The organism is Paraburkholderia bengalensis, assembly GCF_037126505.1.
GTDB classification, from domain to species: Bacteria; Pseudomonadota; Gammaproteobacteria; order Burkholderiales; family Burkholderiaceae; genus Paraburkholderia; species Paraburkholderia bengalensis.
Genome location: NZ_JACFYJ010000051.1, coordinates 1 through 56,981 on the forward strand (window position 1 = coordinate 1; position 56,981 = coordinate 56,981).

51 protein-coding genes and 2 pseudogenes (1 of these 53 running past the window's edge) are annotated in these 56,981 nt (G+C 64.0%); 22 read left to right on the plus strand and 31 right to left on the minus strand.

The window, feature by feature from the left end; translation table 11 throughout:
* Positions 1–100: 100 nt before the first annotated feature.
* Both H3V53_RS25835 and H3V53_RS25840 read right to left on the minus strand, forming a co-directional pair.
* Positions 101–1,210, minus strand: a pseudogene (locus tag H3V53_RS25835) (ABC transporter permease); the annotation flags it as partial.
* 16 nt (positions 1,211–1,226) lie between these two features.
* Complete coding sequence (locus H3V53_RS25840) at positions 1,227–1,925, minus strand: ABC transporter ATP-binding protein (RefSeq protein ID WP_336600377.1); 699 nt, start codon at positions 1,923–1,925, stop codon at positions 1,227–1,229.
* A gap of 912 nt (positions 1,926–2,837) precedes the next feature.
* Here H3V53_RS25840 and H3V53_RS25845 point away from each other — a divergent pair.
* On the plus strand, positions 2,838–3,758 hold the full coding sequence (locus H3V53_RS25845; protein WP_336600378.1) for a LysR family transcriptional regulator: 921 nt from the start codon (positions 2,838–2,840) through the stop codon (positions 3,756–3,758).
* 22 nt (positions 3,759–3,780) lie between these two features.
* On the opposite strand, the gene H3V53_RS25850 is transcribed toward H3V53_RS25845, so the two are convergent.
* Both H3V53_RS25850 and H3V53_RS25855 read right to left on the minus strand, forming a co-directional pair.
* Positions 3,781–5,754 carry an ATP-binding protein gene (locus H3V53_RS25850; protein ID WP_336600379.1) on the minus strand — a complete coding sequence of 658 codons (1,974 nt, stop codon included), beginning with the start codon at positions 5,752–5,754 and terminating at the stop codon, positions 3,781–3,783.
* A gap of 296 nt (positions 5,755–6,050) precedes the next feature.
* A complete protein-coding gene (locus H3V53_RS25855; RefSeq protein ID WP_054921290.1) occupies positions 6,051–6,692 on the minus strand; it encodes an HD domain-containing protein in 642 nt (213 codons plus the stop codon).
* 341 nt (positions 6,693–7,033) lie between these two features.
* Between H3V53_RS25855 and H3V53_RS25860 the strand changes: the two genes are divergently transcribed.
* The 6 genes from H3V53_RS25860 to H3V53_RS25885 all read left to right on the plus strand — a co-directional run bounded on the left by H3V53_RS25860 (position 7,034) and on the right by H3V53_RS25885 (position 13,588).
* Positions 7,034–7,159, plus strand: coding sequence for a hypothetical protein (locus H3V53_RS25860; protein ID WP_336600380.1), 126 nt, complete (start codon positions 7,034–7,036; stop codon positions 7,157–7,159).
* A 140-nt stretch (positions 7,160–7,299) separates the two neighbouring features.
* Complete coding sequence (locus H3V53_RS25865; RefSeq protein WP_336600381.1) at positions 7,300–8,262, plus strand: LysR family transcriptional regulator; 963 nt, start codon at positions 7,300–7,302, stop codon at positions 8,260–8,262.
* Positions 8,259–8,609, plus strand: coding sequence for a hypothetical protein (locus H3V53_RS25870; RefSeq protein WP_336600382.1), 351 nt, complete (start codon positions 8,259–8,261; stop codon positions 8,607–8,609). Before H3V53_RS25865 ends, H3V53_RS25870 begins: the two co-directional genes overlap by 4 nt.
* A 207-nt stretch (positions 8,610–8,816) precedes the next feature.
* A complete protein-coding gene (locus tag H3V53_RS25875; protein ID WP_336600383.1) occupies positions 8,817–11,213 on the plus strand; it encodes an FdhF/YdeP family oxidoreductase in 2,397 nt (798 codons plus the stop codon).
* Positions 11,168–12,568, plus strand: a complete 1,401-nt coding sequence (locus tag H3V53_RS25880) for a cytochrome ubiquinol oxidase subunit I (RefSeq protein WP_336600384.1) — start codon at positions 11,168–11,170, stop codon at positions 12,566–12,568. Before H3V53_RS25875 ends, H3V53_RS25880 begins: the two co-directional genes overlap by 46 nt.
* 30 nt (positions 12,569–12,598) lie before the next feature.
* Positions 12,599–13,588: a cytochrome d ubiquinol oxidase subunit II gene (locus H3V53_RS25885; protein WP_054921284.1), complete on the plus strand. Its 990-nt coding sequence runs from the start codon at positions 12,599–12,601 to the stop codon at positions 13,586–13,588.
* A 23-nt stretch (positions 13,589–13,611) separates the two neighbouring features.
* Here the strand turns inward: H3V53_RS25885 and H3V53_RS25890 are convergent, their stop codons facing one another.
* The 8 genes from H3V53_RS25890 to H3V53_RS25925 form a co-directional block, all read right to left on the minus strand.
* The gene (locus tag H3V53_RS25890) at positions 13,612–13,902 is read right to left on the minus strand and encodes a hypothetical protein (protein WP_336600385.1); all 291 of its coding nucleotides are present in this window, start codon (positions 13,900–13,902) and stop codon (positions 13,612–13,614) included.
* Positions 13,903–14,544: 642 nt separating this feature from the next.
* The gene (locus tag H3V53_RS25895) at positions 14,545–15,486 is read right to left on the minus strand and encodes a LysR family transcriptional regulator (protein WP_336600386.1); all 942 of its coding nucleotides are present in this window, start codon (positions 15,484–15,486) and stop codon (positions 14,545–14,547) included.
* Positions 15,487–15,635: 149 nt separating this feature from the next.
* The gene (locus H3V53_RS25900) at positions 15,636–16,025 is read right to left on the minus strand and encodes a DUF3331 domain-containing protein (protein WP_054921279.1); all 390 of its coding nucleotides are present in this window, start codon (positions 16,023–16,025) and stop codon (positions 15,636–15,638) included.
* Between the two features lie 49 nt (positions 16,026–16,074).
* Entirely contained in the window at positions 16,075–17,034 is a 960-nt protein-coding gene (locus H3V53_RS25905; protein WP_336600387.1) for an AraC family transcriptional regulator, read from the minus strand.
* Between the two features lie 333 nt (positions 17,035–17,367).
* Positions 17,368–18,042 carry a response regulator gene (locus tag H3V53_RS25910; protein ID WP_054921275.1) on the minus strand — a complete coding sequence of 225 codons (675 nt, stop codon included), beginning with the start codon at positions 18,040–18,042 and terminating at the stop codon, positions 17,368–17,370.
* Complete coding sequence (locus H3V53_RS25915; RefSeq protein WP_054921273.1) at positions 18,029–20,233, minus strand: PAS domain S-box protein; 2,205 nt, start codon at positions 20,231–20,233, stop codon at positions 18,029–18,031. The genes H3V53_RS25910 and H3V53_RS25915 overlap by 14 nt, the downstream gene beginning before the upstream one ends.
* Before the next feature lie 235 nt (positions 20,234–20,468).
* Positions 20,469–20,852 (minus strand): response regulator, encoded by a 384-nt coding sequence (locus tag H3V53_RS25920; protein ID WP_082426753.1) that lies wholly within the window; start codon positions 20,850–20,852, stop codon positions 20,469–20,471.
* 317 nt (positions 20,853–21,169) lie between these two features.
* A complete protein-coding gene (locus tag H3V53_RS25925) occupies positions 21,170–22,072 on the minus strand; it encodes a PilZ domain-containing protein (protein WP_336600388.1) in 903 nt (300 codons plus the stop codon).
* Between the two features lie 283 nt (positions 22,073–22,355).
* Here H3V53_RS25925 and H3V53_RS25930 point away from each other — a divergent pair, with 283 nt between their 5' ends.
* Both H3V53_RS25930 and H3V53_RS25935 read left to right on the plus strand, forming a co-directional pair.
* Complete coding sequence (locus H3V53_RS25930; RefSeq protein WP_336600389.1) at positions 22,356–22,781, plus strand: VOC family protein; 426 nt, start codon at positions 22,356–22,358, stop codon at positions 22,779–22,781.
* A 170-nt stretch (positions 22,782–22,951) separates the two neighbouring features.
* On the plus strand, positions 22,952–23,899 hold the full coding sequence (locus H3V53_RS25935) for a LysR family transcriptional regulator (RefSeq protein WP_336600390.1): 948 nt from the start codon (positions 22,952–22,954) through the stop codon (positions 23,897–23,899).
* 5 nt (positions 23,900–23,904) lie between these two features.
* Here the strand turns inward: H3V53_RS25935 and H3V53_RS25940 are convergent, their stop codons facing one another.
* From H3V53_RS25940 to H3V53_RS25965, 6 genes are all read right to left on the minus strand, one after another.
* Positions 23,905–24,792: a LysR family transcriptional regulator gene (locus tag H3V53_RS25940; RefSeq protein ID WP_336600419.1), complete on the minus strand. Its 888-nt coding sequence runs from the start codon at positions 24,790–24,792 to the stop codon at positions 23,905–23,907.
* 164 nt (positions 24,793–24,956) lie between these two features.
* The gene (locus tag H3V53_RS25945) at positions 24,957–25,163 is read right to left on the minus strand and encodes a tautomerase family protein (RefSeq protein WP_336600391.1); all 207 of its coding nucleotides are present in this window, start codon (positions 25,161–25,163) and stop codon (positions 24,957–24,959) included.
* A 14-nt stretch (positions 25,164–25,177) separates the two neighbouring features.
* Positions 25,178–25,408, minus strand: a complete 231-nt coding sequence (locus tag H3V53_RS25950) for a tautomerase family protein (protein ID WP_336600392.1) — start codon at positions 25,406–25,408, stop codon at positions 25,178–25,180.
* Positions 25,409–25,433: 25 nt separating this feature from the next.
* A complete protein-coding gene (locus H3V53_RS25955; protein ID WP_336600393.1) occupies positions 25,434–26,843 on the minus strand; it encodes an MmgE/PrpD family protein in 1,410 nt (469 codons plus the stop codon).
* A 146-nt stretch (positions 26,844–26,989) separates the two neighbouring features.
* On the minus strand, positions 26,990–27,301 hold the full coding sequence (locus H3V53_RS25960) for a DUF4148 domain-containing protein (protein ID WP_336600394.1): 312 nt from the start codon (positions 27,299–27,301) through the stop codon (positions 26,990–26,992).
* Between the two features lie 191 nt (positions 27,302–27,492).
* A complete protein-coding gene (locus H3V53_RS25965; RefSeq protein ID WP_336600395.1) occupies positions 27,493–27,627 on the minus strand; it encodes a hypothetical protein in 135 nt (44 codons plus the stop codon).
* A 192-nt stretch (positions 27,628–27,819) separates the two neighbouring features.
* Between H3V53_RS25965 and H3V53_RS25970 the strand changes: the two genes are divergently transcribed.
* The 3 genes from H3V53_RS25970 to H3V53_RS25980 all read left to right on the plus strand — a co-directional run bounded on the left by H3V53_RS25970 (position 27,820) and on the right by H3V53_RS25980 (position 29,372).
* The gene (locus H3V53_RS25970) at positions 27,820–28,371 is read left to right on the plus strand and encodes a redoxin family protein (protein WP_054921248.1); all 552 of its coding nucleotides are present in this window, start codon (positions 27,820–27,822) and stop codon (positions 28,369–28,371) included.
* Between the two features lie 292 nt (positions 28,372–28,663).
* Entirely contained in the window at positions 28,664–28,900 is a 237-nt protein-coding gene (locus tag H3V53_RS25975; protein ID WP_336600396.1) for a tautomerase family protein, read from the plus strand.
* Positions 28,901–28,946: 46 nt separating this feature from the next.
* On the plus strand, positions 28,947–29,372 hold the full coding sequence (locus H3V53_RS25980; RefSeq protein WP_054921243.1) for an Ohr family peroxiredoxin: 426 nt from the start codon (positions 28,947–28,949) through the stop codon (positions 29,370–29,372).
* A 90-nt stretch (positions 29,373–29,462) separates the two neighbouring features.
* Here the strand turns inward: H3V53_RS25980 and H3V53_RS25985 are convergent, their stop codons facing one another.
* Entirely contained in the window at positions 29,463–29,660 is a 198-nt protein-coding gene (locus H3V53_RS25985) for a hypothetical protein (protein WP_336600397.1), read from the minus strand.
* A 261-nt stretch (positions 29,661–29,921) separates the two neighbouring features.
* Positions 29,922–31,433: a CoA-acylating methylmalonate-semialdehyde dehydrogenase gene (locus tag H3V53_RS25990; protein WP_054921240.1), complete on the minus strand. Its 1,512-nt coding sequence runs from the start codon at positions 31,431–31,433 to the stop codon at positions 29,922–29,924.
* Between the two features lie 105 nt (positions 31,434–31,538).
* Here H3V53_RS25990 and H3V53_RS25995 point away from each other — a divergent pair, with 105 nt between their 5' ends.
* From H3V53_RS25995 to H3V53_RS26005, 3 genes are all read left to right on the plus strand, one after another.
* Positions 31,539–32,480 carry a LysR family transcriptional regulator gene (locus H3V53_RS25995; protein WP_336600398.1) on the plus strand — a complete coding sequence of 314 codons (942 nt, stop codon included), beginning with the start codon at positions 31,539–31,541 and terminating at the stop codon, positions 32,478–32,480.
* Positions 32,481–33,409: 929 nt separating this feature from the next.
* Entirely contained in the window at positions 33,410–35,947 is a 2,538-nt protein-coding gene (locus tag H3V53_RS26000; RefSeq protein ID WP_336600399.1) for a PAS domain S-box protein, read from the plus strand.
* A gap of 288 nt (positions 35,948–36,235) precedes the next feature.
* Entirely contained in the window at positions 36,236–37,522 is a 1,287-nt protein-coding gene (locus tag H3V53_RS26005; RefSeq protein WP_336600400.1) for an MFS transporter, read from the plus strand.
* A 76-nt stretch (positions 37,523–37,598) separates the two neighbouring features.
* Here H3V53_RS26005 and H3V53_RS26010 read toward each other — a convergent pair whose 3' ends face one another.
* Positions 37,599–38,651 (minus strand): LacI family DNA-binding transcriptional regulator, encoded by a 1,053-nt coding sequence (locus tag H3V53_RS26010; RefSeq protein WP_419539576.1) that lies wholly within the window; start codon positions 38,649–38,651, stop codon positions 37,599–37,601.
* 105 nt (positions 38,652–38,756) lie between these two features.
* Between H3V53_RS26010 and H3V53_RS26015 the strand changes: the two genes are divergently transcribed.
* The 3 genes from H3V53_RS26015 to H3V53_RS26025 all read left to right on the plus strand — a co-directional run bounded on the left by H3V53_RS26015 (position 38,757) and on the right by H3V53_RS26025 (position 41,261).
* Entirely contained in the window at positions 38,757–39,602 is an 846-nt protein-coding gene (locus H3V53_RS26015; RefSeq protein ID WP_336600402.1) for an NAD-dependent epimerase/dehydratase family protein, read from the plus strand.
* 154 nt (positions 39,603–39,756) lie between these two features.
* Positions 39,757–40,056, plus strand: a complete 300-nt coding sequence (locus H3V53_RS26020) for a hypothetical protein (protein WP_054921227.1) — start codon at positions 39,757–39,759, stop codon at positions 40,054–40,056.
* 569 nt (positions 40,057–40,625) lie between these two features.
* A complete protein-coding gene (locus tag H3V53_RS26025) occupies positions 40,626–41,261 on the plus strand; it encodes a hypothetical protein (protein ID WP_336600403.1) in 636 nt (211 codons plus the stop codon).
* A gap of 91 nt (positions 41,262–41,352) precedes the next feature.
* Here the strand turns inward: H3V53_RS26025 and H3V53_RS26030 are convergent.
* A pseudogene (locus H3V53_RS26030) lies at positions 41,353–42,208 on the minus strand (oxidoreductase).
* Between the two features lie 129 nt (positions 42,209–42,337).
* Here H3V53_RS26030 and H3V53_RS26035 point away from each other — a divergent pair.
* Positions 42,338–43,267, plus strand: coding sequence for a LysR family transcriptional regulator (locus tag H3V53_RS26035; RefSeq protein ID WP_336600404.1), 930 nt, complete (start codon positions 42,338–42,340; stop codon positions 43,265–43,267).
* Between the two features lie 141 nt (positions 43,268–43,408).
* On the opposite strand, the gene H3V53_RS26040 is transcribed toward H3V53_RS26035, so the two are convergent.
* The gene (locus H3V53_RS26040) at positions 43,409–45,577 is read right to left on the minus strand and encodes a M1 family metallopeptidase (RefSeq protein ID WP_336600405.1); all 2,169 of its coding nucleotides are present in this window, start codon (positions 45,575–45,577) and stop codon (positions 43,409–43,411) included.
* A gap of 693 nt (positions 45,578–46,270) precedes the next feature.
* Here H3V53_RS26040 and H3V53_RS26045 point away from each other — a divergent pair.
* On the plus strand, positions 46,271–47,869 hold the full coding sequence (locus H3V53_RS26045) for an EAL domain-containing protein (RefSeq protein ID WP_336600406.1): 1,599 nt from the start codon (positions 46,271–46,273) through the stop codon (positions 47,867–47,869).
* A gap of 30 nt (positions 47,870–47,899) precedes the next feature.
* Here H3V53_RS26045 and H3V53_RS26050 read toward each other — a convergent pair whose 3' ends face one another.
* The 3 genes from H3V53_RS26050 to H3V53_RS26060 all read right to left on the minus strand — a co-directional run bounded on the left by H3V53_RS26050 (position 47,900) and on the right by H3V53_RS26060 (position 49,646).
* On the minus strand, positions 47,900–48,382 hold the full coding sequence (locus H3V53_RS26050; protein WP_336600407.1) for a nuclear transport factor 2 family protein: 483 nt from the start codon (positions 48,380–48,382) through the stop codon (positions 47,900–47,902).
* Between the two features lie 73 nt (positions 48,383–48,455).
* The gene (cynS, locus tag H3V53_RS26055; protein WP_336600408.1) at positions 48,456–48,926 is read right to left on the minus strand and encodes a cyanase; all 471 of its coding nucleotides are present in this window, start codon (positions 48,924–48,926) and stop codon (positions 48,456–48,458) included.
* A gap of 60 nt (positions 48,927–48,986) precedes the next feature.
* Entirely contained in the window at positions 48,987–49,646 is a 660-nt protein-coding gene (locus H3V53_RS26060; protein ID WP_336600409.1) for a carbonic anhydrase, read from the minus strand.
* A 151-nt stretch (positions 49,647–49,797) separates the two neighbouring features.
* Here H3V53_RS26060 and cynR point away from each other — a divergent pair, with 151 nt between their 5' ends.
* A complete protein-coding gene (gene cynR, locus H3V53_RS26065; RefSeq protein WP_336600410.1) occupies positions 49,798–50,688 on the plus strand; it encodes a transcriptional regulator CynR in 891 nt (296 codons plus the stop codon).
* Positions 50,689–50,699: 11 nt separating this feature from the next.
* Here cynR and H3V53_RS26070 read toward each other — a convergent pair whose 3' ends face one another.
* The 3 genes from H3V53_RS26070 to H3V53_RS26080 form a co-directional block, all read right to left on the minus strand.
* On the minus strand, positions 50,700–52,064 hold the full coding sequence (locus tag H3V53_RS26070) for a sigma-54-dependent transcriptional regulator (RefSeq protein ID WP_336600411.1): 1,365 nt from the start codon (positions 52,062–52,064) through the stop codon (positions 50,700–50,702).
* A complete protein-coding gene (locus tag H3V53_RS26075) occupies positions 52,054–53,949 on the minus strand; it encodes a sensor histidine kinase (protein ID WP_336600412.1) in 1,896 nt (631 codons plus the stop codon). The genes H3V53_RS26070 and H3V53_RS26075 overlap by 11 nt, the downstream gene beginning before the upstream one ends.
* A 152-nt stretch (positions 53,950–54,101) precedes the next feature.
* Entirely contained in the window at positions 54,102–55,466 is a 1,365-nt protein-coding gene (locus tag H3V53_RS26080; RefSeq protein ID WP_336600413.1) for a 2-hydroxycarboxylate transporter family protein, read from the minus strand.
* Positions 55,467–55,771: 305 nt separating this feature from the next.
* Here H3V53_RS26080 and H3V53_RS26085 point away from each other — a divergent pair, with 305 nt between their 5' ends.
* On the plus strand, positions 55,772–56,215 hold the full coding sequence (locus H3V53_RS26085; RefSeq protein ID WP_336600414.1) for a hypothetical protein: 444 nt from the start codon (positions 55,772–55,774) through the stop codon (positions 56,213–56,215).
* Positions 56,216–56,327: 112 nt separating this feature from the next.
* Here H3V53_RS26085 and H3V53_RS26090 read toward each other — a convergent pair whose 3' ends face one another.
* Complete coding sequence (locus H3V53_RS26090) at positions 56,328–56,744, minus strand: organic hydroperoxide resistance protein (RefSeq protein WP_336600415.1); 417 nt, start codon at positions 56,742–56,744, stop codon at positions 56,328–56,330.
* Between the two features lie 37 nt (positions 56,745–56,781).
* Positions 56,782–56,981, minus strand: the 3' portion of a protein-coding gene (locus tag H3V53_RS26095) for a hypothetical protein (protein ID WP_336600416.1). The gene runs 76 nt beyond the window's last position; 200 of the gene's 276 nt are visible here — the last part of the coding sequence; its start codon lies beyond the right edge, outside the window — the gene reads right to left on this strand; its stop codon occupies positions 56,782–56,784.

A 56,981-nucleotide genomic window follows, 5' to 3' on the forward strand; every position in this document is an offset into this window, starting at 1 on the left:
AAGATCCTTACTTCTATAAGAGACTTTCAAACACACTGGACGAGCTCGTTACATTTCATTGCGACTCGCTGAGTTTGTATGAGCGAGAGATGGTGCATGGCACGCCGGGGAAATAGCCGCCGCCGAGATCGCTGCCGAAAAAGCGCAGCACCAACGATGCGAGCGCGAACCCAAGCGCGATGCCCGCGACCGAGCCGAGCGTGCCGAGCAGCGCGCCTTCGAGCAGAATCTGCCGCAGCAGTTGCGCGCGCGTGAGGCCGAGCACGCGCAGCATCGCGAATTGCGCGCGGCGGCGCACGACGCCGAGCGCCTGCGTCGAGAACACGAGAAACGCGCCCGTGAACAGCGCAACGAGCGCGAGCACATTCATGTTGATCCGGTACGCGCGCGACAGCCGGTCCGTGCGGCTTTCGACATCGCGCGTCTCCGACACAGCAAAGCGGCCGCCGAGCCGGTCTTGCAACTCGCGCCGGAAACGTTCGCGGTCGACGCCGCGCGCGAGCTGCAGATCGACGCGCGACAGCCTGCCCACGCGCCCGAAGCGCCATTGCGCGGCAGCGATATCCATCACGGCGATCCGCTGTCCGGGCCGCGCGCTGACGATGCCGCCCGCGACGCGCAGATGCACGTCGGACGTGCCGCTGCGCAGCGTCGCCGTATCGCCGACGCGAACGCCGAGCCACTGTTGGGCGGCCGTCGAGAGAAAGATCGCGTCGCCGGCGAGCGCGTCGAGCGGCGTGTCGCTGGCCGTCGCGCCGGTCAGATCGGGCGCGATACGGCTCGCGCGAAACACATCGATGCCGAGCACTTTGAGCGGCGCGGTTCGGCCCGGCACGGTGACGTCGAGTTCGAGCACGGGGCTCGCGACCGCGACGCCCGGCTGCGTGGCGAGTTGCGGATAGAGGCGTTCGTCGAAGGTTGGCTGCGCGCCGCGCACCTGTAAATCCGCCTGGCCCGACAGGCTGCGCGCCGCCGCCGAGAACTCGTTGAAGGCCGCGCTGTTGATGAGCTGCACGGCATAGCCGAGCGCGACGCCGAGTGCGATGGTTGCAATCGCGATCAGCGCACGGCCTTTGTGGCTGCGCCATTCGGCCGAGAGCAGCCAGCGCGTGAGCGTGCGCAGACCGTGGCGCGGGGCGCTGCGTGCGTCGGCGCCTGGCGCCGCTTCACGGATACCGTCGCGCGTGCTTTCCTTGAGGCTGTCGTTCATGCCTGCATCGATATCGTCATGGGTGCGAGGTGGGCAGCGCGTTGCGCGAGCGGGAGTCGGACGCGTGCAGCTTGCCTTCGCTCAGCACGAGCACGCGATCGGCGACGGCGGCGGCCGCTTCCGAGTGTGTGACCATCATCGTGGCTGCCCCGTTCGCTTTTGTTTCTTCGCGCAGCAGCGCGAGTACTTCGTGCGCGGTATCGGGATCGAGATTGCCCGTCGGTTCGTCGGCGAGGATGAGGGCCGGGCGATGCACGAGCGCGCGCGCAATCGCGACGCGTTGCAGTTCGCCGCCCGACAACTGACGCGGCAGATCGTCGTCGCGTCCTTCTAGACCGACGGCCGCGAGCATTTCGCTCGCCCGCTGCGTTGCGCGGCCGTTCAGGAGCAGCGGCAGCGCGACGTTTTGTGCGAGCGTCAGATGGGGCAGCACATGAAACGCCTGAAAGACGAAGCCGAGCTTCTGGCGGCGCAGGCGCGTGGCCGCGTCGTCATCGAGGGAGGAGATGGGCATGCCGTCGATCAGCACGTCGCCGCTGTCGGCGCGATCGAGGCCTGCGATCAGGTTCAGCAACGTCGACTTGCCCACGCCCGAGTCACCCATGATCGCGATGAATTCGCCCTTGCCGAGCGCGAAGTCGAGTTGGTCTAGGACGATGCGTTTGGTGTCGTAGGTTTTGCTTAGCGCGCGGCATTCTAATGACGGGGGAAGCATTTCTGGCCTTTTTTGTCTGCAACGCGGTGGGTTTTTCAGCGCCTTTGCGGCGCGGGCATCCGCGATAGCGCCTTGCGGCGCGGGCGTTGCCGTTGTGTGTTTGCCCTTTGCGCGGGCATCCGCGATAGCGCCTCGCGGCGCAGGCGTTACCCCTGTGCGGGGCGGCACTTACCTTCTTTGCCGCCGCAAAGAAAGTAAGCAAAGAAAGCGGGCTCACACCGCCAATCCTTGGCACTCACCCACGGGCTCTCGACGTCCCCACACTCCATATCGCAGTGTACTAGTATGCGCATGTTGCCATCGCATCGGCACACGCCTCACCCGCGTCACGCGCACGCGTCAACGCATACCCCACCAAAGTCCCCACGCTCCCGTGCGGCAAACTCTGTGTAGACCTTCGCGCCGCACAGGACACATTGCGGCGGATGGATTTTCCGATTCGGGGCCGTCCTTTACGGCGAGACAAGCTACACAGAGTTTGCCGCACATGGAGATTGAAACAGCGATGGGGCGAGCCATCGCACGGATGGGCGAAGCGGGTGAGGCGTAAGAGAGCACGTGGGCAACGCACCTGCACTAGTTCCCTGGGGCACGAAGTGGGGGGACGTTGAGAGCCCGTGGATAAGCGTCAAGGATTGGCGGCGTGAGCGGCTTTCTTTCGCCTACTTTTCTTTGCCGCTGCAAAGAAAAGTAGGTGCCGCCCCGCACAGGGGCAACGCCCGCGCCGCGAAGGCGCAACGCGGATGCCCACGCAAAGGGCAACACACACCGGCAACGCCCGCGCCGCGAAGGCGCAACGCGGATGCCCACGCAAAGGGCAACACACCAGCAACGCCCGCGCTGCGAAGGCGCCCGCGCCACGAACCCGCTATCCTGTCAACACCGCTCCGATTCAAAAAACCTCCACCATTCATGAATCTATCCTTCGAAGTCCTGCAAGCCCTCGACGCCATCGACCGCGCGGGCACGTTTGCCGCTGCGGCGGAAGAACTGCACAAAGTGCCGTCGTCATTGACGTATCTGGTGCAAAAACTCGAAATGGATCTCGGCGTCAGGCTGTTCGAACGCAGCGGCCGGCGCGCAAAGCTCACGCACGCGGGACGCGTGATCGTCGAGGAAGGCCGGCGTCTGCTCGAAGCTGCACGCGAACTGGAACAGAAAGCAAAGAGGATCGAGCACGGCTGGGAATCGGAATTGCGCGTCGCCATCGACGAAATCATCCCGTTCGAACTCATCTGGCCGCACGTGGCCGAGTTCTACAAGCTCAATCTCGGTACGCGCCTGCTGCTGTCCAAAGAAGTGCTAGGCGGCTCATGGGACGCGCTCATTACGCGGCGCGCGGATCTGATCGTCGGCGCGGCGGGTGATCCGCCGCCCATTGCAAACCTGGTTGCGAAGCCGATCGGCTCGCTCAAGCACGCGTTCGTGGTGGCGCGCAGTCATCCTCTCGCGACAGCCGCCGAGCCACTGACGATGGACGCCGTCGCGCGTCATCGTGCCGTTGCCATCGGCGACACGTCGCGCAAGCTCACGCCACGCACCATCGCGCTCGCCGCGAATCAGGAAGTGCTCACCGTGCCTACCCTCGAAGCCAAGCTCGCCGCGCAGATCAAAGGGCTCGGCATCGGCACGTTGCCGGAATGTATCGCCGCTGGCCCGCTAAACCGCGGGCATCTCGTGCGCAAAGACGTGCTGGGCATGCGCAACGTCACGCATTTCTATCTGGCATGGCGCGAAGACGAAGCGGGCAAGGCGCTTCACTGGTGGGTCGATCAGCTCGACCGTCCGGACCTCATCGACGAAGTGGCACAACGCCGTACGGCGGCAGGCTGACGACGCGTCGCGACAGCCGATGCTACGCGTGCTTCCGAAGCGTTCTCGTGTTGGTCATGCGCATCGTCATGTCGGCATGCGAGCACTCGCCCGAAATTGCCATGTGCTGCTGTACGAGTAAGCTCATCGGCTGCCGTAGCCGCGACGCCGCGCTGACCTCGCGCTCGCGCTCGTCGCATGCTTCCGCCATGTCGAGCAGATCCGCGATGAACGCCGGCAGCGGCGGCGCGCGCCCGGATACATCGTGCACGGCGTCCAACGCCTGCCCAACGTCCATCGACGCGCGCTCTTCACGCCCGTGACCTTCTCGCTCGCGCACTTCCGTCAGGCACTCGCGCAAATCTGCTTTCGAAACGGGCACGCACGCGAACACCGCAAGCAGCCGCATGAACGGCGACGCGCCGAGATCTTCGTGCGCTGGCGCAAGTACCGCGAGCGCGCGCCGCGCCCATATGCAACACTCCTCGAGCATCGACAGCTCATAGAACAGCAGGACAGTATTGACCGATAACGTCTCGCGCAGCGCCTCGCCGCGGTCTTCGGACAGCACCCAGTCGAGCGCCGCGCGAAGCTCGTCGAGCAGCTCAGGCATGCGCGCGTGCCAGCTGTCGGCGCACGCCCGGCCTTCGAGCAGCGCGGACAGATAGTGCGCATGTCTGCGCGCAACGTCGCGGCGCTCGCCGTTGTCGTCGAGCTTTTGCCGCGCGTACATGCGCGTGGTTTCGAGCAGACGGAACGACGCGTGGCTCGGCTCAGTACTCGCGACCACCAGCGACTTCTCGACGAGCGCCGCCATCGACACGACCACGTCGAGTTCGCCCATCGTGCTGTCCGCCGTCACGGCGATGGCGGCTTCGAGTGGAAAGCGCCCGGCGAACACGCCGATACGGCGCAATGTCTTGCGCTGCGCATCGTCGAGCAACGCGTGGCTCCAGTCCAGCGTCGCCTTCAAGGTCTGATGACGCGGCAATGCAGTGCGCGTGCCGCCCGTCAGCATGCCGAAGCGGTCGTCGAGATGCGCGGCCAGCGTGTCGATGCCGAGCAGCGCCGCACGCGCAGCGGCAAGCTCGATTGCAAGCGGAATGCCGTCGAGCCGCCGGCACACCATGCCCGTCACCTGAATGCTGTGCGCGTCGGAAGCGAAACGCGCGTCGATCGCGCGAGCGCGCAGCAGGAACAGGCTCACCGCGCTGCAACCGAGCACGCGCTGCGCGTCGTCGCCGGGATCGGGTACGTCGAGCGGCGCCACGCGGTGCAGCGTTTCCGACGGAATGCGCAACGGCTCGCGGCTCGTCGACAGCACGCGCAAACGCGGGCACGCGCTCAGCAGGGTGTTGGCCAGTTGCGCGGCCGCGTCGACGACATGCTCGCAGCTATCGAACACGATCAGCATACGCTGCCCGCCAATCGTCCTGACGATCCGCTCGCAGGTCGCGTGCGCGCCCTCGCGATGCGCGCCGATTGCGGCAGCAACCATCGTGAGCACGCCGCACATGTTCAACGCGGAGTGCAGCGACACGAAAAAGACGCCGCCCGGCGCGTGCGGCAACATGCGTCGCGCGACTTCGATCGCGATCCGCGTCTTGCCGATGCCGCCCGAGCCCACCAGCGTCACGTGACGCGCGCCGCCCAGCGCGGTGCACACTTGCACAATCGCTTCGTCGCGGCCCACCAGCACCGATGCATCGGCGGGCAGGTTGTTTGGCGCGAGCGCGCTGTCGTCGGCATGACGCGCAGCCTGTCGCGTCACTTCGTCGTCGTACGGCCCCCGCGAAGCCGCATGCAGCAGCCGATAGCCGCGTCCCGCAATCGTCTTGATCAGGTCGCGGCGCTCGCCGAGCAGCTTACGCAACGCCGACATGTGGACCTGAAGATTGTTGTCGCCGACCACGGTTTCGGGCCACACGCGCTCGAGGATGGCTTCCTTCGATACGAGTCCGCCTTGCGCCTCGATCAGCAATTCGAGTATGTCGAATGCACGATTTCCGATGCGCACTGGCTTACCGTCGACGCGAGCTTCGCGGCGCGCGAGATCAATGTCGAGTGGTCCAATGCAGATCATGAGCGGATAACGCAAAGCAGCGGCGGCACACGCAACGCTTCGCGGCACGTGCCGCCCATCTGGAATCGCGATGAGTCCCGGCCTGCACAACGCGCGTTACTGAGCATGCTGCATATCAATTGATGTGCTTGGCAGTCTAGAACGGCACAGCTCGTGCATGGGTGGAAAAATCCGAACGATCTGTTCAATATTTTTGAGGTTGCCGCGAAGGCATGTTGCGTGGTGCGCGGCTAATTGGGCCACTCCGAGCCCAACACCAGGCCGCAGAAATTCAGGCGCCGGTAGTCTGGGTCCCATCTGTCGAGCACGTCCGCGTTGACCGTGCCGAAAGTCGTCACGGGCCGATGCTCCATGCCGCGCGCGTAGACGTCGATCAGCTTCGTCTTGAAGCCGCGTTCTCTCGGAAACGCCTGCACGATGGCGTCGCGCTGCTGCATCGTGAACTCGTGATAGCGCGCGCCGCGCACGTCCATCTGCACGCCGGCGCCGACCAGCGCGACCAGCGCCGACATGTGCTCGGGAATGCCCGGCGTCGTATGCAGCGCAATGGCGTTCCACACGTCTGCCGCGGCGGATTCGTCGACGCAATGCGCGCGCAGAAAATTACGCGCCTCGTTTGCGCTGTCCACCTCGAAGCGATTCGGCGAACGGTCGAATCGCGCGTGCAAACCGACGTTGTGAAAGAGCGCGCCGACATACAGCAGCTCCGCGTCGAACGTGCGCGACTCCCTGTAGCCCGTCAGCGCGCCGAAAAAGAACGCGCGCTGCGCGTGATGCAGCAGCATGGCGGATTCGACGCCTCGCACATAGTGGAAGGCGGCCTGAGCCAGCGCGCTGTCGGGAAGCTCGACGCCGGCGACACTCATTTTCATGTTGACTCCTCGCGCCGGACGAGGGCTCCGGCCATGTGCTCCAGTGCGGCCGGCTCTCGTCCGGCCCTTCGTGCAGCCTAACAATGCAGCACGAAGAAAACTTTGTCGCAAGATTAAAAAACCTGAATGCACGCGATGAAATTCGTGCGCTTTGCATCGGGTGCAAGGTGTGCGTGCGGTAAGCGGCCGATGTCGCGGCGGCGCCTCGCAGGGGGGGGCAGTCATCGCAGGTAGGCGCGCGGGCCTTGTGGTTCGACGATTCGCGCCGCGTTGCCGCGTTTAAATTTTCCTGAACCGCCGCCAAGGCGTTCGGGAATCTTCGCCTGCGCTCAAAGAATGCGTTGCGTGACGCGCAATGGCGGATCGGCTCGCAGATCGCCCGGAAGCTGGACGCCCCGCACAACCCGCAGGCCGCGCCGCATGGCCTGAAACAGCGGCTGGCGCTGCCGCCCTATACCTACGTATGAGCCTCTCACTACTTGGATTAGCCCAACGTCCCAACGTACGATGGTTGATTCGTTCGCCTCGATCTATCTTTGTTCTCAAGCGGCAAAGCCACATTCCGCGCCAGAGCCAACGGATCAGACAGCGAGAGGTGAACGGTTTCATGGACAAGTTCTTGAGCATGCGCGTCTTCTCGCGCGTCGTCGAATCGGGCAGCTTCAGCGCCGTTGCCGACCACATGAACTGCAGCACGGGCAGCGTATCGCGCGCGGTGTCGTCGCTCGAAGACCAGCTTCAGACGAGACTGCTGCAACGTACGACACGCAGGATCTCGCTGACCGAGCCCGGCGAACGCTACTACCAGAAATGCAAGAAGATCCTCGCCGATCTCGAAGAGGCCGAGGCCGAAGCAGGAGACGCGCATACCTGCGCGCGCGGCACGCTGCGCATTCACTGCATGACCGATCTCGGGCTTGGGCAACTCACGCATTCGATCATCGAGTATCGCAAGCGTTTTCCCGCTGTCGCCGTGCAACTGAAATTCCTGCCGCGCATGGCGAATCTGCTCGAAGATGAAGTGGACGTATCGATCGTGTCGGCGCCTACGCTGCCCGACTCGCGCAACGTCTGCAAGCTGATCGGCTACTGCGAGCGCGTGCTGGTCGCGGCACCTGCCTTTCTTCAGACGCATCGGATCGAAACGACAGGCGACCTCGACGGACATGCGTTGACGCCGCTGCCGTTTCGCGAGGCGCCGCAGGGACACCAGGTGAAGCTGAGCCTCGTGAAGCCCACGTCTCATGAAGCGGGGGGCCAGTTCGTCATCAACGACGTCGAAGCGACGCGCGTCGCCACACTGGCGGGCGCGGGCGTCGCGGCACTGCCGCTTCACTGCGTGATCGACGACATCCGCAGTGGACGGCTCGTGCAGTTGTTTCCCGAATTGCAGCTTCAAAATACGAGCGTGTTCGCCGTTTATTCATGCAGGCACCACATTGACGCGAAGATCAAGACATTCGTGGATTTTCTGACGTCGCACCTGAGAGCGGCACTCGACAGCCGCCTTTTCGACGAGCACCGCCATGAGACGTTCGGTCGTCTCGAGCGCGCAGTGGAGAACGCATGATGCGCCTCATTACCTTCCCCCATTTTCGACCCGGCGTGGCCATCGCCGCATGCAGCCTCGGATTGGCCGTCGCCGGCGCGTACCAGGCACCCGGCCTGATGCAGGCCATTCTGGTTGTCGGCGCAAATGCGCAACTGCCGCTGGAACGCCTCGCCGCGCAGGCGGATCAACCTGCATCTGTTTCCGCCACGGCTGTTTCGTCGGCCTGGAAAGAGCATCTGCCGGCGCAGGCAAAACCGGCGGCACAGAAGCTCGAAGGCTATACGCGGCCCGAGCGCGATCGTCGCGCGCATCGCGACGTGCACGGTTATGAGCACAGCCTGACGGACTACAAATACTGGACCTGATTGCGGCTCTTTTCTGCGCACCGGTAAAGCGGGCGATCTGTGATGAACAGATCGCCCGCTTTGCTTTGCGCGTCACGGGTTGATCGCAGCTTCGAAGAATCCCGTCCGTGTGGATCGGCAACCAGCGGGCGAACAGGCAAGCCTGTTTGCCTCGTGCGTTCCATCATTCGGACAACCGACATTGGTTCCACTGCACAGGAAACAGACATGGGCAAGAAAAAGGTTATTCGCATCTATAGCGATCCCGCAGGCGGCTGGGGCGCGCTCAAGGCAACGGGCGAAGCACTCACGCTGCAGGGCATTCCCGTCTCCGGCGCCAAGACGCTGCTGCATATGAACCAGCCGCAAGGCTTCGATTGTCCCGGCTGCGCGTGGCCCGATCCGAAGCACACGTCGTCGTTCGAGTTTTGCGAGAACGGCGCGAAGGCTGTCGCGTGGGAGGCCACCGTGAACCGCTGCACGCCGGAGTTTTTCGCCGCGCACAGCGTCTCCGAACTCGCCGCATGGGACGACTACGACCTCGAAATGGTCGGCCGCCTCACGCACCCGATGGTCTATGACCGCGCATCGGACCGCTATCTGCCCATCAGCTGGGACGATGCGTTCGCGCTCGTCGGCCGTCATCTGAATGCGCTCGAGCATCCCGATCAGGCCGATTTCTACACGTCGGGCCGCGCATCGAACGAAGCGGCGTTTCTCTATCAGATCTTCGTGCGCGAGTTCGGCAGCAACAACTTTCCCGACTGCTCGAACATGTGCCACGAAGCGACGAGCGTCGGCCTGCCGCAATCGATCGGCGTCGGCAAGGGCACGGTTCTGCTCGAAGACTTCGAGCATGCCGACGCCATCTTCATCTTCGGCCAGAACCCCGGCACCAACAGTCCGCGCATGATGAGCGATCTGCATTCGGCATCGCGGCGCGGCGCGAAGATCGTGTCGTTCAATCCGTTTCGCGAACGCGCGCTGGAGCGCTTCGCGTCGCCGCAAAATCCCGTCGAAATGGCGACGCTCGGCTATACGCCCATCAGCACGTTTCTCTACCAGGTGCAGGTGGGCGGCGATGTCGCCGTGCTCAAGGGGATGATGAAGGCGATCGTCGAAGCCGACGACGCCGCGCTGGCCGCCGACAGGCCGCGCATTCTCGACATCGAATTCATCGAGGGCCATACGCACGGCATCGACGCGCTGCTGGATGACCTGCGCGTGACATCGTGGGACGACATCGAACGATATTCGGGCCTGTCGCGTGCCGACATCGAGAACGCGGCCCACATCTACATGCAGGCGGACAACGCGATCCTCGTCTACGGCATGGGCCTCACGCAGCATCATCGCGGCACGGAGAACGTGCAGCAGATCGCGAACCTCGCGCTGCTGCGCGGCAACGTCGGGCGTCCGGGCGCAGGCATTTGCCCCGTGCGCGGCCACTCGAACGTGCAGGGCAACCGCACGGTCGGCATCACGGAAAAGCCTTCGAAAGAACTGATCGAAGGCATCGAGCGCGCGTTCGGCTTTCGCGCGCCAGGCCACCACGGGCGCGACGTGATCGCAACGCTCGAAGCGATGATGCGCGGCGACGCGAAAGTGTTCATCGCGCTCGGCGGCAACTTCGCGGCGGCGATCCCCGACTGGGTACGCATGCAGGAAGCCATCCGCAAGCTCGAGCTGACCGCGCACATCGCGACCAAGCTCAACCGCAGCCACCTCGTGCATGGCAAGGAAGCGCTGATCCTGCCGTGCCTCGGCCGCACGGAAATCGACATTCAGGCGGAAGGCCCGCAATCGATCACCGTCGAAGATTCGATGTCGATGGTGCATGCATCGGGCGGGCGCAACGAACCGGCGTCGCCGCATCTGAAGAGCGAACCGGCCATCGTGGCAGGGATTGCGCGCGCGACGCTCGGCGAGCAATCGCGCGTGCCCTGGGAAGCGATGGTGGCGAACTACGACCGCATTCGCGACGCGATCGAGATCGTGTATCCCATCTTCCAGGCGTACAACGAGCGCATTCGCGTGCCGGGCGGATTTCATCTGGCTTCGACGGCGCGCGAGCGCGTCTGGGCAACACCGACGGGCCGCGCGAATTTCCTCGTCTTCAATGGACTCGACGAAGACCCGCTGCAGAGCGACCCGGACGCGTTGTGGCTCACGACGATGCGCAGCCACGATCAGTACAACACCACGCTGTATTCGCACTCGGACCGCTATCGCGGCGTGTTCGGCCAACGCGACGTCGTGTTCATGAACCAGCGCGAGTTGCACAAGCGCAACCTGCATCCCGGCGAGCGCGTCGACATCGTCGCGATTTCGACGGACAGAATCGAGCGCGTGATCCGCAGCTTCAAGGTCGTCGAATATTCGCTGCCCGACGGATGCTGCGGCGCGTACTACCCGGAAGCGAATCCCCTCGTGCCGCTTTACGCGTTCGACCCGCAAAGCCGCACACCGTCGTACAAGTCGGTGCCCGTGAAGGTGGTGCGCGCCGCCGCCGTGGGCCCCGACTCGGCCACGCGCGCCATCCCCGTCGAACCCGCCCCCCAACGCGAGGAGTCCCCCCCATGCTTGACCACGTACTCAACCTGTCGCGCGCGCAGTTCGCGATGACAGCGATCTTCCACATTCTGTGGCCGATCCTCACGATCAGCCTGTCCGCTTTCCTCGTGCTGGTGGAAGCGCTATGGATCAGAACGGGCGACGTGATGTACTACCGTCATGCGCGCTTCTGGGGCAAGCTGCTGGTGCTGAATTTCGCCGTCGGCGTGGTCAGCGGCATTCCGATGGAATTCCAGTTCGGCACCAACTGGGCCGGCTTCTCGCAGTACAGCGGACAGTTCATCGGCAACATCCTCGGCTTCGAAGGCGCGATGGCGTTCATGCTCGAAGCGGGTTTCGTCGGCGTGATGATGCTCGGCTGGGGCCGCGTGCCGCGCGGCGTGCATCTGTTCGCCACCGCGATGGTCGCGCTCGGCTCCAGCATCTCGGCGTTCTGGATCATGGTCGCCAACTCGTGGATGCAGACGCCCGCGGGCTATGCCGTCGTGAACGGCAAGATCGAGGTGACCAACTATCTCGCCGCGATCTTCAACCCCGACATGGTGTGGGGCGTCTCGCACATGTGGGTCGCGGCCATCGAAACGGGCATGTTCGTGATCGCCGGCATCTCCGCATGGAACCTGTTGCGCAAGCGTAACCCGGAGTTCTTCGCGCGTTCGTTCAAGATCGCGCTCACCGTGCTGGTGTTCGTCGCGCCGCTGCAGATCTGGCTCGGCGATTCGAGCGGCGTGAGCGTGTTCGAAACGCAGCCAGCCAAGGGTGCGGCGATCGAAGGCCACTGGCACACCAATGCACCGGGCACGGGCGCGTCGTGGTCGCTGCTCGCGTGGCCGGACCAGAAGGCGCAGCGCAACGACTGGTCGCTCGAAGTGCCCGGCATGCTGAGCGTGCTCGGCACACACTCGCTGCACGGCCAGGTGAAGGGGCTCACCGACTTCAAGCCCGAAGACCAGCCGCCGATGATTCCCCTTCTCTACTATGCGTTCCGCGCGATGGCGGGCATCGGCTTCTGCTTCATGCTGCTGGCGTTCTGGACCGCGTGGGCGCTGCGCAAGGCGCGCGGCAGCCTTGCTGCGTTGCTCGCGCAACGCAAGCTGCTGCTCGCGTGGGTGCTGTGCATTCCGCTGCCGTATGTCGCTGTCGAGGCGGGCTGGATCGTGCGTGAAGTGGGCCGTCAGCCGTGGGTCGTCTACGGGCTGCTGCGCACGAGCCAGGCGGCGTCGGCTGTCGCGCCTGCGTCGGTGTCGCTGAGCATCGCAATGTTCTTCGCCTTTTACGTGGTGCTGCTCGTCACATTCTTCGTGCTGGCGCGCCGCTGGCTGCGCAAGGGCCCCGATCTCACCAGCGCGCCGCCCGCCATCGTCACCGCGCATGCCGCGACGACGTCGTCCATCTCCGGCTATTGATGCCGCGTACTCCGCTCAAGAGGTTGCCTCATGGATAGCTCTACTCATTCGCTGCTCGCCTACGTCTGGTTCGGCCTGCTCGGCCTGATGCTGGTGTTCTACGTCGTGACGGACGGCTTCGACCTCGGCGTCGGCATTCTGACGCTGCTGCGTTCGCGGCGCGCCGACCGCGATGTAATGGTTCAGTCGATCGGACACGTCTGGGACGCCAACGAAACCTGGCTCGTCGTGCTCGGCGGCGCGCTGTTCGGCGCGTTTCCGCTCGCTTACGCGCAACTGATGCAGGATTTGTATCTGCCCGTGATGGCGCTAATTGCGGGACTCATCATGCGCGGCGCGGCGATCGAATTCCGCCACAGCGTCGAGCACGGTCCGCTGTGGGACAAGGTGTTCGGTATCGGCAGCCTGGTGGCGGCGCTCGCGCAAGGCGTCGTGCTCGGCAAGATCATCACGGGCCTCGTGCCGGGCGGGCTGCACACGGTGTTCATCGCCGTAGCGGCGATCGGCGTGGTAGCGGGCTATGCGCTGCTCGGCGCCACGTATCTGGTGAAGAAGACCGTCGGCATGATCGAGCAATGGTCGCGCCGTCTTTCGCTGCTGTGCGCGATGCTGACCGTCGCCGCCGCGCTGCTGCTGACCATCGCGACGTGGTTCTTCAGCGAAGTGGGCCTCGATCGCTGGTCGCAGCCGGGCGTGATGCACGTGTTGATCGCGTTGGGACTTGCAGCGGCGCTGTCGTTCGCGCTCATCATGGCGTCGCTGTATTTCGGCTCGGCGCGTGGGCCGTTTCGCGGCGCGGTGGCGCTTTTCATCGTGTCGTTCGCCGGTCTCGCCGTCAGCCTGTTTCCGGACTTCGTGCCTGGCAAGCTGGGAATCGTCGAGGCTTCGTCCGACTCGCATACGCTCGCCTTCATGCTCGCGGGGATCGGTCTGATCTTCCCGGTGATGATTGGCTACAACCTCTACCAGTACTATATCTTCAGGGGCAAGGTGGTGGGCGGGGCGCATGCGGGCGAGTGATCGACGCCGTTAATTGCACGTCGCTATTCCTTACCGGATTTTCTGGGCCTTCCGCGTGGCGCCTGCAACATGGGTTTGAGCATGGGCCGCAGAATGGGATTATAGAGTCCAAGAACGGACAGTGCTGTCGTGCCGAGTCGCTGCGCGACGTCACCCGTCAATTGGTGATTCAGACTCCGCAGCGGCCAATATGCCTTGAACGCGGCTGCCACGAGCGGCGCGATATCGGCGTCGGCCAGAGAAAAGACGACTAGCTGGTCCTGCACCGGGTCGTATGAGACGACGAACGACCGCGTCTTCGGCGTGGTTGTCATGAATGGCGTCCTGTACGGTTTGCTGCGCGGGGCTGGAAAAAAGCACCCCGCCCGGTGAAGCCTGAGCGGGGCGAACTGCAAACCCTCTGCGTCGGTAGCGGGAGAGGCCAACCGACAGGTCACCAATAAGGGATAAGCGCTAAGCGAGTCCCTCTCAAAAGGAGGGGGTGGAGCTGGCACGTGTATCAACGGCGAGAGGTCAGGAAGCCGTGTTGTCCAAAAATGAAATGACGGTGCGGCCGCACTATGGTTTGTGTTCGGATGAAATCCGCTCTGCGCACCTCCACGGGATGCGCTGAAACATCAGGCACGGTGAGCCGTTGCACGCACGCGTGAAGCGGGTGAGGCGTTGGCTAGCACGCTGGCAAGAGAGGCAAACAGTGCGTGGCGGCGTGAAGTGTAGGGACGTTGAGGGCCCGTGGGTAATAACAAGCACTTGCGGTGTGAGCCCGCTTTCTTTGCTTACTTTCTTTGCGGCGGCAAAGAAAGTAAGTGCCGCCCCGCACAGGGGCAACGCCCGCGCCGCGAAGGCGCTATCGCGGATGCCTGCACGGAGGGCAACCACACAACGGCAACGCCCGCGCCGCGAAGGCGCAACGCGGACGCCAGCGCGGAGGGCAACCGCACCACTACAACCCCACTTCAAGCCAACACCAACGCCTCGACCCGTTCGATCGCCTGCTCAAGCGCCGGCGTGAGCGTCGAACGCAAATGATCCAGCAACGTGCGGACTTTGGCCTCGAGATAGCGCCGCGACGGATACACAGCGAACACGGTAAAAGGCTTGAGCCTGTATTGCGGCAGCACGCGCACCAGCGTGCCCGCAGCGAGATCATCGGCGACGGAATACGTCGCCAGTGTGCCGATACCCGCGCCCGCCAGCAGCGCCGCGCGCAGCACATCGGGCACATTGATATGCATCGGCGCTTTCGCGAGCGTGACGACGTGCGCATCGTGCGCGCTTTCGATATGCCATTCGCGCGATGGCGACGCGGGCGATTCGAGTTCCAGCAGCCGGTGCGCGGCGAGGTCTTCGCGCGTGAGGGGCATGCCGTGCTGCTTCACGTAGTCCGGCGAGGCGACCATCACGGCCCACGCCGCGCCAAGCGTCTGTGCGACGTAGATGGAATCGGGCAACTGCGTCGCCGAAATGAGCGACACGTCGTAGCCTTCCTCGACCAGATTCGGCATGCTCTGCTCGATCTTCAGCTCGACGGAAACGTCGGGGTACCGCATCTGATAGCCGACCAGCGCCGCCGCCACCGTGCTCTGCGCAAGCCCCGGCGCACAGTGCAGCCGCAGCTTGCCGGCCGGCGACACGCTCGCGTTGCGCGCTTCGTCGGTGGCGGCATCGAGGTCCGCGAGGATCACCTTTGCGCGCTCATAGAAGCGGCTGCCCGCCTCGGTCAGCGACAGGTGCCGCGTGGTTCGATGCAGCACGGCCGTATGCAGTTGCTCTTCGAGCGACGTGACCGCGCGCGAGATCTGCGCAGCCGTCACGTCGTTCTCTTTCGCTACCGCCGTGAACGAGCCCGTCTCGACGACGCGGACGAAGATGCGCATGCTGCCGACGATATCTGCCATTCGTGAACCCAGGCACAGTGAACAAGCTGTCTCGCACGACGCCCGTCGTTCGCAGGCGCGCCGCAGCCTAGATCGGCACTATGCCACCGGGCGCCGCGGGCTGCAGCGCAGCGGACATCGGCCGCCGCCCTGCAGCCCGCCGCACGCACTCAGACGAGCGTCGCTTCGCGCAGCACGGTCGCGAGAATCATCGCGTCGCCATTGACGGGCGCAGGCCGCGGATTCGGCTTGTACACGGCGTCGCCGGGACGGATCGCCTGCCCGCTCATCGCGCAGTAGCCGGCCGCGCGGGCGCGCGCCATGCGCCAGACCTGGTCGCCGAAACAGCCGCGCGTCGAGTCGCGCCACGCGATCGTGGCCGTCGACGGCGTCGGACGGTCTATCAGCGTCACGAGGGCGCCGAAGCGCGCGTCGTTGCTGCGCGCCTTCTGACGCGCCCGCACGGCGCCTTGCGCGCTGCTGCCGCGCGACGAGGTTCCCAGCAGACCGATGGTTTGCGTCCACGGGTCGATCACATTGGCGTTCATGTTTGCGAGCATGTCGAAACTCCTGTTGGATAGCGACGGATTCGGAACTGCGAGGCAGCGCTCAGCGCGCGTCGTTGGCTTTCTCTTTCCAGCGGTGCGGCGTCTCGCCGACGAACTTCTTGAACACCGTCGTGAAGTGCGCCTGCGAGCGGAAGCCGCAACTGAGCGCGACGTCCATCACGTTGTGCTTCGACGTCACCAGCAGATGCTGCGCGTGCTCGACGCGCCGGCGCAGCAGATATTCATGTGGCCGCACGCCCGTCGCGCGACGGAATTGCGCGGCGAAATGCATGCGCGTGAGCCCGGCGCTCGCCGCGATTTCAGCCAGGCCGATGGGTTCGGCAAGGTGCGCCTCGACGAATTCGATCACGCGGTTCATGCGCCACTGCGGCAGCGGCGCGGCTTCGCGCGCGCGTCGTGTCGCGCCCGCGAAATGGCGCGACACGACGCGCGACACCATCGCGAGACTGACGCTGTCCGTGAACATCTTGCCGAGCGCCGCGTCGTTGCTTTGCGACACGGCGAGCGCCTGGCCGAGCCGCTCGAGAACGGGGTCGCGGATCAGTTGCGGATCGTCGAGCACGATGTCGCCGGCGGGCGCGCGCTGGAACAGATCCTCGTAGCACTCGGCGAGCACCGGCTGCGAGACGAACAGATGCAGCACGTCGGCTGTCGATGTGAACACGGCCTTCGTCGGCACGGCGGGCGCCGTCACCTGCACGGCGCCCGCCGTCAGGCGGCCGTGGACGAGCCGCCGTCCGGCGTGATCGAACGTGAGGGCAGCGCACGTCAGGTTCACGCCGATGCAATGGTCGGTCTCGCTTCCCTCGTTCGTCACTTCGAGCGGCGCGTCGCCCGCGTGCGTCCAGCGCGCGACGATCACGCGCGGGTGCCGTGCCGACGCATCGGCGGGCAACGCGTCGTGGCGGCGCCATTTCTGTTCCGCAACGATGGGCGAGGCGGCACGCCGCGACGCGACATCGGCGAGGGAAACGGGTAGATCGAGCAAAGTGGTAGTCATGGCAGGTCCGTCCGATACAGTGATTCGCTTGCGGCCAGGTGCTGATCCAGCATTGCCGCGATGAATCAAAGTTAAACAAACGGAACTGACGCGCCTAGCCGTACATTCGGTTGCCCGCTCAGTCGATTGGTTGAGTCAACCTATATGAAGGTTTAGTATGCGCGCACGCCGGGACGCAGCAGTGCGAGGCCGTGCACGCCGAAAACGAATATGCTGAAGACGGATGCACTGTGCGCGAGGCGAGCGCGCGGCAACGCGACGAACGTCTGCCGCCGTTCGCCGCGTGAAGAAAGAAAGAGAGGATGGGTGCCGGCGACAGCGCGCCGGTCAGGCTTACGAGCCGCGCTGGGCGCGGTGCGGCGCGCCGGACTCCAGCGATTTGACGCCGAGCGCTTCCGCCTTCAGGACGAAATCGGCGAGCGAGCGCGACTCCATTTTCTTCATCGCCTGGCCGCGATGAATCTTCACGGTGATTTCGCTGAGGTTCATTTCCGCGGCGATCTGCTTGTTCATCAGGCCGCTTGCGACGAACGCCATCACTTCACGCTCGCGCGGCGTCAGCGATTCATAGCGGCGGCGCAGATCGGAAACCGAACGTTCGGACTTTCGGCGCTCGACATCCTTCGCGAGTGCGTTTGCGACAGCGTCGAGCATGTCCTGATCGCGGAACGGCTTGGCGAGAAAATCCATCGCGCCCGCTTTCATCGCCTTCACCGACATCGCGATGTCGCCGTGCGCCGTCATGAAGATGATGGGCACGCGCACGTCGCCCGCCGCGATCTGCTCCTGCACGGCGAGGCCGCTCTGACCTTTGAGGCGCACGTCGAGGATCAGGCAGCTCGGCATGTCGGGTTTGACGAACGACAGGAACTCCTGCGCGGACCCGAACGCCTCCACCCTGAAACCCACCGAGCGCAGCAGCATGCCGACGGCCGCGCGCATCGAATCGTCGTCGTCGACGACATAGACGATCGACTGATTCGGGTCGTTCATTTCATCGCTGCTCATCACAGTATCCTTTATCGACAGGCAAAACGAACTGCACCGTTGCGCCCTGCCCTTGCTGGGACTCGGCCCAGATACGCCCGCCATGCGCTTCGACGATCGAGCGGCAGATCGACAGCCCCATGCCCATGCCATCGGGCTTGGTCGTGAAGAACGCATTGAAGAGCCGCCCCACGTTTTCCTCGCTGATGCCCGTGCCCGAATCTTCGACGAACACCTGGCCGTAGTGCTCGTCGAAGCGGCGCGTGCCGACGCGCATGCGCCTGGCGCGCCCCGTCACGCCGGACATCGCCTGCACGCCGTTCATCACGAGATTGATGACGACCTGCTGCAGTTGCACGCGGTCGCCGCACACGAGAGGCGGCGGTTCGACGTAGCGGGCTTCGAGTTCCACGCGCGCGGCGTCCAGCTCGCGCCGCACCAGTTCGATCGATTCTCTCACGATACCGTTGACGTCGAGCACCGCCTGGCTCGGATCGCGCTTCTGCGCCATCGCGCGGATCTGGCGGATCACGTCGCTCGCGCGCTTCGCGTCGCGGACCATCTGACCGATCGACTGGCCGACCTCCGCGAGATCGGGCTTGGCGCGGTTCAGCCAGCGCGACGCAGCGTCGCCCGCCGTCACGATCGCGGCGAGCGGCTGCGTGACCTCGTGCGCAATCGACGCCGCCAGTTCGCCGAGCATCGTCACGCGCGTCACGTGCGCGAGTTCCGCCGTCGAGCGGTCGAGCGCTTCCTGCGCGACCTGCCGTTCCGTCACGTCCATCAATGCGCCGACGTACTCGATGGCGGCCGACTGCGGCGCGGCCAGATGCGCGACGTAATGCACATGCTTGACGCGACCGTCCGGCATCAGCAGCCGATGCTCGACGTCGACATACGGCGCACCCGCGAGCTCGCGGTCCCATGCCTGACGAACCAGTTCGAGATCGTCGGGATGCGTGCGCGCGACAATCAGCTCCATGCCCGGCGTGTAGTCGGGCGCGTACTCGAAGATCCGGTAGACCTCGTCGGACCACCACATGTCGCCTGCCGGCAGCCGCGTCCCGATGCTGCCCGTGCGGCTCAGCCGCTGCGCGTCCGAGAGAAACGCCTCGCTGCGCTCCAGCGCCTGCTCGGCCTGCTTGCGCTCTTCGATGTCGGTATTCACGCCGTACCAGCGCAGGATGCGCCCGTCGGCATCACGCAACGGCTCGGCGCCGATGTGCATCCAGCGGTACGTACCGTTGCTGTGCCGGATGCGCGAGACGTTCTCGAACGGCTTGCCCGTCGCAATCGCGCCGCGCCACGCCGCCTGCATCGCGGGCCAGTCGTCGGGATGCACGATCGAGGTCCACACGCCGCCGCCGTTCTCTCCCAGCGTGATGCCGAGTTCGTTCCAGCGCCGGTTGATGTAGCTCAGTTCGCCGTCGCGCGACGAACTCCAGACCATGCCGGGAATTGCATCAATGGTCGCGCGCAGCTCTTCCTGCTGGCGCTGCAACTCGGCTTCCATGCGCTTGCGCTCGGTGATGTCGTTGTTGGTCGCGAGCACCGCGCACGGCCTGCCCTTGTCGTCGCGCCACAACGCGAAGCGGCTCGACACCACGACCGTGCTGCCGTCGCTGCGCACGCGCTGCAGCTCGCCTTCCCAGCGGCCCTTGCGCACGACTTCGTCGCGCAGTTCGTCGAGGGGAATGGCCGAACTCGTACGCGTGAGCTCGTGAATGCGCTGGCCGATTGCCTGTTGCGCCGACCAGCCATACAGCGCTTCGGCCCCCTGGTTCCAGAACGTGATGCGGTCGTTCATGTCGTACGCGACGATGGCGTCGTGCGTCAGGTTGAGCAACTGGATCTGCTCCTGCAGCCGCGATGTGTTCGCCTGATTGCGCAACGCGAGAAACGACGTCGTGCCGATCGCGAGCAGGCTCACGATACAGCGCGCAATCGAGCCACCCGAATAGTTCTCGTCGTGCGACATCGCGAACGCGAGCAAGGTCAGCGCGACGCACGTCGCCGCCGTGGCGATCGCGGCCTGGCGCGAGCCCGTCGACGCGACTAGCAGCACGACGACCACGTAGAGCACGGCAATGGCGATATCGAGCGGCGTCAGCGCGTCGATCACGAACACGACGACGCCGATGATGGCCGCAAGAGAAAGGAGAATGCGCGCGTCGGGAGCCGACGTCATGCCGGCGCTCTGACGGAACATCATGACGCTCCGCGGGCGCGGAGTACGGCGGGTACGACGGGCGGACGGCACAGGTTCGGCATAGGCGTTCCTTGCGAGCGTTGGCGTGCGGGCGGCGGCACCCTGATTGGCACCGCCGGACGCGTCGCTCGACGGTCAGACATCCAGGAAGCCGGCCCATCCCGATCTGGAGTGAATTCTATCCGAATACCCCGAAACAGCATGGCGCAGGGGCGCGGCGCGGCAAGGCGCGCCGACTTCATTCGTGATGCGAGCCGTCCGGCTCCAGTTGCGCAAGACAGCGCGATACTTCGTAGCCGTCGACGGGCTTGGTCAGCACGCACAGCGCGCCGAGATCGAGCGCCTGACGGCGCACCGCGTCGGACGCGAACGCCGAAATGAAGATGATGGGCAGCGTCACGCCCTGATCGAGCAGATGCCGGTACATGTCGAGGCCGCTCATGCCGGGCATCTGCACGTCGGAAATGATGCACGCGACGTGGCTGGAGATGCCTGTCGAAAGAAACGCCTCGGCCGATGCATACAGCCGGACATCCCAATCCAGCGAACGAACGAGGCTCGACATCGCGGTGCGGACGGATTCGTCGTCGTCGATGACGGAAGCGATTGGATTGATCTGCAAGCGACTTTCCTCGGCCGTTAAGTGACTACGGCACGGTGCTGCGTCATGCCGTTCAGGTTGATTCCATCTTATGGGAATAGGCGCGTCGCGAGAATCATATGTAGGTATAGGGCGGCACGGCCGTGCGGATGACGCGCTTGCCAGGCGCTGCCCACGCCTTGCCACGCCTTGCCGCGCGCCTTGTCCTGCGGATAAACGGTCGCGCTGCGGCCGTGCGTTTCCAAAGCCGCGCGTGCCTTGGGGAAAACCTGCAGCCGTACAACGTCCCTACAGTGACGGCGTCACGGGCCCATGCCCGGCCCAGTACGAGGATGACGTTAGGCGAACGAGTTGGGCCGCAACGCGCCCGTCAGAATGTCGAGCACGTACTCGCGCACCAGCGCGCGCACGTCGCCCGACGTGTTGCCGAATTCTGCGCCGACCAGCGTGTCTGCGCCCTTCGTGCGCCGGTTGCGCGCGATGCAGTTCAGCGGCGCCGTGCGCACGCGGCCCGCGTGCGCGAGCGGCAGCGACAGCTTGAAGTGCTCGCCCGGCGCGAGCGAATTCGAGTTCACGAGCAGGCCGACGCCCGCGGCGCTAAGGTCGACGGCGCGCACTTCCGTGCCCGCCATCGGGCGATCGTTCGTGGACAGATGCGCGGTCACGTCGATGCCCACGCGAACGTGCCGGCGCAGCGTGCGCGAGCGGACTTCCTTGGGATGGCGCAGATAAAGCACGTCGAACGGCGCCGTGTGCCGGCCGATCACTTCCGAATCGAATGCATGCCGGTAACGTCCCGCGATGAACTGTCCTTCGACGGCTACGCCCGGCGCGAACGCGGCGTCCACGCCGCTGCCCGACAGCAGCAGGCTGACGTCGTCGAGCACGCCGACAAAACGCGTACGCGCCGAGAGGGCCGGGCCGCTTGCCAGCGAGATCACGAAGTCTTCGGGCGTGCAGCCCGAATTGGGAAACGGCCCGACGAACACCTGATCGTCATGGTCGCGCCGCGCGCGCGCCGCAGCGGGCGCCTCGCCGCTCTGCGCGGGGTTCGCGTCGTGGCGACGCTCGCCCGGCAGCGGGTGCCGGAAAGCGCCCAGCGCGAACAGCCGCTCGCATTGCTCCGCGCTATGGATGATGTGCCCACGGCCGATCAGCAGCCTGCCGTCCGCCGTGTAGACGGAAAACGGCAGCGGAACCCCGATCGTGACTTCCCGTTGCGACAGCGGCACCAACGGCATGACTCGCCTTCTCCTCTCGATGACTTTGCGGTTCTCGTCGCACGCGTTTTGCCCATGTTTCGCCCATGTTTCGCGCGCAACGCGTGCAGTCGACAAGTATGCACGACGTCAACGCTCGCACCAAACGCGCAAACGTTTGGCGGCTGTGTACGTTTCCATAGACAAATAGGGAAATCAATCTATTCCGGCGCCAGAATCGCAATCTTCCCTTTCCAGCGAATCAAGAGTCATGGCAGCCGCGACTTACTATAATGACCGCACAACCGCCACGGGACGACTCCACATGACTACGCAGCCACTTACCGCCGGCATCGACCATGTCGGGCTCACCGTCCGCGATCTGGGCCTCACGCGCGACTTCTTCGTCGAATGCCTGCAATGGACCCAGGTCGGCGAACGGCCTGCGTATCCGGCCGCATTCGTCTCGGATGGACACGTGATGGTGACGCTGTGGCAAGCCAGCGATCCCGCGACCTGCGTCGCGTTCGACCGCAAGACCAACGTCGGCCTGCATCATCTCGCGCTGCGCGTCGCCAGCGAAGCGGCGTTCAACGAAGTGTTCGCGCGTGTGTCGAATTGGCCCGGCGTGAAGGTCGAATTCGCGCCGGAGAACCTCGGTAGCGGGCCGAAACGGCACACGATGGTGTACGAGCCCGGCGGCATCCGGATTGAATTCGATTTCGATCCGCGCACCCAGGCAGGCGACTAACCGCAGCAGGGCACAGCGCCCTGCTCGTGCTATTCCTCCACGTCCGGACAGCGCAAGCGGCCTATCACCGCCGGTGATACCCCTATCAAAACAAACCGCGCGTCCTCCTTCTGATCTGTTGCTAGAGTGGTGCCAAGTGAAGTGCGGCGGCAACGGAGCAGAGGTTGAACATGGATCAGCTTTACATGTTGAGAGCGTTCGTCTCGGCGGCGCAGCATCAGAGTTTCAGCAAGGCAGCGACGTCGCTGGGCGTCACGACGGGGTCCATTTCCAAGGCCATTGCGAAGCTCGAAGCGTCCATCCAGACGCGCGTGCTTCATCGCACCACGCGCTCCGTCACGCTGACGGAAGAGGCGCAATCGTACTATTTGAGTTGCTGCCGGCTGCTCGAAGAACTCGACGAAGCGAATCGTCGCATCACGCGCGAACGCGAAGTGGACAGCGGCAAGCTGCGCCTCGTGATACATCCGATGCTGGTGAGCGAAACGTTCTCGCAGTTTCTGTCCAGCTACCGCAGCGTCGCGCCCAATGTGAATCTCGTTGTCTCCGTGCACGAAGGCGCCGTCAATCTGTACGACGGACAGTTCGACATGGCAATGCTGCCGCCGAATCAGGTCGAGCAATCCGCCGTGATTCGCAGGACCTTGTTCCGGTCGTCGCGCTCACTCGTGGCGTCGCCCGCGTATCTCGACCAGAACGGCACGCCGCGCCGCGCGGCGGATCTCGCCGGACACTTTCTGCTGCTGCCGCCGCAGTCGCGCCAGCGCAGCACGAACTATGTGCAGGTGATCGAAAACGGCGCCCCTGTGCAGATCATTCCGATGTCGTCGATGGACGGCAACGACGTGCTGCTGCGCGCGGCGGCTCTCGCCGGCGCCGGCATCGCGGAACTGCCGGAAGCGGTGGCACGCGAAGATGTGGCAATGGGAAAGCTGGTTCCCGTGCTGCCCGGCTGCTCGATTTCGGACAGCGAGGTGGAAGTGTGCCTGTTCTACTCGCATCGCGAGTTGCTGCCTGCACGCTTTAGAACTTTCGTCGACTTTTGCACCGACTTCTTTCGCGCGAACGGAGCGCGCCACAGAACGCCCTTTCTGGAGACCGAGCAGCAGGCTGCGTGAATGGTTCAGGCTGCCGCCATGACGGGGCCGAGCCGCGATCGCGTGACGTCGACGAAGGCCTGCATCGCGCTCGACACATACGCATCGTGTCGACGGATGAACAACGTGGCGACCTGCGCCTTTTCGGGCGGCAGCGTATGAATCGCGACGATGCCGTCTTCCGCTGCGCGGGCGACCACGCCGCGCGGCAGCAGCGTGACGCCGATGCCCGCCGCGACGCACGCAGTGATCGCGTCCAGCGAGCCGAATTCGAGCGGCGTCGCCGTAACAATGCCCATTTCCGCGAGCAGCGCCTCGAGCCGCTGACGATACGAACACCCCAGCCGGAACACGATGGTCTTGAGTTCGGGCACAGCGGGCAGCGCATCCACCGACGACACGTTGCGCGACGTCACCAGCACCAGTTCTTCCTGGAAGATCATCTCCGCATGCAGTTCGGGATGATCCACCGGACCCGCGACGAATGCGCCGTCGAGCCTGCATGCCGCCACGTCTTCCGTCAGGCTGCAACTCGTGCCCGTGGTCAGCGACAGACGCACCTGAGGATAGATTCGCGCGAAATTGCTGAGTATCGGCGAAAGGCGCAAGGCCGCCGTCGTTTCGAGCGTGCCGAGTGCGAGGCCGCCTGATGGCGGTCCATCGTCGAGTGCGGCGAGCCGCGCGTCGGCAAGCAGCTTCGCCATGCGCGCCGCGTACGGCAGCATGCGTTGCCCTGCAGGCGTGAGACTCACGCCGCGCACATGCCGCTGAAACAGCGCGACACCGATCTCGCGTTCGAGCGAGCGGATTCGCGCCGTGACGTTCGACTGAACTGTGTGAAGTTCGGTAGCGGCCCGGTTCATGCTGCCATGACGGGCCACTGCCTCGAACACCTTGAGGTCGGCGACATCCATGCTGGGTACCTTGATGAAATCGACAATGCCCTGCCCGGGCTGACGGGCCGTCGCGCCCGTCACATGCCGTCCGTGAGGGACGGGACCGCAAGGTCGATCCTCATCGTACACCAAAGACGAATCGCGCACTGCCGGCTGATCACTGGCCATCACAGGTACCTATGTCAGGGCGTGTTCGACTGCCGGAAGTCTTCGCCGTTGATGCGGCTCGACACGCTGATGTTCTCGCGCGGATGTTCATGCAGGATCACGTTGATGATCTTCGGGTCCGAGCCGATCGTGTCGTGCGTGACCTGGATGATGTCGCGGATGAGCTGCTCGCGACGCGCCGGCGCAAGGCCGGCCGCAATATGGCATTCGATGAAAGGCATGCGGTTGCTCCCGTTTATGTGAGCCGGCTGATCAGTTCCTTGTCGTTGGCGGCGCCTTCGACGTATTCGGGCAGATGCTCGCCATGCTCGACGAAATTGATTCCTCTGCCTTCGCGAAAGACGATGAAGATGTCGTTCTTCGTCTCGCCGGTTGCCTCGCTCACGACACGCAGCAGGCCTGCCGCAAGCTGACGTTTCTGTTCGTCGGTTCTGCCGTAGCGCATATCGCATGAAATAAGGGCCATTCGTCTCTCCTGAATGTATCAACCGTTATTGGATTCCCGCGTGCCGCGCGGGAAATGCTGCTTGCGGATTCACGTTTCTGAGCAGTTGCGTCAGATCGTCGATCGAATGGCTTTCAAGCGTCGAAACCAGTTCGACGATCGCTTCACGCAGTGCCTTGTCGGCATACGGCTCGCTGAGCCAATGGAATTTCTCGACCGTGCGCTCCCACGTAAAGGGATGGTCGAGTCCGCCTTCGAAGCCCACGTGCTCGATGGAAAACACGCGGCCATCGCCGCACCGTATCGTCACGCGCGTATTCAGCGCATGCGGATATTGCGCCGAGAAAGCAGCGTCGGGACGTACCGTCACTTTCTTGAGCAACGCCTGCGCATCGGCCGCCTGCACGCGGGCCGGTTCGAGTTGAGCCGGTCCCACCTGATCGTCGAGCAGCGCCGCCGCGATCAGATACTTGAGGTTGTAGTCGGCCTGCTCTTTCGTCTGCGGGTTGTCCTTGGCGCCAAAGCTGCCGCCGCCCGCAATGTCGTAGCCCGTCTGGAAGATATCGCACACCACTTCTTCGACATCGCCGCTCGCGATACGATTGGCGCGCTTGAGTGCGAGCGTCGCTTCGAGTACCGGCTGACCGTGAATCAGCGAGCAGTACTTCTTCATCACCGTCTGGTGGATGACGTCCAGGCGCGCATCTTCCCAGTCGACGTCGAGCGGCTGGTCGAACATCCGTTCAAGGCCGTTCGGCCCTTCGAACAGGCGAAGCGGACCCGTAAAACCGCGCTTTGCAAGCGATGCCGAATAGACCGCGCGCATGCCCGTGATGCCCGGCGAAAAGCCCTTCCAGTGCGATACCGGCTCCGAGTGCACGCACGACAGCGAGACGTTGTCGACAGCGGCAATGGCAATCGCGTGAGCGAGCTGATCGGCATTCAGGCCGAACAGCTTGCCTGAGCCCGCCGCCGCCGACATCGCCAACTGGATCGCGTGATTAAAGCCCTTTGCCATCACCGGCACGATCGCGGTGATGCGGCAGCCGATCTCATAGGCGACGGCCAGCGCGAGCATGAAGTCCTCGCCGCTCGCCGACGCATGCTCGGCCGCGGCGAGAACCGCACCGAAGTTATCGCTCGGATGACACAAACCGCCCGGCGACATGTAGCTGTCGAGCAGATCCACGTAACGCACGAGACCTGAGTTGTACAGCGCCGCCTGATCCGGCGAAGTCATTCCGCCGCCGATCAGCGAGCAGTTGCCGTCACCGCGATATTCGTCGAACTGGTCTCGCAGCGCCGCGAACGGCGGGCCGGGCAATGCCGCAATCGCACAACCCAGGCTATCGAGAATGTTCCGCTTGAAGAGCCCGCGAGCCTGCGGCGAAAGATGATGGGAACGTGCATCGGCGGCGAACCGGCCGATGCGTTGAACAGCGGTGAGCGTGCTCATTGATCAAAGGTCTCGTGAAGAACCAGTGATTCAATTTCGCATCGCTCACGAGAGAGATCAAGCGAAGGGTTCGGATAGGGCTATCTCTTGCGCTGATACGTTGCGACGCATTCTGCGCGGGCTCTGGCCAAATCAACAACGGGCGCTCAAGGGCGCGCGTAGATCGAATCCGAACCGTTTACACCTTGCGCTTTCGCGCCTGCCGCCGAACTGGCGCTTGCAGATCCGCCATAAGAACTGTCCGCGACGCCAATGCCGTGCTGCGCGTTGACGCGCGCCTGCGCTTCTTCGATGTTCCTCGGATATTGCGTCGCATCGGCGCCAGGGTTGTAGCCCGCCTTCTGCAGTTCGACGAGTTGCGCGCGCACGTCGGCGCGCGTCAACGGTTGATTCGACTGTGCGAACGAAACGACAGGCAGCGCCATCACAGCAGCAAGAACGAGCGATTGGAGTTTCATGGTTCTATCTCACGAGAGAGGGTTGATTCGCGAAGATCGCGGCGACCAGTACTTGCCGTCGCCAGCCATCCTCAACGTTGAGATATTTGAACCCGCGCACGTATCTGGCTTGTGTACTAAATGAATCTGTTATGCAGCCATTCGTGTCGCCGTGCATCGCCGATACGTTCAGATACACGGCATCAAGGTCGTCATTCGGTCCCCGATGCCTTGCGTCGTTTTTGCTGCACGCCGCTCGACGTGATCGTCGAGCATTGCAGGGGATGCGTGATTTCAGTGGCGAACCCGCCAGCCAAAAACAGGAAGATTGCCAACAGGCGTTTCATGTTGCCTCCAACGTAGCGTCACGATTGCTTTATAGCGCAGGCCACGCATCCGTTTGTGTCCCAGTGTATCCACGCACCATCCGGATACAAGACGATGCAAACACGAGACATGACGACACAGCATGGATACGCGTAGCCGTTCCAATACGGCCATGCACTTTCGCTCATTCGCTCATTTCAAAGGACGCTCACATGATCTCCCGAATCAGGACCTTGACGACAGTCGCTGCCGTGGCCGCCATCGCCGCGCTCGGCGCGATGGTCGCGAACAGCGGTGCGGCGCCTTCCGCACAGATCCAGACCAATCGCATTGCGCCCGAATTCACGGGCATCGATCACTGGCTCAATTCGCAGCCACTGACCATGCAGCAGTTGCGCGGCAAAGTCGTACTCGTCGACTTCTGGACGTACACATGCGTGAACTGCGTGAACACGCTGCCGCATGTGGAAAAGCTCTATGAGAAGTACAAGGACCAAGGGCTGGTGGTGGTCGGCGTCCATACGCCTGAATATGCATTCGAGCGCGAGACGAACAAGGTCAGTGCGGCAATCGCGCAGTACGGACTGCGCTATCCCGTCGCGCAGGACAATCACTATGCGACGTGGAACGCCTATAGCAATCAATACTGGCCGGCCGTCTATCTGATCGACAAGACAGGACACGTTGTTTATAGCCACTTCGGCGAAGGCGATTACGACGAAACGGAAGCCGCCGTTCGCCAGCAGCTCGCGCGCGCGGGCTGAGCGCGGCCTACGATGCCCGTGCGCGACCGCGAACGCGTCGGGCTTCTGTGCCGCCTGAAGGGGAGCATCACACGCGCCTTCATCTGCACGAAAACGAAAGCTTTGCAACACTATGTGGCGTGCGCGTCGAACGTCGGATTGGTGACGAAAATGATGACGAAAACGTGTCGGAGTCAGGGGGCGCGGCTTGCGGCTGTACGGCAGGCTTCGACGCGTCGCGACGTGCCATCGTGCCACGAGGAAGCGTCGCTGGCGCGCGCTTCGTTCCTCAACTACGATCGAGGAGAGCAAGATGCCGATTGTCATGATTCAGGTTACGCGTGAAGGGACGCAGCCCGGTGCAGTCTGCGTGAGCGCCGAGGAAAAGGCGCAACTCATCAAAGGCGTAAGCCAGGTGCTGCTCGACGTGCTGCACAAGCCGCTCGAATCCACCTTTGTCGTCATCGAAGAGGTACCGACGGAAAACTGGGGCTGGGGCGGCCTGCCCGCGCTCGAATACCGCAAGCTGAAAGCAGCAAAATCAGCCTGACCCGCAACATTCCACCAAGCAGCACTTCATCGAAGGAGAGTTTGCTATGTCGCTCGAAAAGGCGCTTTACACTGCACATGCAACGGCTACAGGCGGCCGGGACGGTCGCGCGGTCGTGCCTGCAGCCAATCTGGACTTCAAGCTGACCACGCCGAAGGAACTCGGCGGACAAGGCGGCGAAGGCGCCAATCCGGAACAGCTGTTCGCTGCCGGCTATAGCGCGTGCTTTATTGGCGCGATGAAATTCGTTGCCGCGCGGGACAAGATCGCAATGCCCGCCGATGCATCGATCGACGCGAGCGTTGGTATCGGGCCGATTCCGAATGGGTTCGGCATCGAAGTAGCGATGAAGATTTCATTACCGGGCATGGAGCGCGAGGCCGCGCAGGATCTGATCAACAAGGCTCATATCGTGTGTCCGTACTCGAACGCGACGCGCAACAACATAGACGTCAAGCTCACGCTCGCCTGACACATCACCTTGTTTTACACGCTGCTGGCCGCAGCGATGCATCGCGGCCAGCAACTCTTCGTTTCACAATCGATACCGATACGGGATGGCTTAGCCCCACAGTTCCGTCACGGGCGCGGGACTATGCGTATCCATCCAGTCGTACGACTCACTGGCGTGCGCCCATGCCCAGTTGCGCGGGACAGCCGCAGCCTGAGCCTTCTCAGTCGACACCGCTTCTACGCGCACGCGCGCGCCTGCGCCGCTATGGTCATCGATATTCCGGAAATTCAACGATTCGCGCTTCATGGCTTTCACCTCTACATTGCGTGTCACGACGTTTGTTTCAAACGCCGATGTTTGACGTTAGACATAGGCTAAACCCTTAGACCCGATCGGCAAATCGGGCTGCGCAGAATTCAGAGTTTTCAAATCGGGAACAATGCGCGCGACGACATACGACATTGCATGCGGTCAAACGTCTGATCAAAGCCTCACAACAAAGAAAAGCAGCCTCCTTGCGGCAGGCTGCTTCGTGCTGCTGCGATCAGCCGCAAGGGCTAACCGACGTTACTTCGCCGTCGGCATCGCAAACTCGGCGCCTTTCTCGATGCTCTCGGACCAGCGTTGCATGATCGACTTCTGCTTCGTGTAGAAGCGCACGCCTTCCTCGCCGTAAGCATGCGTGTCGCCGAACAGGCTGCGCTTCCAGCCGCCGAAGCCGTGCCATGCCATCGGCACCGGGATCGGCACATTGATGCCGACCATGCCGACTTCGATGCGGCGGCCGAATTCGCGGGCCACATGGCCATCGCTCGTGAAGCAGGCCACGCCGTTGCCGAACTCGTGAGCATTGATCAGCTCGACCGCTTCCGAGAAGTCCTTCACGCGCACGCAAGCGAGCACTGGTCCGAAAATTTCTTCCTTGTAGATGCGCATTTCAGGCGTGACGTGGTCGAACAGCGTGCCCCCCGTGAAAAAGCCATCCTCGTGACCCGGCACGCGCAGCCCGCGTCCGTCGACGACGAGCGTCGCGCCTTCCTTCGCGCCCTCTGCGATATAGCCTTCGATGCGCTCCAGCGCCTGGCGCGTGACGATCGGGCCCATTTCGGCGTCTGCCTCCATGCCGTTCTTCACGATCAGGTTACGCGCGCGCTCGGCCAGGCGCGGCACGATCTTGTCGGCCACGTCGCCGACCAGCAGCGCCACCGAGATCGCCATGCAGCGCTCGCCCGCCGAACCGTATGCGGCGCCGATCAGCGCGTCTACCGCCTTGTCGAGATCGGCGTCGGGCATCACGACCATGTGATTCTTCGCGCCGCCCAGCGCCTGCACGCGCTTGCCGTGCTTCGCGCCCGTTTCGTAGATGTAGTTCGCGATCGGCGTCGAGCCGACGAAACTGATCGCCCGCACATCGGGATGCGTGAGCAGCGCATCGACGACGACCTTGTCGCCCTGCACGACATTGAACACGCCATCGGGCAAACCAGCCTGCTTCAGCAGATCGGCCATGAACAGCGAAGCCGACGGATCACGCTCGCTCGGCTTCAGAATGAACGTGTTGCCCGCTGCAATCGCGACAGGGAACATCCAGCACGGCACCATGCACGGAAAATTGAACGGCGTGATGCCCGCGACCACGCCCAGCGGTTGCCGCATGGTCCAGTTGTCGATACCCGTCGACACCTGCTCCGTGTAATCGCCCTTCAGCAATTGCGGAATGCCACAGGCGAATTCGATCACATCGATGCCGCGCGAGACTTCGCCTTGCGCATCGGAAAACACCTTGCCGTGCTCGGCCGTGATGATGGCGGCAAGCTCGTCGCGATGACGGTTCATCAATTCGAGGAAACGCAGCATCACGCGCGCGCGCCGGATGGGCGGCGTGTCGGCCCACTTCGGAAACGCGGCCTTGGCGCTGGCGACGGCTGCCTCGACATCGGCCGTCTCGCCCAGCAACAGCTTGCGCGCCCGGGCGCCCGTGGCCGGATTGAAAATGGCCTGGCTGCGGGTTCCCGTGCCATCGACCCGTTGTCCGTGAATGAAATGCCCCACGTCCGCATTGTCCGAAAACGCTTGCATGTCCGCTCCTCTGTGATGGATGTTGCAGCAAGTGTAGAAAGCAGCGGACGTGCTGGAAAGAGGCTACCATTGAAATCACTGTTTGCCACAGTGAACAATAAGTGTATGGATACGCAAAATATCGAAGACTTGTGGACGCATCTGCACTGGCTCACCATGCTCGCCGAACAGGGCACGTACACGGCGGCAGCGGCGCGCCTCGGCGTCAGCAAGGCGGCCATGAGCCAGCGCATCTCGGAACTGGAGCGCGCCGCCGGCATCTCGCTCGTGCAGCGCACGACGCGCAGCGTGCGCCTGACGGAAGCGGGCCAGCAACTCGTCGACAGCACGCGCAGTCAATATGCGCACATTGCCGCGAGCTTCGCGCAGGTGCGCGAGCTATCGGGCGTGCCGCGCGGACTCGTGCGCGTGACCGCGCCCGTCGCGCTCGCGCGGCAGCAGCTGGTGCCGAAGCTGCCCGAGTTCCTGTCGGCCAATCCTGAAGTGCGCGTGCAGCTGGAGGTGTCCGACAGGCTCGTCTCGCTCGCCAACGAGGGCTTCGACCTCGCGATACGTCACAGCGCCGAACCGCCCGACACGCATGTCGCGTGGAAACTGTGCGATACGCATTCGGTGATCGTCGCGACGCGCGCCTACTTGCGCAAGCGCGGCACGCCAAAGGCACCGGAAGAGCTGGCGTCGCACGATTGCCTGTTTTATCCGCGCTCGACGGGCGAGCCGATGTGGTCGTTCGAGCGCAAGACGGCGCGCAAGAGCGCCGCGCGACCCGTCACGCTGCCCGTGAACGGACAGTTCTGCGCCAACAACAGCGAGACGCTGCGTGACGCGGCGCTGGAAAGCCTGGGTATCGCGCTGCTGCCGGACTTCACGGCGCAAGCCGCCGTGCAGGCAGGCAAGCTTGTCGTCGTGCTGCCCGAATGGCGCGTGACGGGCGCGTTCGCCGAGCAACTCTATATCGTGAGGCCGTATGCGTCGCATGTGCCGCGCGCGGTGGGACTGTTTGTCGGCTATCTGCGCGAACGGTTCGCGGGCGGATTTCCCGTTTAGCCGTGCGCTTGCGATTCGCGTCGGCTGCATGTTGGCAGACGAGCGCACACACGCACCTGTCGTCACGTTCGGTCCAAGCCAAACAGTGCGCCTTCTCCGACTTCAGACGAAACGCCGCCACAGCCTCGTCGAGCTGCCGCCCTTGATCTTCGAGCGAGCGCGACGCAGCCGCCGCCTGCTCGACCAGCGCCGCGTGGTAGTCGCTTGTGAACTTGCCCTTCGGCCATTGCACGTAGCGGCCCCGCTGCGTGCCCGCGTAGACGTAGCGCAGATCCGGATGGCTGTCGCCGAAGCGCTGCAGCAGATGGAAGATGTCGGTCTCGACGCCGCCGTTGGTCTCGGGCGTCATCTGTCCGCCGTGCGATAGCTGGTCACCGTGTTGCCCGCCGACGGGACCAGCGGCATGTCCGACAGGAACGCGACATTATCGTGGATCGCACGAACGTCTCGCGCAAGCTGCCGTCGATCTGGCGAATCTGGACGAGGCCCGCGTCGTTGAAGTTGTCGATGGCGGGACAGCGCACATCGCGCGGCGCGTACAACGTGACCGCAAGTATCGTGGCCGCTAGCGCCACGCCAAAGCTGAGACTCAGTTCGACTGCGATGGAACGCATGCCCATGCGTGACTCCGCGTCCAAATGCGTTGATTGAGTGGCGCTGTCCCGCGCCGTTGCGTCTGCCCGCCTGTTACGGCCCGCGCGCGCGATCTGAACCGCGTGCATTTTTTATAATTGACTCGGTGAGTTGCGCCTTACCCGCACGGCCGCGCTCGCAAGCGCCCGCGCCCGGACCGTTGCGCCTGCCGCGCGAGCGTGTATAACCGTCGGAAGAGTGAGGGTCGGATGCATGCATCGTGCATAGGTATGCCACGTGCGTACCACCCAGACTCGTCCAAGCAGGCGCCATCGGCGTCAACGGAGTTGCCCACGATGAATGACAGTCAGGACCGACAGATCGACGCCGCCGACACCGCCGCGCAACTGCATCGCGAGCGCTCGGCGAATGCGCGTTTGAGAAAGCTGATCGACGCGCATTCCAGAATCGCGGCTGCGAAGCTCGACCTCGACCGCTTTCTGTCGCTCGTCACCGACTCGCTGCTCGAACTCGCGCCGGCCGCGCATGCGTCAGTAATCGAATGGGTGGACGGCGAGGAGATGGTGTATCGCGCGTGCAGCGGCACCATCGCGCATCATGTCGGCCTGCGTCTAAAACGCGACGGCAGTCTGTCGGGACTGTGCTCGCTCGAAAAACACCTGCTGTACAGCAGCGACACGTCGAATGATCCACGGGTGGATGCGCAGGCGTGCAAGCGGGTCGGCGCGGCGTCGATGGTGGTGGCGCCGCTGCTCTATCAGGCGGACGTGGCGGGCGTCGTCAAGCTGATGGCGAACAGGACGGACGCTTTTTCCGCCGACGACATCGAAACGCTCGAGCGGATCACGTCGCTCGTCGCGTCGGGGATGGCGCACCAGCGCGTGTTCGCGGAAAACCGCACGCTGATCGAGCAGAACGCCATCACCATCGCGCGGCTGCGCACTGAAATCAGCCTGCGCGAAGCCGCCGACAGCAAGCTCGAAGCGTCGCTGCGGCGGCGCCGTCTGGTGCTCGACACGACGCACGACGCCTTCGTGTGCACGGATGCCGACGGCATCATCATCGAATGGAACGACGCGGCGACGCACACGTTCGGCTATGCGCGCGATGCCGTGATGGGTCGCGCGATGCTCGACACGCTGTTCCCGGAGCGCTGCCGCGCGCATTACGCGGAACTCGACGTGTTCCGCATCGCGCCAGGCCAGCATGCCCACCAGCTTCTGCAGCGCGGCCGCACGGAATTGACCGCATGCCGCATCGACGGCAACGAGTTTCCTGCGGAGCTTTCCGTGTGTCCCGTGCAGTTCGACGGACGCACCGAGCTGGCGTATTTCATCCGCGACGTCACCGAGCGCTTCAACGCGCGCGAACTCGACAAGCGCTTTCGCGTGCTCGTCGATGCAATCAAGGACTACGCGATCACGATGCTGGACCCGCAAGGCCAGATCACGACGTGGAGCGCCGGCTCGACACAGGTAATGGGCTACGAGCCGCACGAGGTGCTCGGCGAGCCCGCTGCCCTTTTCTATACGCCCGAGGACATCGCGGCGGGCAGGCCGCAACGCGATCTCGATCTCGCTGCGCGCGAAGGCCGCATCGAAGTGGAAGAGTGGCGCGTGCGCAAGAACGGCACAATCTTCTGGGCCAACATCATCACGACGGCGCTGCGCGATCCGAACGGCTCGCTGCTAGGCTTCGCGAAGATCACGCGCGATATGTCGCGGCGGCGGCGGCTCGAAGAACTCGAAGCGTCGAGCCAGCGCATGAGCCAGTTCCTCGCGCTGCTCGGTCACGAACTGCGCAACCCGCTTGCGCCGCTGCGCAATGCCGTCAGCATGCTGCAGCTGAAGTCCGACAATCACGACGCGTTCGTGCCCGAGCATCAACTGATCGACCGGCAGCTGTCGCACCTGACGCGGCTCGTCGACGATCTGCTCGACGCCGGGCGCGTCACGCTCGGACGCGTGCAGATCGAGCCGAAGCCGGTGTCGATGCAGGCCATCGCGCAACTGAGCATCGAAGGCAGCGCGCCGCTATTCGCCGCACGCGAGCAGACGCTCGACGTGCAGTTGCCCGACACGCCGATGTATATCGAAGGCGATCTCACGCGCATGGTTCAGGTCGTGCAGAACCTGCTGAACAACGCGTCGAAGTTCAGCCCCGTGGGTGCGTCGATCAGCTTGCAGGTGTTCCGCTCGGGTCGGCTGCTCGCGATCCGCATCCACGACCCGGGGCGCGGCATCGACCGCGACGCGATCGACGCGATCTTCAACCTGTTCGTGCAGGAAACGCCGACCGAGGAGCAGGCCGACAAGAGCGGCCTTGGCATCGGGCTGACGCTCGCACGCGCCATCGTCGATCTGCATGGCGGCCACATCGACGCACACAGCGAAGGACGCGGCAAGGGCAGCGTATTCACGGTCTGGCTGCCCGAATGCACCCGCTCGGCGAGCGACGACGGCGCACGTGTCGAGGCAAGCGCGCCGTTGCAGCCCGCCGACCTGAAGGTGATGGTGGTCGACGACAACGTCGATTCCGCCGACAGCATGGCCACGCTCGTGCAGGTGCTCGGCCACGAGGCGCATGCCGTCTACGACGGCGCGGCCGCCATCGAGCTTGCGCAGACGCTGCAACCCAATCTCGTGCTGCTCGATCTGTCGATGCCGAAGATGACGGGTTTCGAGGCGCTGCCGCATATCCGCCGCGCGCTCGCCGCGCAAGGCGCCGTCATCGCCGCGATGACGGGCCTCGGCACCAGCGAAGACCGCGCGAAGACGGAGGCTGCGGGCTTCGACCTGCATCTGACCAAGCCCGTCGATCTCCCCGAGCTCGAAAGCGTGCTGCAAATCGCCGCGAAGCAGGTGCGCGACTGAGGGGGTGAACGCGCACCGGCTCGAGCCCTTCGCGGCGGCATGAAAGAAAACGATTAACTTCTCCGATCGGCATCCGCCTTCCCATCAAACCCCTAAGGGCGAGACATGGCGGAAACACGTACTAGCCAAGCGGCGCTAAACCTCCTATTCTTGGAAAAACGTTTTCCAAAGATGACGGAAGCTGTGCGCGCCGCCCACACGATAGCGCCGCACCTCCCGCCCCCGGCGCTCGTCGCCGGCCACGAAAAAGATGCGGCGCGACGAGCGATGCCGCAAACGGAGACATACATGCAATCTGCCGTCGTCGGCGTCGTGCGCGCCGCCAGCCGCTTTCGCTGGACCGTCTGTGCACTGCTCTTCTTCGCGACCGTCATCAACTACATGGACCGGCAGATTCTCGGTCTGCTCGCGCCCGTGCTTCAGCACGAAATCGGCTGGACGCAGGTGCAGTACGGCCGCATCGTGATCGCGTTTTCCGCCTTCTATGCGATCGGCCTGCTGTGCTTCGGGCGTGTGGTCGACTGGCTCGGCACGCGCATCTCGTACGCGGGCGCGATGCTGGTATGGAGCATCGCCGCGATGCTGCACGCGGCCGTCGGCTCGGTGATGGGCTTCGCGGCCGTGCGCGCGCTGCTCGGCATCGGCGAAGGCGGCAACTTTCCCGCCGCGATCAAGACCACGGCCGAATGGTTTCCGCGCCGCGAGCGCGCGCTCGCGACGGGCATCTTCAACTCCGGCGCGAACATCGGCGCCGTATTCGCGCCCGCGATCATTCCGCCCCTCGCCGTGATCTACGGCTGGCGCGCCGCCTTCATCATCATCGGCGCGATCGGCCTTGTCTGGCTCGCCGTGTGGCTGGCTGTGTATCGTCCCGCCGACCGCAGCGTGCAGGCGGAACTCGACGATCAGATCGACGAAGCAGAAGCCGCCGATGCGCGCAACGCCAACGCAGCCGCGCCTGGTTGGGGCCAGTTGATCCGGAAGCGCGAGACGTGGGCGTTTTTGATCGGCAAGTTCCTGACCGATCCCGTCTGGTGGTTCTATCTGTTCTGGCTGCCGAAGTGGCTCAACGAATCGCGCGGCATGGACATGCAGCACATCGGCTTGCCGCTCGTCGTCATCTACGCGATCACGACGGTGGGCAGCATCGGCGGCGGCTGGATTTCGTCGACGCTGCTGCGCAAGGGCTGGAGCGTCAATGCCGCGCGCAAGACGGCGATGTTGATCTGCGCGTGCTGCGTGCTGCCCATCGCGTTTGTTTCGCAAGTCGATAATCTGTGGGGGGCTGTGGCCATCGTCGGTCTCGCGGCGGCTGCGCACCAGGGCTGGTCGGCGAATCTGTTCACGACGGCTTCCGACCTGTTCCCGCGCCGCGCGCTGGGCGCCGTGGTCGGCATCGGCGGGATGGCGGGTTCGATCGGCGGCGTGCTGTTCTCCGAAGTGATCGGCCAGGTATTGCAACGCACGGGCCACTACTGGGTGCTGTTCGCGATCGGCGCGCTCGCCTACCTGCTCGCGCTCGCGATCATGCATGTGCTGACGCCGCGCATGGCGCCCGCGAAACTCGATGCCTGATCGTACATGGCGCACAGGGCGCGCCGCGTCGAGCGGCGCGCCTGTCCTCGCAGCGCGCCAAGCCGAACCTGTGATTTCATTCGCAAGCGGCCGTCGATTCGCGCACGATCAGGCGCGGCTCGAACATCGAGTGCCCGGTCTCGGTACGGCCCGCGAGCCCGTCGATCAACTTCTGCATCGCGAGTTCGCCCATCTTCTCGCTCTGGATGTCGACGGTGGTCAGGGCGGGCGACGCGTACTCGCCGTACGGCACATTGTCGACGCCCGTCACGGAGACATCGCGCGGCAGCTTGAAACCGAGCGACGCCGCTTCTTTCATGAAGCCAAGTGCGATCAGGTCGTTGTAACAGATCACGGCTTGCGGCCGCTGCGGTCCGAGCATCACGCGCGAGCACGCCTGCTCGCCCGCTTGCGCGGTAGGCGCGTGCGCGTCGTGCACGTCGAGCGTGAGCCCGGCCTCCGACAGACACTCGCGCGCGCCGCGAATGCGCTCGTCATTGATGCGCGCCTGGCCGAAGCCGAGATACGCGATGTGCCGATGCCCGAGATTCAGCAGATGACGCGCGAGCATGTACGTCGAGAGCCGGTTGTCGATGCCGACGCTCGGAATGGGCAGACCGGGACTGTGCCGCAGCAGCACGAGCGGCTTGTGAAGCTCCAGCATCCACTGCGACTCTTCGTCGGGCATGCGCGAACTGACGATCAGTCCGTCTACTCGTTGCGCGAGCGCTTCGATCAGCGAGCGCTCGCGCGCCTGGTTCTCCTCCGTGTCGACGAGCAGCAGCGTGTAGTCGTGCTGAAGCGCGACGCGATTCGCGCCCTTCGTGACGTTCGTGAAGTGCGGGTTGCTGATGTCGAGGATCGCGAGACCGATGGTGCGCGTGCGGCCCGTGATCATCGAGCGCGCGAGGGGGTTCGACCGATACCCGAGCCGCTCGATGGCTTCCTTGAGCCGCGCTTCGACGGCGGGCGAAAAGCGCTGTGCGCCGTTGATGTACTTGGACACCGTCGCGACCGACACGCCCGCATCGACGGCGACGTCGCGAATCGTCGGGGAAACTTTTTTCATGCGCAAGGTAACCGTTTCGTTTGGCTGACGCCGATTGTCGCAGAAAAGGCGGCCGCACAAACGACGCCGGTGCCGACGCAGCCTTTATTTAATAGGCGATTGACGATGGGATAGTGCCTCTCTTATAGTCAGAAAACGTTTTCCTAACCATTCGAAGGACCCTTCATGAACGAGACATCTGCTGTGCCGCGCAAGCCTTTCCGCCGTCTGCTGCTGACGGGCGCGGGCGGCAACCTGGGCCGCCAGCTGCGCGTCGCGCTGGCCGAATGGGCCGACATCGTGCGCGTCAGCGACATCGTGCCGACGGGCGAAACAGCCGCGCACGAAGAAGCGGTCACCGTCGATCTCGCCGACCGCGAAGCCGTGACGCACATGGTCGAAGGCGTCGATGCGATCGTGCATCTGGGCGGCATCTCGATCGATGCGCCCTTCGACGACCTGATCGAAGCGAACATCCGCGGCACCTACAACCTGTACGAAGCCGCGCGCCGGCATGGCGTAAAGCGCGTGGTATTCGCGAGCTCGAATCACGCGATCGGCTTTCACCCCGTCACGGAAGTCCTCGACGCCGACGCGCCGCAGCGACCCGATAGCCTGTACGGCGTGACGAAATGCTTCGGCGAATCGCTGTCGCGCTACTACTTCGATCGCTTCGGCATCGAGACCGTGTGCCTGCGAATTGGCTCATCGTTCGAAGGACCGAAGAATCCGCGCATGCTCGTCACCTACCTGAGCTATCGCGACTTCATCGAACTCGTGCGCTGCTCGCTATTCACGAATCGCGTCGGGCATGTCGTCGTCTATGGCGCATCGGATAACCCCGTGAAGTGGTGGGACAACACGAAAGCGAACTTCCTCGGCTTCAATCCGCGCGACAGCTCAGCGCAGTTCGCGGAGCGTTTCCCCGCTACGGCGCCGACCGCGGAGTACGACGACGCTGCGCAACGCTTCCAGGGCGGCGCATTCGTGCTCGGCGAACCGATGGAGCGCAAGCGCCAGACGAACACGTAGTGGAAGCAACAAAGATCACACGATTACATCGATCACAAGGCGCGACGACATTTTGTTGGCGCGCTTTTTTTTTCGCAGCCGTAATGCATTGCGGTGACAGTTTTGCAACGTGTACCATGTGGCGTAGGGCAAAACCCTTGGAGGATGATCGCTCATGGACAGGCATGCGGTGCACTACAGGCGCCACGTCATCATCCCACTTGCATCCGTGGCCGCGCGCGGATACGCGGCCAGCGTATTCGTCACCGGTCCGAGCGGACGGCGCAAAGCTTTTGGCATCCTCGGCTACTTTTCAACAGAGGAAGAAGCGATCGAGTACGCAACGTCGTGCGCGAAAGCCCGGATCGAGGGCAATCGAATGCCCGGTTTGCCGCGCAAACTCAGCGCGGTTCGGCATTGGTTCCTGCGTCATGGCATGCGTCGGCAACAGGGACTGGCCGACTTCAGTCGCTGATATTGATCAGATGATTAGTTGTGCAATGAGTAGTGCAAATCCGGGCGCTGGCAATGCGCCCGTTCTCGACACGCAAACTAAACCTTAGCGTTCGATAATCAGCGAACCTCGACGCGCCGCATCTGTGTCGATCAGGCGCGCATGACATTTCGCCTTGTCGGGACGCCCTGCAGGAGCGCCGCTCTCTGTTGTCGCTCGCTCGCCTGCGCGCCAGGTCCGCCACTTGCTGCTATTTGTCTGAATAAAGCCCGTAACCAGTCGTTTATCATGACTGGCTCACGTCGTTTGAACGAATTCGTCAGTCAGTATCATGAATACCGGAAAGATCTTGTTGATTCTGGGAGCGCTTTTGCTGGGTGTCGCAGGCACCACGTATCTGATGCTCCTTCAGGCCGATCGCCGTGCGACCGCCGAAGCCACTGCCGGCATGGACGAACCCACGCACTCGCCCGCGATCGATTCGCGCGGCAGCGAAAGTCACGTGACGGAAGGCAGCATCGGTTCAGCCCCCCCCTTCGGCCACCGCCAGCGCGATCACGAAGAACACGGCCGCCGCGCAGCAGCCGCTCGTGCCTGCTACGCCCGCGCCTGCACCTGCGCCTGCTCCGGCAATCGCCGCCGCGCCTGCGCCCGCCGCGCAGTTCGCGCAGCAGCCACAACCGCAGCCGCAAGCTCAACCGCAACCACGGCCCGCTCCGTCGACGACGTCGGCGAATGTCGCGGCCGTGAACGTGCCGGACGCGAGCGCGCAGGCGCAGCAGAAATTCATGCGAGCACAGCGAGTGCAGCGGGGACGCGATGGCTTCGAGCGCCCCGTGCCGTCGGCGGGCCCAACGCCCGAAACGAATGAGCTCGTGCGCGAATCGGCGAAGCTCGATCCGCTGCTGCCGCCGCCCGCATCGATGGCACCCGCCTCGCCGGCGCCCGGCAATGTCGATACGGCGCGCGCCAGCACGGACCAGCGCAGCACGTATCAAGCCTCGCCGCGCTCCGGCGCGGCGCTGACGGGACAACTCGTGCGCGAATCGTCGAAGCCCGATCCTTCGCTGCCGCCGCCCAATATGGCCGCCGTTCGCGCGGCGACGGAGGAACAACGCCTTTCGTCGAAGCCGGGCGTCGGTTCGAACCCCGTCGCTGCAGCGCTGACGGACCAACTCGTGAGGGATTCGGCGAGGCTCGATCCGTCGCTGCCGCCGCCGAAATAGGCTCCAAAGCGGAACGCAGAATCACGCACAGCGCCGTTGCTCACGCAGCGGCGCTGTTTTTTTACGGACCGCTTCGTCCCGTCATACCGGCTCAGACGGCAAAGTCCGTCGATTGCGACAGCGTCCGCCACGTCTGCGTCTCCGCGGCCACGAACGCGTTCTTGTCGGCAATCGCCTTCAGCGTGTCCGTGCCGAGCGGCAGGCGCAGCGGCGGCGTTTGCGCATCCGCCAGCGTGACGAGCGCCGTCGCAAGCTTTTCGGGGTCGCCGGGCTGGTTGTGGTTCATGCCCACCGCAAAGCGGCGCACGTTGCCCGACGTCTCGTCGTAGTCGTCGATGATCTCCTTGCCGACCAGCAGCGATGTCGCGTCCAGAAAGTCCGTGCGGAAATAGCCCGGCTCGACGACGGTCGCGTGAATGCCGAGCGGCTTCAGTTCCGCGTGCAGCGCTTCCGTGATGCCCTCGACGGCGAACTTCGTCGAGCTATACACGCCGAAGCCCGCCGCCGCGCGATAGCCGCCGATCGACGACAGGTTCATCACGTGACCCGAGCGCTGCTTGCGCATCACGGGCAGCACGGCGCGCGTCACATTCAACAGACCGAACACGTTGGTGTCGTACATGCGGCGCACGTCCGCGTCGCTCGATTCTTCGACTGCCGCGAGCAGACCGAAGCCCGCGTTGTTGACCAGCACGTCGATACGGCCGAATTTCGCGAGCGCTGCCTCGACGGCGGCCTTGGCTTGCCTCGTTCGTGACGTCGAGCGCGACGGGCAACAGGGCGGGCGACTCGCCCAGCCGCTCGACAATCGCGCCGACGTTGCGGCCCGCGGCGACCACGGCGTTGCCGTCAGCGAGCGCCGCCTCGGCCATCAGTGCGCCCAGACCTCGCGATGCGCCCGTAATGAACCAGACGCGCTTGAATTGCTGTTTCGTGACGCTGCTCATGACCTGCTCCTACGTTGGTGGTGAAAGTGAACGAAGGATAGGACGAGCGATTCGCATAAACTAGCCGTCGTTTGCTAGACTGATAATCAACTTTTACTTGCTAATCACTTGCCAACACGGGAACGGCCCATGAACGAGGTCCGCGCCATTTCGATCTTTGTCCGGGCCGCGACGCTCGGCAATCTGCGCAAGGCAGCCGTCGATCAGGGCATTTCGCCTCAGGCGGCGAGCCAGGCCGTCATGCAGCTGGAGAAATCGCTGGGCGTGCGGCTGTTTCACCGCACCACCCGCAAGCTGAGCCTGACGGAGGAAGGACAACGCCTGCTGCTCAGCGTGGAGCCGGCGCTCGCCACGTTGTCGTCGGCGATCGACGACGCCCGTCGCGCGAAAGACGAAGTCGCGGGCCCGTTGCGCGTCAGCGCGCCGACGGCACTCGGGCGCGCGGTGCTGTGGCCGTCCATCGTCGCATTCGCCGCGCGCTATCCGGACGTGCAGCTCGACGTCCGCTTCGACGATCACTTCACCGACCTCGTCAGCGACCGCGCGGATGTCGGCTTTCGCGGCGGCTCGCCGCTCGCGGGCGGCGCCATCGCACGGCGTCTGCTGCCTATTCAACTGATCGTGTGCGCGTCGCCGGCCTATATCGAACGGCACGGCGCGCCGCAGTCCATCGACGATCTCGACGCCCATCGCTGCACGGGATATCGGCGGGCGAACACGGGCAAACAGGCGCCGTGGGAATTTCTGATCGGCAATGAGATCGTCTATCGCGACATTGCCGCGACGCTATGCGTGAACGACATCGACGCGGAGACGGAAGCCGTGCTGTCGGGCGTGGCGATCGGACAGCTCGGCAGTTTTTCGGCCGTTGCGCACATTCGCGCGGGACGGCTCGTGCCGTTGCTCACGCAGCATCTGACGCAGCGCGAGTCGATCTACATCTACTACCGGCATCGCACGGAGCAGCCGCTGCGCGTGCGAACCTTCATCGATTTCATGATCGGTCAGCTCGCGGACAGCACCGGCTTTTTTCTGGGGCCAGCCGAATTGCGCGCCTGACCCAACGGCCGCAAGCATTCGCCGATGCGAAAACGCGTCGCGCGCTTCCCACACGATGCCGGAAGCGCGCGGCGCGCCACGCGTTCGCCGCCGACCCCGTTCGCGTCGCGGACGGCAACGGCGCACGCTCACTTCATCTGCTTACTGCGTCTTGTCACGCGACTTCAGCTTGCCCTGATAACGCAGCACGGGACGAACCGTCTCCGCCTGCGGCGCGACCAGCATCTGACGACGCGCCATCGCTGTGACAGGCGGCGTGATCGAGCCGATCGAAGTAGCGCGCGACGGATCGGCGAGCCCGGAATTCACGAGCATCTTCGCTTCCATCTGCAGGTTGGTCAGCAGCACGGGATCGGTCAACGCGCTGCTCTGCGCGAGCAATTGGCTCCACGCGTTGTCACCGTAGTTCGTCACGTAGTAATCGAGGCCGCTTGGGTCCGCGACCACACCCGTGCAGCCGTTCACGCGCACCTGCATCTGCGTGTCCTTCATCGCCACCGTCTTGCGACGCGCGAAACCCTCGCCATAGCCGAGCGTGATGGGAATCGTCCACTGGATGCCCGGATACAGGTTCTGGTTCGGATACGGCGATTGCTTCAACGTCACGACGGTTTCGTTGCTCGTCAGATCGCACTGCGTGTCGAGCGACACGAGCGGCACGCCCGTTTGCCGCACGAAGCTGTCGCCGATCGCGACCATCGGCTCGCCGCTCGCCTTCGCGAGTTCGTCCCACAGGCGCCTGGGCGTCGAGTTGCCGAACGAGTAGTCGGCCAGATACTGCTGCAAGCCTCTGCGCATCACGCCGTCGCCGAGATAGTTTTCGAGCATCTTCAGTACGATGCCGCCCTTGTCGTACGTGAACGGACTCGCGCTCAGCACGAAGTCGTTCGAGGCCCAGTCGTTGAAGTTCGGCTGAACCGGGAACGACGTGTTCCTCAGATCGCGCGACATCACGGCGTACTTGGTCTTCACTTCGTCGGTCCAGCTGAAGCGATCAGGGAAGAACAGGATCTTCGTCTTGTTCTCGAAGTACGTCGCAAACGATTCGTTCATCCACACGTCATCCCACCAGTCCAGCGTCACGAGGTCGCCGAACCACTGGTGCGCCGCTTCATGCGTGAGCACCGTTACGCCGTAATCGGACATCGGCGTGCCGGGCTGCGGAAGGATATCGTCGGCGAATTCGAGAATGGCGCCCCAGTTCTCCATGCCGCCGAAGTTCAGATCCTTCTGCTCCTTGAACGCGTCGTTTGCGGCGATCGTGTCGAACTTCGTGAGCGGCAACGGTATGCCCGTATAGCGATAGTAGTAATCGAGCGCCTGCTTGGTCTGCTGCATCGCGGGGACGGCCCAGTCGCGCATGCCCGGCGGCGTGAAGATGCGCAAGTGCAGGTTCTTGCCGTCGTGCAGCGGACTCACGAAATCATCTTCGAGCGTATCGAACATGCCGCCGCCGAAGAACAGCAGATATTGCGGCATCGGCGGTGTCTTCTCGAACGACACGCGCTTGTAGCCGCTATCCACGTTGACGGACGGCTTCTCGGCGGCGTTCGATACGACGCGCCACTGCTGCGGCACGTCCGCCGACACTTCGTACGTCGTGCGAAATGCGGGTTCGTCCCAGCCGGGGAACCATTGGCGCGCAAGATTGGTTTCTCCCTGCGTGAGGATGGCGCCGCTCGTCGAGCCGTCCGTGCCTTTCAGGTCGACGCGGAACACGCCCTCCGCCGCAGAGCAGCCAGGATACGGATCGTTGCCGCAGCTGCCGCCCGTTTTCGTGGCGGGATCATCGTAGGTCTTGAAGTTGATGATGCCCGACCACTCCATGTGCAGCGAATAGTTGCCGGCGTGAATCTGCCCGCTGACGGGCCGCAGCTGATAGAAGTCGCCATCGTCCTGCGGCGTCGCGATCAGTTGCACGTTGCCCGGCTGCAGCGTGGTCTTGCCGTTGACGAACTTGATCCGATGCCCGGCAATGGCGATCTGGTCGACGTTCTTCGTCACCTGGATCTCGACATCGGCGCGGCCGTCGAATGACGACAGGTCCGCATTGGGCCGGAACCACAGCTTGTAATTGATCGGCTTCACGGTATCGGGAAGCTCGACGGGCGGCACCGACTTGTTGACCGACGCATCGGCGACAACGGGCGACGGCGCCGACAGCGCGGGCTGCGCAGCGGGTGCCGTCGCGCCCGCCTGCGCCGTCTTGCTCGACGTCAGGCCTGAGTCGTCGGAGCCTCCACATGCACCTAACGCCAGCGTCGTTGCCAGTAACACACACTGCACCTTTAACCGAAATATTGATCGCATGGTTCGTCCTGATCGGATAAAGCAGTCTGGAAATGTGTGGTGACGAGTCTTTGTTTTTATTAAAAATGAAGGCGTAAAAAGGTCCCCTCACACGCTTTAAGGCGAATGAAAGATTGGCAAAAAATGCCGACGAAAATAAGCCTCGACCTGATTTGCCGATACTTACGTTTTTAAAACGAGAAAGAGAAAAGCCACGACGTGACAACGGCGCGCGCGACAGTTGCCGCCCGCGAACAGACTCGCGTTGCCGACAGTTCGCGCGTTGACAATGCGCCCTCGCGGATTGACTGTCGGCTTACGATGGACGGTAGATTAGTTGGGCAAACGTCAGCGTGTCAACGTTCATTACAAAATATTTTCCGGCCTTAATTGCCATGCAAACCGGTTAAATGTCATCCAGAATGAATTCGCGATTTCCGTTATTTATTACGCATGAAAGCAATACGCGATCGCTATTAATCAGAAATGAATTGCGAGCGCTTTTTCATGTGCTTATGCATCGACGATTTGGACGTGTGTCCAACGCAGCCCTGGAACGATACGTGCGCCAATTAGTGAGGAATGCCATGCGAGTGATTTCCGCATCGACGCAGCCGGCCGGCTTTTCGCAAATGTACGCATGCTATATTCATCCGACGAAAGCGCGGCACACGCGGTGTATCGTCCTCATGTCGTGATCCCGTATCGGACCCCGTGACGAAGCCTTTTTCGACTCGCCAGTCCCCCCTCGTCGCGCGCGGCTTCACGCCCGCGGCGGCGCTCGTCATCGCGATGATCTGCGGCGTCTGCATTGTCGTGGCGGCTGTCATCTGGGCGAGACACGCGGCGGACGCGGCCGTCCGCGAGCGCGAGGGACCGATCGCGAGCGACATGGTCGAATCCATCGACCGCATGCTCGATAACGTCGTATCGCGTCAGCAAAGCGCGTTGTCCGCGCTGCCTGGGCAGCGTTGCGCGCCCATCCAGCAGCGGCTGACGGAACTGCAGACGTACGTGCAATACGTGCGCAGCATCAACCTCGTCGCCAAAGGGCGTTTGTATTGCTCTTCGTCGATGGGACGCATCGACATTCCGTTGTCCGTCTATCTGCCCCGCGAACCGTCGGGCATCACCATCGATCTGATCGCCGGCACGCCTTTCCAGCCGCAGGCGCCCGTCATGTCGCTCTATGTTCCGACGGGGAAGGTCGAGGGTTTGCTGTACGTCGTCGAGGTGACCTATCTGGCCGATGCGCTCGCGCACGGCGTTCGCTACGAAGCCGAACAGGTCGTGCTCGTCGTGCCCGGCGCGCCGGCATTGAACGATCGCCGCGCGCTAATTGCCGCCGACGCGGCCGCCGCATTGCGCGGCACGCGCGCGTCGTCGCCGCGCTGGGCATTCTCGGTCGTCGTGGTAGCCGCGCCGGCGTTCGTCGCGCAAACCCATTGGAAATATGGCGCGCTTGCAGGCGCGGCCGCCGTGCTTCTGAATCTGCTGATCGGCGCCGGCTATCTGATCGCTTTCGCGCCGCGCCGTCTGTTGCTGTCGTCGGTGCGGCGGGCGCTGAGGCACGGGCAATTGCATGTCGCGTATCAGCCTGTCGTCGAAATCGCGACGCGCCGCATCGTGGGCGTCGAGGCACTGATACGCTGGACGCACCCGCGCTGGGGCAGCGTGAGCCCCGCAATTTTCATGGCGGAAGTGGAGCGCAGCAGGCTGCTTCCCGCCGTCACGCGTTTCATGCTGCAACGCGCGACTGCCGAGATCGTGCAGAAGACGGACATCCGCCCGTTGCGCATCGCCATCAACGTCGCGCCGATGGATCTCGAACGCAAGGACTTCGCCGCCGACGTCCTGGCCGCGCAACGCACGCTGCCCGACGACATCATGCTGATACTCGAAGTCACCGAGCGCTTTCTGCTCGACAAGCACGCGCGCAATGAACGCATCTTCAACCTGCTGAAGGCGCACGGCGTGCGCTTCGCGATCGACGACTTCGGCACGCAGCACAGCAACCTCGACTTGCTGGGCCGCTTTCCATTCGACTACGTGAAGATCGACGGGCAGTTCGTGCGGCAGGTGGACCGTGAAGGCGGCGAACTGATTCGCGCGATCGCGGCTGTGTCGAAGCACTACGGCATGGAAGTGATCGCGGAGGGCGTCGAAACGCAGACGCAGCACGAAGCGCTGCGCAGTCTCGGCATTCCGTTCGGCCAGGGCTACTTTTATCAGCGGCCCCTGCCCGTGTCGCAACTGTTCGCCGATACCGCGCCGAGCCCGATCAACCCGGCGCGCACGCGCGTCACACCCTGAGCGTAGGCGCGCCGCGCGCGGCGCGGGCTCTCACAGACCCAGATCGCTCAAGCCGGGGTGATCGTCCGGACGACGTCCGAGCGGCCAGTGAAACTTGCGCTCGGACTCCTTGATCGGCATGTCGTTGATGCACGCGAAGCGGCGCTGCATCAGACCATCCGCGCTGAACTCCCAGTTCTCGTTGCCATACGAGCGAAACCAGTTGCCCGCATCGTCGCGCCATTCGTATGCGTAGCGCACCGCGATACGGTTGCCGTCGAACGCCCACAGTTCCTTGATCAAACGATAGTCGAGTTCCTTGCGCCATTTGCGCTCGAGAAACGCACGCGCTTCGTCGCGATTGTTCGCGAACTCCGTGCGATTGCGCCATTTCGTATCGAGCGAATAGGCGAGCGCGACCTTGGCGGCATCGCGCGAATTCCAGCCGTCTTCCGCGAGACGAACCTTTTCTTTGGCCGATTCCAGCGTGAACGGCGGAAGCGGTGGACGAATTTCCTGCTGTTGCGACGACATGACGGCTCTCCTTTTTCGGATCAGCGATTGCCCTTCGTATGTCGCGGATCGCCCGATCCGCGACGCGATGACCTCAGAACGGCTTGGTCGGCAAATACTTGCCGTTGAGCGTGATGACGGCACGCTCGCCGCCTTCGGGGTCCGGCACCTTCTGGATATCGAGCTTGAAGTTGATCGCGCTGATGATGCCGTCGCCGAATTTCTCGTGAACCAGCGCCTTCAACGTCGAGCCGTACACCTGCACCATTTCGTAGAAGCGGTAGATGGTCGGATCGGTCGGCACGCCGCCCGGAATGCTGCCGCGCACGGGAATGGTTTGCAGCAGGCGCACGGCGTCGGCCTCGAGCCCGAGGCGTTCGGCGACCAGCTTCGCCGCGTCCTCCGGCAGCGCATGCTGACCGAGCAGCGCGGCTGTCGTGTATGCGACGCTCAAGCCCGTGCCTTCGTTGATGGCTTCGAACGTGAGGTTCTTGCGCACCTTCGCGTCGATGATGGTTTCCGTCAATGCTTCGCGTGCGTTCGGCGTGACTTGCGATTGGGCCATGATGTTGCTCCTTGAATAAACAACGTAGTGAGATCGGCAGTCGGAATGACGAGCCGGGAATCAATGCGCAGCCACGCACTCGGCGGGCGTCGCGGTGACATCGGGATGCGCAGCGAGCGGCACGAACTGCCGAGTCGCGGCGTCGAGCGCGTCGATCGAGCCGGATTCGATGTCGTAGACCCAGCCGTGCAGATTCAGGCGGCCCTGCGCGAGCGCCAGTGCAACGGAAGGATGAGTCTTGAGGTTGTTGAGTTGCGCGATGACGTTCTCGCGCACCATCGAGTCGACGCGCTCGCGCTCGCTCGCATGTTCACGCGACTCATTGACGAGCTTCGCCGAGTCGGCGTAGCGCAGCCAGTTCGCGACGGCGGGCATATGGTCGAGGCACTTGCACGTCGCAACGGCCGTCATCGCGCCGCAGTCCGAGTGGCCGCAGATCACCACGTCCGTCACGCCGAGCGCGGCCACCGCATATTCGACCGTTGCCGACACGCCGCCAGGCTCGGGACCGAACGAAGGCACGATGTTGCCGGCATTGCGGATCACGAACAGATCGCCCGGTTCGCGCTGCGTGACCAGTTCGGGAACCATCCGGCTATCGGAACAGGAAATGAACAGTGTGCGCGGCGTCTGGCTGGTGGCCAGCTTGCGGAACAACTCCTTGCGCGCGGGCACGATGTCCCGTTGAAACTTCAGAAAACCGTCGATGATCTCTTGCATGGCCTGCTCCATTCAATCTGGCGTTCGTTGCAGTGTCGCTCAGTGCGACCCGTTGCACAGAGAATGGACGCATTCCGTCATAGTGTCCAAGACGGGTTTATGATGCTCGCCATAGGCAATGCCAATAGTTGTCGAAGAAGAGGAATTCGCCATGCTGCTGCGTCATATCCGTTACTTCCTGGCCGTCGCCGAACACCGCAATTTCACGCGCGCCGCCGAGGCGTTGCACGTTTCGCAGCCCACGCTGTCGCAGCAGATTCGGCAACTGGAGGACACGCTGCGCACGCAGCTGCTGGACCGTTCGGGGCGGCACGTGCAACTCACGGATGCGGGCGCCGCGTGGATGCGCTATGCCAAGCTCGCGCTACAGGATCTGGATGCTGGCGTGCGCGCGATACATGACGTCGGCGAACTGAGCCGCGGCAATCTGCGTCTTGCCGTGACGCCCACCTTCACGGCGTATCTCGTTGGGCCTGTGATCGATCGTTTTTATGGCCTGCATCCCGGCATCGCGATCGATATTCAGGAAATCACGCAGGACCAGATCGAAGCGCAACTCGCCGATGACAGGCTCGACGCCGGGATTGCGTTCGAGCCCGTCCATACTGCGGAAATCGAAAGCGAGCCGTTGTTTCGCGAGACATTGAGTCTCGTCGTCGGCGGCGGCCATGCGCGCGCGACGCGCCGCAAGCCGCTGTCCGCACAGGAGTTCGCCGGCGAACGGCTGGTGCTGCTGAACAAGGCGTTCGCGACGCGCCGTTACATCGACGAATACTGCGCGCAGAACCGGATTCGCCCGCAGGTTGCCATCGAGGTGAGTTCGATCAGTGCGATCGTCGAGATCGTACGGCGCGGGCAGCTCGCAACCGTGCTGCCCGACGGCATCGCACGAGAGCATGCCGAGTTGCATCCCGTGCTGCTCGACCCGCCGCTGCCGGCGCGCACGGCCGTGCTGCTGCAACGCAAGGACGCGTATCGGACGGCGGCGAGCAAGGCGTTCGTTCAGGTGTTGACGGAATTGACGGAGAACTTCAGTCGCTGATCGCGCGTGCGTTACGTGTCGATCTCTTCGCTTTGCGCGTCGCGCGCCGCGATTTTCAGCTGACGCAGCTTGTGATACAGCGTCTTCTTCGGCATGCCGAGCGCGTCGCTTGCATCGGCGACGTTGCCGTTGTGACGCCGCAGCATGTCTTCGATCAGCATGCGCTCGAAGTACGCCATCTGGTCGGCGAGCGTCGCGCCTCTGGCGGCGGCGTTGGCGCCCTCGGCCAGCAGGCTGTCGCCCGTCAGGCCCAGCACGAAGCGATCGGCCACATTCTGCAGTTCGCGCACGTTGCCGGGCCACGCATGCGTCATCAACTCCGACACCTGCGATGCCGACACCACCGGCGCGGGTTGTGCAAAGCGGCGTGCAGCCGCCAGCACGAAATGCTCGAACAGCAGCGGCACGTCCTCGCGGCGCTCGCGCAGCGGCGGCAACTCGATCTGCGCAACGTTCAGCCGATACAGCAGATCGGCGCGAAAACCGCCTTCGGCGGACAGCGCCGCGAGATCGGCCTTCGATGCCGCGATCACCCGGCAATCGACGGGAATCGACTCGTTCGCGCCGAGCCGTTCCAGCGTGCGTTCCTGCAGCACGCGCAGCATCTTGATCTGCAGCGGCACCGGCATGGTTTCGATTTCGTCGAGGAACAGCGTGCCGCCGTTGGCCCATTCGATCTTGCCGACCCGCTTCTTGATCGCGCCGGTGAAGGCGCCCGCTTCGTGGCCGAACAGCTCGCTTTCGAAGATCTGCTCCGGCAAGCCGCCGCAATTGAGCGCGACGAAGTGCTTGTCGCGCCGTCCGCCAAAGTCGTGCAGGCTGCGCGCAATCAGCTCCTTGCCCGTGCCCGTCTCGCCCGTGATCATCACCGACACCGACGTGTCGGCAAGACGCAAGATCTTTTTGCGCACCTCGGCCATCGCGGGCGACTTGCCGAGCACCAGCGCCTCGATGCCCTGCCAGTTGTGCAACGCGGCCCGCAAGCCTTGCACTTCGAGCGTCAGGCGCCGCTTTTCGACGGCGCGCGCGACGCGGCCCGCAATATGGTCCGACGAAAACGGCTTCTCGATGAAATCGTAGGCGCCCACCCGCATCGCGCCCACGGCGGTCGAAATGTCCGCGTGGCCGCTGATCAGCACGACGGGAATCTGGGCGTCGATGGCCATCACCTTGTCGAGCAACTGCAAGCCGGAGATGCCCGGCATCCGCACGTCCGACACGATCACGAGCGGCGCGCCGGGCGCGACTTCCGCCAGCGCCTCGCCCGCCGACGCGTAAGCGCTGACCGGAAAGCCCGCCAGCGCAACGGCCTGCTCGACGCCGAAGCGCACGTTCTCGTCGTCCTCGACGACGAGCACCCGAATGTCATCTGCCATGTACCAGCCTCTGCGACGTCGCCGCCGCGAATTCGATAGTGAATTGTGCGCCGCCGTCCGCGCGATTCGCAGCGGAAATCTTCGCGCCGAAACCCTCGACGATACGCGACGTGATCGCAAGCCCAAGGCCCAGCCCCTGCCCGCGCGGCTTGGTCGTCACGAACGGCTCGAACAGATGCGCGAGGACGTCGGGCGCGATGCCCGGCCCGCTGTCGGCGATCGTGAACAGCACGCGCTCGCGCGCGTCGGGATCGGCGGCGGCGATCGTGATGATGCGCCTCTCCTCGTTGTGCACGGCATCGAGCGCATTGCCGAGCAGATTGACGATCACCTGCTGCAACTGGCTCGATTCCGCCCACACCGTCGACCCCGCCGGAATGCGTGCGTCGAGCTGAACCCGCTCGTCGCGGATGCGTGCTTCGTAGATCAACCGCGCATGCGCAACAGCTTCGCAGAGCGACACCGCCATTCGCTCGACATCCGGCTTGCGCGCAAACGCCTTCAGTTCGCCCGTCAGCCCCGCCATGCCGTCGACCAGACGCGCGACGCGCTCCAGATTCGCGACGGCCTGCGCGGGCTGGTCGCGCTCGAAGAACGTGCGCGCGTTGTCGCACAGCGTGCGTATCGCGACGAGCGGCTGGTTCAGCTCGTGCGTGAGCCCCGCCGCCATCTGTCCGAGCACGGCGAGCTTGCCCGCGTGCACGACTTCCTGCTGCGTGTCGCGCAGACGCTGCTCGGTGCGCTTGCGCTCGACGATTTCCTGCTGCATCCGTTCGTTCGCCGCCGTCAGCGCGGCCGTGCGCTGCGCGACGGTGATTTCCAGCTGATCGTTCGCGCGCCGCAGCGCGTCTTGCGCCTTCAGCTTTTCCGCGATGGTGCGGCGCCGCTGCGCCGCGTACAACGCATACAGTCCGGCGATCAGAAACGCGCCCGTCACGAATGCAAAGGCCAGTTCCTGTTGATGGCGCGCGCCCGCCGTGTCGAGCAGCACCATGACGGAATCGCCCGCTTGCGGCGCGGGCCGCGACATCACGAGAAAGCGCGCCGTGTGCCCGGGACGGCGCCAGTCGGGAAAGCGCCCCAGCCACGCCGTGCCGTGACCATCGTCCTTGTTCTCGCCGACGCGCCGATACGGCAGCACGTCGACCGTGCGCCCCGCATATTGACGCGACGACTGGATATCGCGCTGGCGTTGCGCCGTGATCGGCTGCAACGCGGTGAACTTCCAGTCAGGCACGGTCGATATGACGATCACGCCATTGCCGTCGATCACTAGCGCGGCTTCGCCCGGCGCGCGCCACGCCGCTTCGAGTGCATCGACGCTCAGCTTCACGGCCGCCGCGCCGATCGGCTTGCCCGCGTCGCGCACGGCGCTCGCGAAATACAGGCCCGGCATGCCCGTATTCGTGCCGATGCCGAAAAAGCGCCCCGAGCCGTGCGCGAGCGCATCCTTGAAATACGGCCGATACGACACGTTCGTGCCGACGAAGCTGAACGACTGGTTCCAGTTGCTTGCGGCAATCACGTTGCCCTGCAGGTCGATGACGTCGACGGCGAGACTGCCCGCCTCGTTGCTGACGGCTTCGAGATAGGTGTCCACTTCGCGCACGAGATCGGGCGATGCGCGCGAGCCCGCGGCCAGCAGCGCACGCACGCTATCTTGCCGCGCGACGATCGCGGGCATCATTTCGAAGCGGCCAAGTTCGCTTTTCAGGCTTGCCGCCAGCAGGTCCAGACGGTGCGCGCCGACTTCGGCGAGCGCGTCGATCGCGCGGCTCCCCGCGAACCCGACGGCCGCCACGGCCACGCCGACATACAGCGCGGCCGCGGCCGCCCATGCCCATAACGGTATGCCTCTTATTTTCATGCGCACGTTCGACCTCATCGATGCCCCATGCGGGATACGGGACGGCGCATGGTTCGCGCGCCGCGCACAGGACGAAAGCGGGCGGCGCGAACCCGTCGCGCCGCCCGCCCTATTTGCCGCATCCGGTGCTGCGTCGGATGCTGAGTGTTATGCCCCGCGAGACACGCGCATCAGCCGAAATGCGCCAGCAGGATCAGCGTCAGCGTCACCACGATCGCGCCGCCGATGCGCGTGGCGATCTGCGCGAACGGCATCAGCGTCATGCGGTTCGCCGCCGTCAGGATCGCGACGTCGCCCGTGCCGCCCTGGCCGCTGTGGCAGGCGTTCACGATCGCGGTGTCGATAGGGTACATCTTCAGCAGACGCCCAACCACAAAGCCCGTGCCCATCAGCGTCGCGACCGTCGCGATGATGGTCACGATGTTGGCGAACGTGAACGCCGCCATCAGCTTGTCCCACGGCGTCATCGCAACGCCGATCGCGAACAGCAGCGGATACGTCACCGCCGTCGAGAAAAACTTGTAGACGACGAACGCGCCTTCCTGCAGCGGCGGCGACACAGCGCGCGCGAGCTTCACGAGCACGGCGAGAAACAGCATCGCGACGGGCGCGGGCAGGCCGAACAGGTTGCGGCACATCAGGCCGAGCAGATACAGCGTGATCGCGGTGATGCCGGCGGCTGCGATGTGCGTGACGTCGATATGGCCGCTGATTTCTTCCTTGACGGGGTCCATTTCGTCCTGCTCGCCGACCTGCAGGCGGCCTTGGCCCGTCAGATGCGGCAAGCGCTTGCCGAGCATGTCGAGCGCGCCGGACAGCACGATTGCCGTCAGGCTGCCGAGCATCACGGGCGGCAGCACCTGCGCGAACAGTTCGCCTTGCGGCAGATGCAGGATTTCAGAATAGCCGATCGACAGCGGAATCGCGCCCTCGCCCACGCCGCCCGCCATGATGGGCACGACGATATACAGCAGCGTGTGGCGAATGCCGAGACCGAACGCCGCGCCGACGGCCGTGCCGACGATGGCAGCCGCGATCGAGCCCACGGCGAGCGGCACGAAGATCTTCAGGAAGCCCTGGATCAGCACGCGCCGGTCCATGCTCAGAATGCTGCCGACGATGATCGACGCGATGAACAGGTACAGAAAATTGGTCTGCTTGGTGAATTCCGTGGTCAGGTTGAGAACGGGTTTCGGCAGCAGGTGGTAGTAGGTGAGCGCGGACGGCACGAAGGTCGCGCAGATCGCGGCGGCGCCGATGTTGCGCAGAATGGGCAGGCGCTTGCCCAGCTCCGCGCAGGTGAAGCCGAAGAACGCGAGCACGGCGATCGCCATCGAGATTTCGCCCGGCACCTTGCCCGTCACGGCAAAGCCCGTGATCAGCGCGAGCAGGATGAAGTAGACGGGCAGCGGAATGATGCCGATCCGATATTCCATCAGCTTCCACCAGCCTTCCGGCCAGAAGCGCGTCTTGCCGACGGAGGATTGCGCGGAAACGGGCTGCGAAGGGCCGTGAGCGTGCGTAGAGGTGGGCAAAGCATGTCTCCTTGATTTGAGTTCGCGGACGGCGTCGGATGTCGATGCGCGGCGCGATGCGTTCTTGAAGTCGCGTGATGGCCCGATGGCCAGTGGACGCCTATACCGCAAGGCCCATGCCAATTTTTCATCCGGCGGAGACTTTTCAAGTCGTTGATTTTTCGTGATTTTTTTTCGACGAGAGGAAGTCAGGCGCACGCCGCGTTCCGGGATTTCAGATTCGGCCCTTCGGGCAGGCTGAGATTTCAGCCATTGGCTAGAATCTCCGGATGGCGGCGGTAAACGGAAAGCGACAAGGAAGAACCATGCACGACACATGGCAGTTCCAGATCCGGATCACGGTTTCAGACGAGAGGGCGGGCGCGCTACGCGCGGACCCGCAGTCGGACGCGTACGCGCCGCTGCACGACGTGTTGCGGCGGCACAGCGCGTCGCTGAAATGCCAGTTCGACGCGTTTGCTGACTACGTCGCGCAAGCCGAGCAGATGGGAGCTGACGCGTATCCGCTCTACGAGTGGACCCGCCAGACGATCGGCAACCCCGAGAAGAAGGCGCGTTATCTGCGCTCGTTCACGGCCTATGTGAACGGGGAGCAGGTGTATCAGCAGGAGATCGCCGATTCGCTCGAGGCGGCACTGTCGACGCTATCGGCGCTGGACCGCGAATCGGGCATCGAGCGGGTAGTGAAGTACGACACCAATCCCGCCAACAATCCCCAGCCGCCGCGCAGCGGCGGCGGTACGCACTAGCCGGTCCGCCGGTCCGCTTGCCTATCGCCTGCTGTTACCTGCCTGTCGCGTATAGAGCCGGACAGAGCCGGATAGAGCCGGATAGACGAAGCAGACCGGCCGCGCGGACACCTCACACCAGCGCGATTTCGACGTCGATGTTGCCGCGCGTCCCCTTCGAATACGGGCACGTCTGATGTGCCGTGTCAACGATCGTCCGCGCGACCTCGCGATCCACGCCCGGCAGGCTCACGTTCAGGCGCGCTTGCAGGAAGTAGCCGCCCTCGCCCGTGCCCAGGTCGACTTCGGCGTTCACGGCCGTGTCGGCGGGAAGCGCAACCTTCAGATCGCGCGCCGCGAGACCCATCGCGCCGATGAAGCACGCCGACCAGCCCGCCGCGAACAGTTGCTCCGGATTCGTCCCCTTGCCGCTCGAACCCGGCGACGAAAGCGCGATATCCAGCCGGCCGTCCGAACTGCGCGACGCACCTTCGCGGCCGCCCGTCGTCTGCGTCTTGCCCGTGTACAGAACGTTGTCGATCTTTGCCATCGCTTGTCCTCCTTTGAATGTGAGAGCGTGAATTGAATTAGTGATGCTTGAACGTCGCGCCCAGGAACTCGGTGTTGACGGTGCGGCGACCCGACTGAATTGTCGAATCGGCGACGCCGCCCACAGCGGGCATGGCCTGCCCGACGGCGTTCTGGCCGGCATCGGCGACGATCGCCGACGGACCTTGCTGCGATGCCGGCGCGCCCTGGAGCGGGTTGTAATGCGGCGCCGGGCCGT

What these genes read in the sequence shown, in the direction of transcription:
- H3V53_RS25840 (WP_336600377.1), bottom strand. Translation starts at nt 1,925, where the DNA reads ATGCTTCCCCCGTCATTAGAATGCCGCGCGCTAAGCAAAACCTACGAC.
- H3V53_RS25845 (WP_336600378.1), top strand. Translation starts at nt 2,838, where the DNA reads ATGAATCTATCCTTCGAAGTCCTGCAAGCCCTCGACGCCATCGACCGC.
- H3V53_RS25855 (WP_054921290.1), bottom strand. Translation starts at nt 6,692, where the DNA reads ATGAAAATGAGTGTCGCCGGCGTCGAGCTTCCCGACAGCGCGCTGGCT.
- H3V53_RS25865 (WP_336600381.1), top strand. Translation starts at nt 7,300, where the DNA reads ATGGACAAGTTCTTGAGCATGCGCGTCTTCTCGCGCGTCGTCGAATCG.
- H3V53_RS25870 (WP_336600382.1), top strand. Translation starts at nt 8,259, where the DNA reads ATGATGCGCCTCATTACCTTCCCCCATTTTCGACCCGGCGTGGCCATC.
- H3V53_RS25875 (WP_336600383.1), top strand. Translation starts at nt 8,817, where the DNA reads ATGGGCAAGAAAAAGGTTATTCGCATCTATAGCGATCCCGCAGGCGGC.
- H3V53_RS25880 (WP_336600384.1), top strand. Translation starts at nt 11,168, where the DNA reads ATGCTTGACCACGTACTCAACCTGTCGCGCGCGCAGTTCGCGATGACA.
- H3V53_RS25885 (WP_054921284.1), top strand. Translation starts at nt 12,599, where the DNA reads ATGGATAGCTCTACTCATTCGCTGCTCGCCTACGTCTGGTTCGGCCTG.
- H3V53_RS25890 (WP_336600385.1), bottom strand. Translation starts at nt 13,902, where the DNA reads ATGACAACCACGCCGAAGACGCGGTCGTTCGTCGTCTCATACGACCCG.
- H3V53_RS25895 (WP_336600386.1), bottom strand. Translation starts at nt 15,486, where the DNA reads ATGGCAGATATCGTCGGCAGCATGCGCATCTTCGTCCGCGTCGTCGAG.
- H3V53_RS25900 (WP_054921279.1), bottom strand. Translation starts at nt 16,025, where the DNA reads ATGCTCGCAAACATGAACGCCAATGTGATCGACCCGTGGACGCAAACC.
- H3V53_RS25905 (WP_336600387.1), bottom strand. Translation starts at nt 17,034, where the DNA reads ATGACTACCACTTTGCTCGATCTACCCGTTTCCCTCGCCGATGTCGCG.
- H3V53_RS25910 (WP_054921275.1), bottom strand. Translation starts at nt 18,042, where the DNA reads ATGAGCAGCGATGAAATGAACGACCCGAATCAGTCGATCGTCTATGTC.
- H3V53_RS25915 (WP_054921273.1), bottom strand. Translation starts at nt 20,233, where the DNA reads ATGATGTTCCGTCAGAGCGCCGGCATGACGTCGGCTCCCGACGCGCGC.
- H3V53_RS25925 (WP_336600388.1), bottom strand. Translation starts at nt 22,072, where the DNA reads ATGCCGTTGGTGCCGCTGTCGCAACGGGAAGTCACGATCGGGGTTCCG.
- H3V53_RS25930 (WP_336600389.1), top strand. Translation starts at nt 22,356, where the DNA reads ATGACTACGCAGCCACTTACCGCCGGCATCGACCATGTCGGGCTCACC.
- H3V53_RS25935 (WP_336600390.1), top strand. Translation starts at nt 22,952, where the DNA reads ATGGATCAGCTTTACATGTTGAGAGCGTTCGTCTCGGCGGCGCAGCAT.
- H3V53_RS25940 (WP_336600419.1), bottom strand. Translation starts at nt 24,792, where the DNA reads ATGGATGTCGCCGACCTCAAGGTGTTCGAGGCAGTGGCCCGTCATGGC.
- H3V53_RS25945 (WP_336600391.1), bottom strand. Translation starts at nt 25,163, where the DNA reads ATGCCTTTCATCGAATGCCATATTGCGGCCGGCCTTGCGCCGGCGCGT.
- H3V53_RS25950 (WP_336600392.1), bottom strand. Translation starts at nt 25,408, where the DNA reads ATGGCCCTTATTTCATGCGATATGCGCTACGGCAGAACCGACGAACAG.
- H3V53_RS25955 (WP_336600393.1), bottom strand. Translation starts at nt 26,843, where the DNA reads ATGAGCACGCTCACCGCTGTTCAACGCATCGGCCGGTTCGCCGCCGAT.
- H3V53_RS25960 (WP_336600394.1), bottom strand. Translation starts at nt 27,301, where the DNA reads ATGAAACTCCAATCGCTCGTTCTTGCTGCTGTGATGGCGCTGCCTGTC.
- H3V53_RS25965 (WP_336600395.1), bottom strand. Translation starts at nt 27,627, where the DNA reads ATGAAACGCCTGTTGGCAATCTTCCTGTTTTTGGCTGGCGGGTTCGCC.
- H3V53_RS25970 (WP_054921248.1), top strand. Translation starts at nt 27,820, where the DNA reads ATGATCTCCCGAATCAGGACCTTGACGACAGTCGCTGCCGTGGCCGCC.
- H3V53_RS25975 (WP_336600396.1), top strand. Translation starts at nt 28,664, where the DNA reads ATGCCGATTGTCATGATTCAGGTTACGCGTGAAGGGACGCAGCCCGGT.
- H3V53_RS25980 (WP_054921243.1), top strand. Translation starts at nt 28,947, where the DNA reads ATGTCGCTCGAAAAGGCGCTTTACACTGCACATGCAACGGCTACAGGC.
- H3V53_RS25985 (WP_336600397.1), bottom strand. Translation starts at nt 29,660, where the DNA reads ATGAAGCGCGAATCGTTGAATTTCCGGAATATCGATGACCATAGCGGC.
- H3V53_RS25990 (WP_054921240.1), bottom strand. Translation starts at nt 31,433, where the DNA reads ATGCAAGCGTTTTCGGACAATGCGGACGTGGGGCATTTCATTCACGGA.
- H3V53_RS25995 (WP_336600398.1), top strand. Translation starts at nt 31,539, where the DNA reads ATGGATACGCAAAATATCGAAGACTTGTGGACGCATCTGCACTGGCTC.
- H3V53_RS26000 (WP_336600399.1), top strand. Translation starts at nt 33,410, where the DNA reads ATGAATGACAGTCAGGACCGACAGATCGACGCCGCCGACACCGCCGCG.
- H3V53_RS26005 (WP_336600400.1), top strand. Translation starts at nt 36,236, where the DNA reads ATGCAATCTGCCGTCGTCGGCGTCGTGCGCGCCGCCAGCCGCTTTCGC.
- H3V53_RS26015 (WP_336600402.1), top strand. Translation starts at nt 38,757, where the DNA reads ATGAACGAGACATCTGCTGTGCCGCGCAAGCCTTTCCGCCGTCTGCTG.
- H3V53_RS26020 (WP_054921227.1), top strand. Translation starts at nt 39,757, where the DNA reads ATGGACAGGCATGCGGTGCACTACAGGCGCCACGTCATCATCCCACTT.
- H3V53_RS26035 (WP_336600404.1), top strand. Translation starts at nt 42,338, where the DNA reads ATGAACGAGGTCCGCGCCATTTCGATCTTTGTCCGGGCCGCGACGCTC.
- H3V53_RS26040 (WP_336600405.1), bottom strand. Translation starts at nt 45,577, where the DNA reads ATGCGATCAATATTTCGGTTAAAGGTGCAGTGTGTGTTACTGGCAACG.
- H3V53_RS26050 (WP_336600407.1), bottom strand. Translation starts at nt 48,382, where the DNA reads ATGTCGTCGCAACAGCAGGAAATTCGTCCACCGCTTCCGCCGTTCACG.
- cynS (WP_336600408.1), bottom strand. Translation starts at nt 48,926, where the DNA reads ATGGCCCAATCGCAAGTCACGCCGAACGCACGCGAAGCATTGACGGAA.
- H3V53_RS26060 (WP_336600409.1), bottom strand. Translation starts at nt 49,646, where the DNA reads ATGCAAGAGATCATCGACGGTTTTCTGAAGTTTCAACGGGACATCGTG.
- cynR (WP_336600410.1), top strand. Translation starts at nt 49,798, where the DNA reads ATGCTGCTGCGTCATATCCGTTACTTCCTGGCCGTCGCCGAACACCGC.
- H3V53_RS26070 (WP_336600411.1), bottom strand. Translation starts at nt 52,064, where the DNA reads ATGGCAGATGACATTCGGGTGCTCGTCGTCGAGGACGACGAGAACGTG.
- H3V53_RS26075 (WP_336600412.1), bottom strand. Translation starts at nt 53,949, where the DNA reads ATGAGGTCGAACGTGCGCATGAAAATAAGAGGCATACCGTTATGGGCA.
- H3V53_RS26085 (WP_336600414.1), top strand. Translation starts at nt 55,772, where the DNA reads ATGCACGACACATGGCAGTTCCAGATCCGGATCACGGTTTCAGACGAG.
- H3V53_RS26090 (WP_336600415.1), bottom strand. Translation starts at nt 56,744, where the DNA reads ATGGCAAAGATCGACAACGTTCTGTACACGGGCAAGACGCAGACGACG.